The organism is Pyrobaculum neutrophilum V24Sta (assembly GCF_000019805.1).
Lineage (GTDB): Archaea > Thermoproteota > Thermoprotei > Thermoproteales > Thermoproteaceae > Pyrobaculum > Pyrobaculum neutrophilum.
On the sequence record NC_010525.1, the window covers coordinates 1,586,925 to 1,642,225 of the forward strand.

A 55,301-nucleotide genomic window follows, 5' to 3' on the forward strand; every position below is an offset into this window, starting at 1 on the left:
ATTTGAGACTCGCAGGCTACGGGCTGTCAAAGGACGAGTTCGAGGAGAGGCTTAGGGAGGTGGCCGAGGTGGTGCCCCTGAGGGACATCCTTGGGAGACGCGCCGGCGAGCTGAGCGGGGGCTGGAGGCAGTTGGTGGCGATCGCCATGGCGCTTATGAGACGGGCCAACATCTTCATGTTGGACGAGCCGACGGCCCAGCTGGCTCCGAAGATGGCAAACCAAGTGCTTGAGGTGGTGGCGAAGCTCAGGGAGGCGGGCCACACGGTGGTGTTGGTGGAGCAGAACGCCAGACTCGCCCTAGAGGTTGCGGACGACGCCTATCTCTTGGTGAGCGGGAGAGTACACTGGAGCGGGCCCGCCAGAAAACTGTTGGAGGAGCGGGAGCTCGGGCGGCTCTACCTAGGCCTCAGGTAGTTACGGCAATGGAGCGGACAACGGCGTAGGGGGCGTTGGCCGGCGTGGGCATGTCCCACCAGTAGATCTGCCTCGCGGTTTTCGACAGCTCCGCGACGCCCTTTACAACCCTCTCGAGGGTGTCCGCCAACCTGACGTATTTGACGGAGGCGGTGGGCCTTCCGCCCTTTATCAACAACGCGACGTCTCTCCCCACCGTCGAGAACTGGCCAAGCTTTACGTTTTGGAAGCGGGTGTACCAGTTGTTGTGTATGTACACGCCGTTGCCCAGATCTACAAAGAGGGCCTCTAGGTCGTCCGGCCCGTCCCCCGGCGCCACCCATATATGCCCCGGCGCCGGCCTAGCCCAGCCGTATAGGGCGTGGCCGGTCGGCTCCATGCCTAACGCGGCCGCGGTCCCCCTAGTGTGGATGAAGCCGCTCAGCGTCCCCCGTCTGTAGATCTCCACCGGCCTGGGGGCCAGCCCCTCGAAGTCGAAGGGCGTGTAGCCGTAGACCGACGGGTTGTGGCTCTCCTCGACAAGGGTGAGGACGGGGGCAGCCGCCTCCCTGCCCAGGTCCCCTCTGCCGTATCTGGAGCTTCCGGCCAAGACGTCGAGGCCGTTCGCCCACGTCTGCACCACCTCCCCCATGAGGTGGCCCAGCACCAGGGGCGAGAGCAGGAGGTCTGCAACGCTGGGCTCCAGGCGCGTTCTGGGGAGGCCCTTGGCTATGGAGAGGAGGCGCGAGTTCTCCGCGCCGACTGCGTCTGCGTCTATTTCCGAAAGCCTTCTGCCGGCCGCGGCGCTTGTGGCGGCTAGCTCCCCTAGGAAGGACCTAACCGTCATGTATACCCTGTTGACGGCGTAGTGACCCTCGCCTCCCGCCGTGTCCTCGTACCACTTCTGGACGTATGTCAAGTGGACAACCCCCGCGCTCCTCTCCGCCCCCTCGGCCGCGTCTATAGCCCTCTTCACCAGATCTGGAATCCTCTCGAAGTCCTCCGGCGGCTCGGCGCGGCTCGGGGGCTTGGCCCCCGCCGCCGGCACATACAGCGGGTCGTCGGGGAGAGAGGGCATCCGGGAGACGGCCCTATCTACCTCCCTTAGATCGACGGGGCCAGTGAAGCCTAGAAGGGCCGTCTTCCTCCCCTTGGCGAGGCGGAGGTAGAGGCTCTCCGTCCTCCAGCTCTTAAAGACGGTTATTTCGTCGTTGGCGAACCTCGCCATGTAGTTCTCCACCACGGTTCTAACGGCTATGGCCTCGTCGACTTTCCCCCTTACGAGCTTGAGCAACGTCATATCACCACCCTTATCCCTCGGCTTCTAAAGGTGGGGCCTCCCATGGACACGGGCACGGGCTGCGGCGGGTTCCCCTTGCCGCACGTCCCCACGTACAGCTTGAAGTCTCTGCCGACGGCATCTACGCCGCTCCATAGCTCCGGCGTGTCCACCTCGATGAAGCCCTTCACGGGGTCCTTCAGCTCGCCGTTTTCTATGACGTAGCCCTCGAATATGCCGTATCTCCCGGAGTACCTCGTATCGTCGATGTTCCACTCGGTGTAGGATACTACATATATGCCGCGGCGCGTGTCCCGTATTATCTCGTCGGGGCGCCAGTCCCCCGGCTCGAGGTAGGTGTTGGACATCCTGGGGATGGGCTCTCTGTCGAAGGCGGAGGCCCTTGCCCCTCCGTTGCTGTGCAGGCCCACCACGGCGGCGTACTGCCTATTGGCTATGAACTCCGTCGCAACTCCGCCGCTGACCAGCCTCTTGGGCCTAGCCACTACCCCCTCGTCGTCTACTAGGTAGAAGCCGTAGGCGCCTGGCACAGCTGGGTAGTCGGTTATGTTGACGAGGCCGCTCCCTATCTTCACCCCGGCGGCGCCGGGCTTTATATACGACTCGCCCGCCTCGGCGCCTTCGCGCCCATATATTCTATCCAGCTCGAAGGGGTGCCCCACGGACTCGTGCACAAATATGCCCGCCATCTCGGGACCGAAAACCACGTCGTATCTCCCCGGCGTCACCGCCTTGGCCTTCTCCAGGAGAGCCAACGCCTTCCTAGACTCCTCCTCCACGGCCCTCTCGGCGTCTTTCACGAAGTCTGGGGGTGGTCCCGCCGAGGAAGATATCCCTCTGGAGGCTACCCAGGGAGGGCTCGTGTGCTATAAACATGCCGAAGAGGTAAGCCCTCGGCACCCTGCTGTATACGTCAGCCCCATCGCTTGTTAAAATGCGCTTTTCCGTGGTCCAGACGGAGGCGTAGAGCCTCCTCACGGCTAGACCCCCGGCGGCGTATCCGTCGAGGGTTTTCACGAGCTCCAGCGGGTCGAGCTCCACCGCCGGCAGGCTGTAGCTCACCTTCGCCAACTTCTCCTCACTCAAAGCCACAGGGCCTTTCCTGGCCCTAGCGGCGGCCTTGGCGAGCTTTACGGCTCTCTCCACCGCGGCGAGCACCTCCTCCAGCTCGGCCTTCGGCACCGCGGCGAATCCCATGCCTCCTCCGGCCACAGCCCTGACCGCAACCCCCTCCGAGGAGAAGGAGGCCGATAGCTCGTACTGGCCGTTTCTCACGGCGGCCGCCACGCCGCCGTCTCTCTGCCACCTCACCTCGACGTAGGATGCGCCGAGGGACAGCCCGTAGTCCACCGCCCGCCTAAGGAGATCCTCCATGTGGAACCCGCCAGCTGTATATAAAAACAGTGACGCGGTTTAAGCCATGTGGCACGCGATCGGTAGATCGGACGACTCCGCCTTCTTCAACGCCATGATGGATCTCGTAACATCGGCGAGGGCGGCCCTCCTCCTCTCGGCGGCGTTTTTCCCGGCGGGCGTCGCGGCGGCTGGCCATGCCCCATGGCTCCACGGCTACCTCATGACGGCCGGCCTCATCGCGTTTTACCACGCCGTCATGTACGTCCAGCTACCCGGCTTCATAAACGCGGCTCCTCACAGAGCCGCCACGTGGCTCCTCACGGCCCTACTCCTGCTGGGCCTCCTGGCGCAGCCTCGCCTCGGCTACGCGGCCTACGCCCCCTACGCCCTCCTCCACGCCCTGCTCTACCTAAGGGGGCTCTGGGGCAAGCCTACATACTATCCAAACGTCATAACGGTGGCGGGCCTGCTCCTCCTCCCCCTATCTCGAAACCACCTAGAGGCCGCCATGTCCTTCCCCCTGGCCTCCGTCTACTCCCTCCTCTACAGGGTCGAGTTCTCCAGGGCGAGGAGGAGGTTCTCCGCCTCGACGGCCCTCTCGATCGCCGCCTTATATGTGGCCGCGTACCTCGCTGCGTGGGCGGGCCATGCGTGGGCCTTTGCCCTCCCCTCCCTCGCGCTGACGCTATATGCAAAACCCCGTGTGGAGGACCCCTACGGCGCAGGCGCCTTCTTCTTCCGATGGGCTGTGGCGCTTACGCCGGCGGGCGCCCACCTCCTCTACATGGCCTTCGCGGTGATCATGTCGGCTCTCTGCGTGCCCTACTTCGTCCCCTCTATACTCTACCGCCAAGCCCCCAGCTACGGCTGGGAGCTCGTGGCGGCGGCCTCCGCGGCCTACCTCCTGAGAAACGCCGGAGTTCTGGCCGCCTCCGCCGCGCTGGTCGCCGCGTTGGTGTTATACGCCGCGGTGCGTTCCCTGAGGGAGAGGTACTACCCCCCTACGAAAACACCAGAGCGAGCAGAAAGAGGGTAAGGATGGGGCTGGAGGCCTTGTACATCCTCCACATGGCTCTGTCGCTTTTTTCCCTGAGCGCTAGGGCGCTGGTTGCCACCGTGCCGGCCACCCCCGCGAGAACCAGGGCGAGGCCGGGGAGTCCGCGGCCGAAGACCAGATAGAGCCAGAGGATGTAGGCGGCGCTTGCTATATTCAGCGCCGAGATTATAGCCACGGCCTTCCCCTCGTCTATAATGGCGGGCAACATGGGGACGCCAGCCCTTCTGTAGTCCTCTCTGTATTTATACGCCAGCGCCCATATGTGGGAGGGTATCCAGAGGTATATGGCGAAGGAGATGAGGACGGCCGGAAGATCCACCGTCCCCTTCCCCAGGGCGTAGCCGCCGAGGAAGGTGGCGTTACCCGCAAAGCCCCCGCCCAGTATGTTCAGCCAAGTCCTCCTCTTTAGCCAGACGGTGTAGACGACGGCGTAGAAGAACCAGCCCAGAGCGACGAATACGCCGGGGAGAGGGCCCAGGAGGTAGAAGCCCAGCAGTATGCCGGTGGCGGAGAGGGCTAGGGAGTAGACAAGGGCGTTTGAAGGCGGTATCGCCCCCGCCGGCAGAGGTCTCCTCGCGGTTCGCGCCATAGCGGCGTCTATATCCCGCTCCCAGTAGTGGTTGAAGGCGGCGGAGCCCCCCACCGCGAGCGTGGCGGCGGCTGTCAGTGCCGCAAGCCGACCCCAGTCCACCGTCCCCGCGGCGTATACGTACCCCACGACGCTGGATAGGATCAAAAGCCAGATGACCCGGGGCTTCAGCAAAACGATATAGGGATTCATAGGAATGAATCCGCTATGGTATTAAAATCTTGATTGGACAACTTTTTAAAAGCGGTGTAGTAGAGGCTATGCGTATCGAGGGCGTGGTGGTGGCCACGGTAACGCCTTTTGCCAAAGACGGCGTAAACTACGAGGGGCTGAGGGCGCTCCTCTCCAAGATAGTGGAGGAGGGCTACCAGGGGGTCTTCCCAACCTCATCAACCGGCGAGGTGACGAAGCTGACCTTCGAGGAGAGGGTCAAGGCGATGGAGGTGGCCAAGGAGGTGGCGGGGGGGAGGGCTCTGGTGGTTGCAGGCACCGGCACGGGGGACCACCTCTCCACGATCGAAATAGCCAGGAGGTACAGAGACGTGGGCGTAGACGTCCTCCTCATCACGCCGCCGTACTACATACAGTACGACTGGGCCGCCGTCTACGCCTTCTACAAGAGGGTGTTGGACAAGGTGGACATGCCCGTCGTCCTCTACACCATACCCCTGGCCACGGGATACAACATACCCGTGGAGGTCTTCGAGCTGGTGGCCAACGAGTACAGCCAGGTGGTGGGGGTGAAAGACAGCTCGGGTGACTTCCGCTACCACCTAGACCTCATACACCTCCTCGGCAAGAGGCTTTCGGTGCTACAGGGCCTAGACCTCCTGTTTGTCCCCTCCCTCCTCATGGGGGCACACGGGGGCGTCCTGGCGGGGCCGAACTTCCTCGGCAGAATCACGCTTGAGCAGTACAGGCTGGTGAAGGAGGGCAAGACGGCAGAGGCGGTGGCGCTCCACAACAAGCTCATGCCCCTATGGAGGTTCATGGGCGGTTGCGGCCTCGTGGGGAAGCTCGGCGGTAAGTGGCCCACCCTCTACAAGGTGGCCACCCAGATGGTGCGGGGGATAGACATGGGCCCGCCTAGGGAACCGTTGCCGCCGATAGACGACAGAGACAGGAAAGAGCTTGAGAAGTTGCTCAAGGACCTAGGCCTTATCTAATGGGGGCCGTAGATAGGAGGGTTTTTGAGGCCCGAAAGCGCGTGTTCGTAGAGCGGCTCGAGAGAGAGGCCCTCCAGGAGAGGGTAGACGGCGATATCCTCCCCCTCCTCCGCCTCCTGAACCGGCACCCTGCCATATACACTACTTCCAGCTGTAGCGGGAGGATAATGGTGGCAGAGGCGGTGAGGCCGAGCTACAGCAAGGGCAGGGGGTTCAGGCCGGTGGCTAAGTGGCACCACCCGGCGCCGCCCGACCTGGTGAGGGCGGCCGCCGACCAGGTGGACAATGCGTGGCTAATGGTGAGGGGGGCGATTCTACATCTGGCGGCCGCAGACGCCAAGACGGCATACCGGCTGGTTGAGGTGGGTAGGGAGACGGGGCATAAACACAGCGGCATAATCGCGATAAACAGAGGCGGCATCTTCGTCGAGATACTGGGCGAGGAGCGGCTGGACATACCGCTGAAGAGAGGCGGCATCTACGTCTCAGATCTAGAGACGGCGGTGGACATGGCAAACAAAACCCTGGTGCTGGCGAAGCTGAGGCTGTACTGGCTGGCGGCCCGCCTAGAGGCGGAGCTCTTCGGCCTAGAGACGCCGGAGAGCGACGAGATCAGGAGAGCCATCCGCCGGGCGGCAAACTGCCTCGGATAACCGCGCTCCCCGCCCTGAAGGGCGGGGTTTCCCGGGGTCTCGGCCGTTGCCCGGGGTTGGTGAGCCGCGTCGGTGCGGGTATCGGGGGGTGTCCCCCCTCTCCGCCGGGGCTATCTGCCGTCGACCCGCCGTATGGAATGTACTGCTGAGCCCTTCTCAGCCCTCTTCACCGCTCCCATGGAAATAGCTTAAATCTATCCCCGCCCTAGAGGGCGGGGCTTTCGGTTGTAACGGCGCTACGCAAAATTTTTTAAAATGGATAAACGCCGTACACATGGCGAGGGCAAAGTCGGCAACTTCCCTTTCGGACCCGAGGAGGGCCGAACTACTGAAGTTAATCGAGGAAAACGGCCCTCTAACCCAGGGCCAGATCGCGAAGGCGATGGGCATGACGTGGGGGCAGGTTCAGTGGCACCTCTACGTCCTAGAGAGGGATAGGAAGGTTAGGAGGGTGGTAAAAGACGGCGTAACATACTACGTCTCGGCTAACGCTCCTGTCGAGCTCCTAGAATAAGCGTGTCGTAGACAAGAGGCTTGTTGACGAACTTTATCACGAGGGTGGCGTTGCCTCCCCCCTGTAGCGTCGCCGGCGTCACTTCAACGTCGGGAGGAGCCGCAATGCGGTAGAGGCCCGGCGGCACGGTTATGTTTACGACGTAGGGCACGTCGGTGGGGATGAGGTTCAAGAAGCCTCGGGTCAGCGCCGTCCTGTTAAATGCCCCCTTTATCTCTATCCTCTTTATGCATGCCACGTAGACTACCTTCTCTATCGGGTACCTCCGGCCCAGGTACTCCACGGCGTTTATCTGGAGGGGGACGCTACTCACAAGCTCTAGGTAGACGTTTACAACCCCCGTGCGGTTGAGTTCGGCTTGGTTATACGGCATGAAGTAGTATCTGTTGAGGGGGAGTAGCGCCGCGGTGGTTAGGTCGTAGGTGGCGTTGGCGGAGACCGCTTTGAAGACGTATACGCTGACGGGGTCCTCCAGCCTCTTCCTATCCACCGTGATGTTGAAGTAGTATATGTACTGGGGGCCTATGCCTGCGCAACGTGTGACATTTGGCGTCGATATGTAGAGGGCCACGTGGAGGATCCTGGTTGCTTCTGTGGTTGCGGCCGACGTGGTGGTTGGGGGCGGCGTGGTGGCCGTCGGCGTGGCGGCGGGGGTCGTGGGGGGGACTGTGGTTGGGGCGGGTTTGGGCGCCGTTGTGTGTATGTAGAGGACGTAGGCGAGGGAGGCCGCCGCGGCGGCTAGTAGGGCGGCGGCGATAGCTATGGCGTAGTTGGCTACCGACGTCATAGAGATCTGTTGACGTGGTCCAGGAGCCTTCTAAGCTCTTCTAGGTCTGCGGCTCCTCCCCCGTCTAAGGAGTTCATGTTTAACGTCAGGGGGGTGACGGCTATGTTGCCCTCCTTGAGAACCACGTAGACGTCTGTGTCAGGCTCTGGGTCGAGGTTTACGCCGTAGAGCCAGTAGTAGGCGGAGCCCCTTGGGTCCACCCTCCTCTCCACCTGCTGGGCGTATCTCAGCTTCGCCGCCTTTACAAGCTTGGCTTTGACCCCCTTCTTCAGCCTCCGCGGGAAGTTGACGCTTATTACGTCTACGCCCTTCGGCATCCCCCGCCTCGTCACGTACTCCGCCGTGGCGTACACCGCCGACTCCATCAGCGAGAGCGCCTCCCCGTCGTTGAGGACGTCGCCCCAGCTGTCGACGTATGCGGAATACGCCACGGCGGGTATGCCCAGGAGCGCCGCTTGGAAGGCCGCGCCCAGGGTGCCGGAGGAGAGTATCACCTGGAGGGAGGTGTTGTCGCCCAGGTTTATCCCCGAGAGCACCAGGTCGTAGCTTCTCCCCAGGCCGTAGGTGGCTAGGTATATCGTGTCGGAGGGCGTGCCCGAGGTGGCGTAGGCCTTAAAGCCGCAGAGGTCCACCTCGTACATCCGGAGGGGCTTGTGGAGAGTGATGCCTAGGCCCACCGCCGACTTGGGCGACTCAGGCGCCACCACGTCCACAGGCCCGAGCCTCGAGGCGAACCTGTGGAGGAGGCGGAGGCCTGGGCTGTGCACCCCGTCGTCGTTGGTGACCAGAATCACAGAGGATAGTTTTCAAACCTATATATTGGTTAAATAAGCTGTAGCTCGATCTTGACGGTGTCTGGCACCCTGATCGTCATGAGCCTCCTCAGAACCCTCTCGGAGGCCTCTATGTCGATTAGGCGTTTCGAGATCCTCATCTCCCAGTGGTCGAAGGTGTGGTAGCCCTGGCCAGAGGGGGCTCTTCTCACGGTCACCATAAGACGCCGGGTGGGGAGGGGTATCGGGCCCCTCACCTGGACGCCCATCTTCTTGGCGAGATCGACGATCTCCCTCGCCACCTGATCCACGTCGGTTGGGTTTGTGCCGTAGAGCCTTATCCTCACCTTTCTCCTAGAGGCAAGAGACATGTGGCACCACTGTAAAGGGGGTATTTAAACTTGACTAGGGAGAGCCGGGCAGGGCCCCGCGCTGGGGCGGGGCGCCGAGGTCATTAACTATTTAAAGGCATCGCGGGGGTTTAGGCCATGAGTTTCAACAGGCCGCCTAACGGCGTCTACTACATCAAGACGCCCGTGGAGATGAGGGCGTTTATCAACCTGCTGAAGAAGTTCAGGGGCTACGCAACTACCTTGATCACCCTCTACATAAACTCGGAGAGGCCTATCCCCGACGTGTTGAACCTGCTGAGGTCTGAGTGGTCCACCGCCTCCAACATCAAGGACAAGACCACCAGGACCCACGTCCAGGACACACTGGAGCGTATAATAAACAACCTTAAGGGCGAGGCGAAGGCTCCCGAGAACGGGATGGCCGTCTTCGCCGGGTTCCACATGATAAACCAGGGCAACTACGAGTGGGTTTACTACGTCGTTGTGCCTCCCCAGCCCATATACACCTTCAAGTACATATGCGACACCGCCTTCCACACCGAGATACTGGAGGATCAGATGCACGCCGGCGTTGTATACGGCATCGTCGTCGTCGAGAGGGGGGAGGCCGTCATCGCGCTACTGAAGGGGGGACAGTGGGAGGTGGTGAAGACCGTGGAGTTCTTCGTGCCGAGTAAACACCACGCCGGCGGCCAGTCGGCGAACCGCTTCAAGCGGCAGACTGAGCATCTGGCGGAGACCTTCTACAAGGTGCTGGCGGAGGAGGTAAACAAGATCTTCCTCCAGATACCGACGCTGAAGGGCATCATAGTGGGGGGTCCGGGCCCCACCAAGGAGGACTTCCTAGAGGAGGGGGGTCTCGACTACAGGCTTAAGGATAAGGTCTTGGCGGTGGTGCCGGCCTGTTGCGCCAACGAATACGGGGTTGTGGAGGCGATAAAAAACGCCCAGGAGCAGCTCAAGGAGAGCGAGTACGTCCACGCCAAGGAGGTCATGGAGAAGGTGATGTACTACGCGGTGAGGAAGAGCGACTACATGGTATACGGAAAGGAGAGGGCGCTCAAGGCCCTGGAGATGGGGATGGCCGAGACCATAGTCGTGGCCGAGGAGCTCGGCGAAGACGCCGTACTTGAGGTGGTGATGAAGGCCGAGGAGAAGGGGGTCAAGGTGGAGGTCGTCCCAAAGGGCGTCGAGGAGTCTAAAACGCTGATGCAGGCCTTCGGCGGATACGTCGCGCTCCTCTCCACCCCAGTGTGGGTGCTGGAGCAACAGATCCAGGCAGAGGCCGCTTAAGCGAGCTAGGCCGAACCCGCCCGGCCAGCCCCCTACAGCTGTATCACCACGTCGGCCACCTCCTCGAACTCTCCCAGGTGCGATGTGACGACTACAGTCGGCACGACGGAGGTGAGGTCTCTCACCAGCTCCACGATCTTCCTCCTGTGTTCCTCGTCGAGGTGCTCAGTCGGCTCGTCAAACATCATGAAGGGGGCACCGCCGAGGAGAGCTCTGGCGAGCGCCACGCGTAGGGAGAGGGCGAGGAGGTTCTGCTCACCCAGCGAGAGGAGCCTGTGGTCTATTGGGCCGGAGGGGGTGCTCACCTTGAGGACGTACCTCCCGTCTACCTCTGCCAGGTGGGCGGATTTAAAGGACTCCTTGTGCCTCAGCTTTAGAAACACGGCGTTGAGCTCCTCGTTTATGGCCTTCGTCAGTATCTGCCTGGCGAGGGGCTTCAGCTCCCCCAACACGGACCTGATGTTTCTAGCCGCGCCGAGCCCACGCTCCAGCTTCTCCGCCTCGGTGCGGGCCTTCGCCAGCTCCGCCTCCACAGCCGCCAGCTCCCCCCGGGCCTCCTCCAGCTGACGCCTGAGCTCCAACGCCAGCGACTTAGCCCTTAGGTACTCCTCGTGTCTAGCCCTAAGCACCGCGTACTCCTCCTCAGCCTTCTTGACCTCCGCCTCTAGTGTCTTAAGCTCCGCCTCCACAGCCGCCAGCCTCCCGTTGGCCTCCGCTATCTTCCTCTCGGCCTCGGCCTTCCTAGCCCTAAGCTCGGCCAGCCGCCTCTCCGCCTCCCCCCTCCTGGACACAAGCGCTGAGAGGTAGGCCCTCCTCCTCTCCACCTCCCTCTTCCTCTGGTAGAGCGCTTCCAGCTCCGCCAGCCTCCTCCTTGCCGCTTGGACATCCACGGAGAGGTACTGGGCGTATGTCCTGTATGTTCTGTCCAGCGCCTCCAGCCTCTTGATCTCGGCTTGAAGCTGCTCGATCTGCCTAGAGAGCCGCTCCTCCTCCTTCTCCAGCCCCAGCGCCTCCAGCTCGTGCCTCTGAACGGCCTCCCGCGTCAGAGGAGCCCCGCAGACGGGGCACCTCCCGCCCTCCGACATCTTGGCAACCCTCAACACGTCCCTCAGTAGCTCAAGCCTGGACCTCACCTCCGCGTGCTTCCTAGCCGCCTCCTCGTAGCGCCTCCTCGCCTCCTCCAGAGCCCTCGGGTCGTAGCTCCTCACCTCAGGCGGGACCCTCTCGGCGGTGGCCAGAAGCTGCCGAAGCTGGTGGTACTCCCCCTCCACATCGCCCACCTCGGGGAGTGACTTAAGCTCCTCCTCCGCCTTCCTCACCTCCTCCAGCTCCCGCTCCAGCTGCTCCAGATCCCTCTCCAGCTCAAGGGCGGCGCGCGCCCCGTCCTCCAGAGCCTTCTCAAGGGACTCCCTCTCCTTGCTAAGCGATATGTAGCGCTCCCTAAGGGCGAGGTACCTCCTCTCCGCCTCCACGAACCTCGCCTCGTCGGCCTCAAGCCTAGCCAACGCCTCCTCCGCCTCGGAAAGCCTCCTAGAGAGCGCCTCTATCCGCGACCTCAGCTGGGGGGCCCTTCTCTCGAGCTCCTCCGCCCTCCCCCCCACCCTCTCCCTCTTCGCCTTGAGTTCGTTGTAGGCCTCCCGCACCAGCTCGTCCACTTTGTCGAACTCATCTAGGCGGAGAACCCTATCTATATACTCGGGCTCCTCCAATATGAGCCTCAGCTCCCCCTGCCTAATGTATAGAAGGTGTCTAAACTCCTCAACGCCGATGCCCAGCTTAGTGGCCACAGCAGCCGTGACGTCCGCGTCCCCCCTGGCGACCGTCGACCCGTCGATGGAGAGATAGGTGCCCGAGTGGGAGCTCCCCCCCTCGCCGAACCGCCTAACGACCACCACCTCCCGCCCCATGTGGCTTAGGTGTAGCTTGACCTCCCCGGCGGCCGCCCCCCTCCTGAGGTAGTCGGCCCACCTGCCCCCCGTCCTCCTCACCCACTGGGAGCCGAACAAGGCCACGGCCACGGCCTCCATGAGGGAGGTTTTTCCAGACCCGTTGGGGCCGTATATGAAGTTCACCCCCTCCCCCAGCTTGAAGACGGCCTTCGCGTGGGCCTTGAAGTTGTACAGCTCTATCCTCCTAATCATAAAGCGCCTTGAGGATGAGCTTGTACGCCGCCTCCTTCTCCCCCTCTCTAAGGAGCTCCATAGCCCTGAGCACCACCTCGGCGTGTTGCCCAAGCTTCTCCCTCATCAGCCGCCACAGCTCCTCCATGGCGGACCCCCTTAGAGACACGGCCCTCTGCGGGGCGGCGGTTCTGTCAACAACGTCGACGTAGAGGGCTTTTGTAAACAAGGTAGCCATCTGCCTAGGCCTTAGAGCCTCCTCCAACGTACCCCACACCTCGACTCTAACCACCGCCCCCGGTTTGTCAAAAAGCTTCGCCGCCTCCTCCGCAGCCCCGTAGGCCTCCCTCCTCTCCCTGACATAGAGCCTGACCCTGTACAGAGGCCTCCCAGGGGGGATGGGGATAGCTCTGAGGGAGACCGCCCTACCGGCTACGTCTATTAAGACAGCGCCTTTCTCAGCTCTGTCCTGCGCCTTCTCAAAGCCCCCTCTGTAGTCCCAGGTCTCGAACTCCCCGACGTCCCAGACCTCAAGCGACCCCGCCCACACGGCGCCTACCGGATGCCTCGCCAGATGGTCGTGTATGTGGCCAGCGGCGATGTGTACATACGGCAGGCCTTGGAAAACCTCCTGGGGCATGGTGTATTCGTCGTCTTCGGCGGGGTACCTGGCCTTGACCCCCTCCACCGCCTGATGTATGGCGAGGACAGCCCCCGGCGGCATCCTCTGGAGAGCCCGGCGGTACTCCGCCGCGTAGTCCCTAGGCGTTGCGCATGCCCCAAATATGTGAACGCCCCCGGCGTCTACGGACTCCCAACAGAGGAGCTTCGCCAGCCTCAGCCTATCTAGAAGCCTCAGCGCCGTGTCGTAGAGGCACTCCGCCGGCCGCGGACACCTCTCCGCCTCAGCCCTATACCGGACGTAGCTGAAGTCGTGGTTTCCCCCGATTAGGTAGACAGGCGCGCCCGCCGCCTCCACGGCCTCCACAAACTTCACGAGCGCCCTCGTGGAGGGCCTCTTGAGGTCGAAGAGGTCGCCCGTTATCAAGACGGCGTCTGCCCCCCTCCCCCTCCTCAGCGCCTCCTCAAACGCTCTGAAGTAGTCCTCCTCCCTCTCCGGGAGGTGGTACTGGGCTCTGCCGAGGTGCGCATCCGAGATGTGTAGGAGCTTCATACCACCTCCAGCGCCTCCTCCAGCGCCTTGTAAACATGGTGGCACGGCTTGCCGACTCCGCAGACGGTGCAGGCGGGCCTCCCGTCTTCAATATAGACCGCCACCTCCCTGTCTCCATCCTGGAGGAGAACGCCGACGCGGCCGCCCTCCTTCCACTTGCGCAGTAGCTTAAGCCGCGAGGCGGCCATCATCACGCTGGGCGGCGGCGCCGCGTTGTATAACCTCCTCCAGTGTTGTACGACATCTGCCGTTTTGTCCCTCCTCCAAGCGCTCGCCAGATCTATGTCGGCGCCGCCGTAGTCGAGCACCCTGTCGCGTACCTTCACCACCACGGGCAACTTCGCCAGAGGCCCCAGCACCACGGCCTCCCCAACGTCTAGCCCCGGCAGGTTTTCGAGGAACTCCTGGGCTAGAAGCTCGCTGCTCTCACGGACAGCCTCCTGGTCCTTGGGGTTGACGATGCGCATTATCACCTGGCTCTGGCACTGGCTGATGACGTCTGGGTCGACCTTGCTGGGCCTCTGGCTGACGATGACTAGGTAGACGCCGAACTTCCTGCCCTCGGAGGCGACCCGGGAGAGCGCCTCGTAGGAGCGGGTCTTCCTAAGCGTTTTGGGGGGCGCGAACCGGTGGGCCTCCTCCACCAGAAGCACGACTGGCCAAGGTATCTTCAGCCCCTTCAGCGACCTCACGTGCCTCACCCTTGCCTGAAATATCCTGTTGACTATGTGGGATACGACGTAGTCCTGAACCTCCTCGTTTACCCCCGCCAGGTTTATGATGGTGATGTCGGCGAGCATCTTCGACAGGGGGGTGGACCTGGAGGAGAACACCCCCAGCCTCTGTAGCTTCTTGAGGTACGTCAAGGCGCTGAACACGGCGTGGCGATCCTTCTTCGCAATCTGCCGGAGGTCCTCCATGGGGAAATCGCCCTCTATCTTGTACTGCTGAAACAGCTTGTTGAGGGCGTTTTCCCCCCTCAGCGCTGTGTGCAACACCATGCGTAGGAAGGAGAGGCCGACGGGCTTCCCCGTGGCCTTCCTCACCTTCCTGGCGTAGGACCACGCGAGGTATATCGCGTAGCGGATCTTCTTGGCTCCGGGGGGCACCCCCGCGGCGTTGGCCAAAGCCTCAGGTTCGCCGTCTAACACGCCGATCTTGTACATAAGGTCGCCGGAGTGGTGCCTAGACACCTTCACGACGGTTGCGCTGTAGGGCCCCAGCTTGTATATCGAGTCCTTGATGGGCACGTACTCCCCGTGGGGGTCCACCACCACGATCTTGGCCCCCTTCTTCAGAAGCTCCTCGATTAAGACCACCGAGAACCACGTCTTCCCGCTGCCCGTGGCCGCGATGATGGCCACGTGCCGCTTGACGCCGTTTAGGTCGAGGCAGACCTCCAGATCCCGGCTCGCCAGCCTCCCAACGCAGAGCCCGTTCTCCACCTTGAACAGCTCCTCTATCTCGCCGTTTTCGGCCAGGTAGACCGGGGCGCCTATCCTCGGCGGGTGTTTAGGCTGCCTAAGCTCGCCCCCGTTGACGTAGCCCAGCACCTTCACCTTCGCGATCTGGACCTCCAGTATGTTGTCGGACACCTCCCTCATCACGCTGTAGAGGGGGAGGTCCCTCTTGGCGGAGTAGGGGTCTCTATACAGCTTCACGATCTGGCCAAGCAACCTCACGTTTGCGTAGTCTCCGCCCGCCGCGTCGTACTCCACGTGGTCAACGGCGACGTAGTCGTAGAGGCTGACCGGCCTCTCCGGGTCGAGGGTCGCGACGAACTCGAAGGGCGTGGCCGCGGCGACGACGTAGCCAACCCTCATAGGCCCCACGCCAGCTTCACCCTCCTGGCCACCCCCACCTCCTCGGCCATCTTCTTAAGATACACCGCGTATTCCGAAAGCTGGCTGGACTTGAAGGACGCCACCGTGTGGGCGTACCAGAGCCAGGTGTTGTAGTGCGCCGGGTCCCTGTACTGGGCCGCCAGCGTGGACGCCACATCCTCCACCTTGGCCGCGGGGTAGAAGGCCTTGACCGGGGAGCCGTCAAACATCTTGGTCCCCTCCGCCGGGAGCTCCACCAGGAGGGGGGTGTCGTCGCTCCTCAGCCGGAGGTAGAAGAGGTATATCTTGGGGAGAGCCTCCAGAGACTCCCTGATGAGGCCGGGTATATCGCTGTTGAAGCCCTCCTTCAGCCTCAGAATCATGGAGTCCTCAAGCCTATCCTCCGCCGCCTTAACCAGCTTATCCACCGTGGCCAGCCCCTTGTAGTTAATATACGCGTCGCAACTCCCCACCAGCATCGGCACCGTGTAGTGGCCGGGGGGGAGGAGGCTTGACAGAAGCTCGCCGTCTGTTACAGACTGGGCCACGAGGAGGGCCAACAGCCGCGCCCCCGCGTAGTCGTGCCCCCTAGCGGCTTTGTAGAGGTCGAGGAGCTCCCTGCGGAACCTCCTAATCCACAAGATGGAGTACCACTGCAACCCCCTCTGGAAGAGGTAGTCCCTGTAGCGCTCCCCCAGCTTCTCAAACACCACGTGCTCCTTGAGGATCTTGAAGCTGTGGTCCTTCGACACGAAGACCAGCCTTGTCCCCCGCTCCTCCGCCGTCTTTATAAGCCTAGACAGAGTGTAGAGGGCGGTCGCAAGCTCCGGCACGTAGTAGAGGTTCTGGAACTCCCTCGTCAAGATCAAGTTGTGGACTAGCCTAAGGGCTTTGGCGTATAGAGAGCCGTCCATCAGGAGGAGATCCACCCCGTGTTTCTCCACAGCCCTAATCCCCACCAGCGACTCGGCGATGACTAGGTAGGCCCACGGGAGACTTGCCGAGTCCACCGCCGCCACATCAGCTATGAACTCCCTCTCGAGGAAGTCCGGCCCCACCGCCGCCGCCCTCGCCAGCACCACCTGGTGGCCGTTGGCGAGCTTAACCACCCCGATGCCGCCGTCGACGCCGGCGGCCCTAAGCGCGGCCTCCTCCTGAGGAACCGGCCTCTTGAGTATGTAGCTGGAGAGCTCCTCCAGCGGGTAGTCCTGAAGAGATCTACTACCGAGGTACTCCCTCAGCTTCCGCCCCGCCGACGCCATAAACATGTCGAAAAAGTGGTCCACGCCTATTTTATCTACAGCACTTATATAGCTACGGTGGAAGCATACGGGGGGTGGGTAGGCCAAAACTTTCAGATGCGCCGTGTTGAAAAGATTTTAAGGGATAAACAAGTTGAAGCGTGGAGGAGCTTGTGAACAAGGTGGCGCAGGTGAGGAAAACTCTTGACTCCCTCTTCTACAAGTTCACAGACGAGATCACGGCGAGTCTCACCGCCGTGTTAACCAGGGAGAACTTCATACTAATCGGGCCTCCTGGCACCGCCAAGACGATGCTGGTTGCGTCTACCTCCAAGCTCCTCAAGGCCAGGTGGTTCTACCGCCTGTTGACCAAGTTCACGGAGGTGGAGGAGGTGATCGGCCCCATCGACGTGGTGGAGCTACTTAAGGGAAACGTCAAGAGGATATACACCAACTCGATAGTCGAGGCGGACTTCGCCCTCCTGGACGAGATCTTCAACGCCTCAAGCGCTATACTCAACACCATGCTCACAATACTAAACGAGAGGGTCATATACGACGGGGGGAGCATCATACCCGTCAAGACCTGGACCGTGTTTGGCGCAACCAACCGGATCCCAGACGAGGAGGAGCTTCAGGCGCTGTACGACAGATTCCCGCTGAGGGTTTTCACGAAATACGCCGAGCCGGACGAGACCGAGAACTTGATAAAGGCGGGGCTGAGGCTGAGGAGAGACCTAGAGAGGCTCACCCCCCTAATGACCATGGAGGAGGTGAAGAAGCTCAACGAATACGTCCAGAGCTACGTGTATGAGAACATGGACGCCATCGTGAGACACATATCGCCCATAGTCGCCTCCTACCTAGACCACGTGGTTATATCCAACAGGACCAGGGTTAAGGTCCCCCTCTACGTGGTATCCTACCTCTCAGTGTTGGGGATAAGCCCGTCTGATATCGACTCGGCGACCTTGAGGGCGGCCACGCTGAAGGTCCTCAAGTACCTGGTGAAGGACAGGGAGGATCTGTCAGAGTACGAGACCTTCCTCACCACCCACATGCCGGGGAACCTCTCCGCGCTGTACGATATGGTCAACGAAATAAAGGCGTTGGTGGCCAACAACGCGCTGTCGATCGCTAGGGAGAAGATCAAGGAGGCCTACGAGATACTGGACAAGTCGATAGCGGATCCGGTGGTCTACCGCTTCTTCCAGGTTGAGATCGAGGAGATAAAGTCCACCCTCGACATGTTGAGAAGCCAGCTGTGACCGGCGCACTTCTAAACGTGGACTACAACGACGAGCTCACCCGCCTGAGGGTACACGAGATAGTTAGATACCTCCAGCGTGTGGGTATCCCGATAAAGCTCGCCAAGATCCCCAACGAGGTAATCGCCGACTCCTTCTACGTACACTACAGGAAGCCGATACTCAGGGAGTCGCCGGGCCCCGGCGAGGCTCTGTGGTACCAGTTCCTGAGGACGTACCTATCCTCGGAGATATACCAGGAGGTCTTCCAGATCAGCCGATACAACTACCAAGTCTCAAGATCAGCCTCCGTGAAGCTACTCCGGGCCTACAACAGCTTGATGACGAGGATAGAGCGGGGCGCCGTCGGAGGCGTAGATCAGCAGGACCCCTCGGCCCAACAGCAGCTACGTCAGGAGATACAGAGCCTCCTCAGGTTCTACATGGGCAACATCAAAAACCTGGAGAAGCTCAGGAGGTCTATAACCAAGACCCTGGGCAACGAGGTTGGGAAGGAGGCGGCGGAGCTCCTCTTCGACATAGACATAGACCCCTACAGAGCCCGCCTTGCTAAAATCTTGGAGACCTTCGTGGAGACCCTCTCCGCCATCCAGGAGGAGCTGGAGGAGGGGGCGCAGGAGGAGAGAAAAGGCGTGATCTCCGGCATAGCCCGGCTCAGGGCTTTCGAAGATCTTCAGAGGGCTACGCCCCTGAGCAAGGCGATATACCTCCACTCAAGAGCGCTGTTTGGCTACAAGATCGCCACCAAGTCGCTCTCTATCTACGACACGTCGTTGGACACCCGCGAGAAGATATACCTCCTCATAGACAAATCGGGCTCCATGTTCTACACACTCTACGACGGCGTGGCGATGGACATGACCCAGAAGATCACCTGGGCAACGGCGCTGGCGGTAGCCCTCATGAAGAGGAGCAGGAGGACCGTGTTGAGGTTCTTCGACCAGATGGTCTACCCGCCCATATACAGCACCAAGGAGATAATAAAATCCCTCCTGCGGGTCCTCCCCCTGGGGGGAACCGACATAACGGCGGCGGTTCACACAGCCATAAGAGATGCAAAACAGCAGGGACTCCACAGCTACAAACTCGTCATAGTTACCGACGGCGAAGACGACATGGTACACCCGGAGGTGCTCAAGGCGGCGAAAGCCGCCTTTAGAGAGGTGAAGGCGGTGTTAATCGGCGGAAACAACGAGGTAATAGAGGAGAATCTGCCAACGATAAAGATAAGCACTATCAACATAGAATCTCTTAGGAAAACGCTAAAAAGTATTTAAGGACGCTCCCCGACATATACATGAACTGTGGAGACATCGCCGCAAAACCTCCTGTCGTCGTTACGCCAGACGCCACGGTGGAGGAGGCCGCGGAGAAGATGATCACGCACAGGGTGGGCCTCTTGGTGGTGGTAGACAAGGAAACCCGGAGGAAGCCCATCGGCGTAGTCTCCGAGAGGGATCTCCTAAAGGCCGTCGCGGGGAAGATGCCCCCCACCACAACGGTGGATAAGGTGGGCACCATGGGGAACTACGTATACGTCTACGCCGACGACCCCATAACCGTAGCCGCGCGCAAGATGAAACAAAACAACGTGAGACACGTAGTCGTCCTGGACAGAGGCGGAGAGCTATACGGCGTAATCTCCATACGGGACCTCATAGGCGAGAGGAAGGTGCTCGAAATACTGGCCAAGGAGTGGGCTCCCTCAATGGAATAGTTTTTAAACGCTTCCCCTCCGCGGCGCCTGCCCTCGCCCCGGGAGGGGGGCCTCTGGGACGTGCTCAACGGCTAGGGCTCTTTATGGAGCTGAGGAACGTACGCCTCAGCCGGCCGGCGAGCCCATGATCGAAGCGTCGAATCCGACGTGGACCGTCCGAAGAGTGCGAGGCGGTTGGGTGGCTTAGGGGGTAGCAAATGTTTTTAAACATCCCGCAAGGCCCCGCCATGAATAAAAACGTCATAGTTGGGATTGTGATAGCCGCGGTGGTTGTGGCCATAGCCGCCGTGGCTCTCTACAAGAATCCGCCTAAATCCGCCCCGGCTCCCCCCGGCGGCACCCCCCCTGCGGGGACTCTATACATCTACCGCGTCAGGGTGGAGAGCGGCCACGCCATTGAGATGACGGCGTACTACGCCCCCCTGGCGAACGGGCTGTTTTACGGCCAGGTGGCAAACCAGACACGTACCTACTTCCTGGTTAAAGACGGGATGATCAACGTCCTAGCCCAGTCGGGGGACAACAGCCAGAGGGCCACCTACTACAACAAGCTTCTAGAGATATGCGTCAACAGCACCACCGCCGCCACGGTGGCGGGCGAGAAGATAACTATAGGCAGTAGCAGATGCACGCCCTCTCCCAACCCCCTGCCCGCAGTGAAGACCTTCGACGACCTCCTCATGCTGATCCAGGGCTTGCCGGGCCCCGTCAACGGAACTGGCTGGGTTAAATCCGGCGTTGCCCAGACCCCCTTCGGCCAAGCGACTGTGTATACGAACAAGACCGAGGTGCCCATAGTGGTTGGCCTAACAGCGGTCTTGAGCTACGAGAAGCAGGTCCTGCCGGACGGCTCCCTATACTCCTTCAAGGTGCAACTCGCCTATGGGACACAGGTGGCCGCGACGCTGACGTACACCCTCGTCAACAAGAGCCAGATCACGCCGGAGGTGAGGACCATCATAGAAGATCTCTCGGTCCCAGTCGCCGCCGCTGGGGGAGGAGGCCTAGACATCTTGAAGGTAGCTGAGAAGATAGGCATGTCGTATAACGGGACGTGGCCCGCCGCCGTGGTCTTCTTCGACCTGGAGTGCCCCTACTGCGCCCGCCTCTTTGTACACAACTACACCCTGTTCCAGGGCCACAAGCTGGTCCTCGTCGACCTCGTGGTCCACCCCGAGGCCCTCCCGGCGCATGAAAGGCTGAGGTGCCTATACAAGAACTCGCCGGCGGAGGTTATCCCAACGCTGAGGCAGCTCTACGCCAGGTTCCTCGCAGGAGACAGCAACTACACCAGCGTTCTCCCACAGGATAGGTGCCCCATCGACGCAAACGCCGGCATGCAACTGGCGACACTCCTCGCTGGGCAAAACGTGGGGACCCCCATGGTCGTGGTGGTCTACCCAAACGGCACCTTCACAACAATTGTGGGCTACGACCCAAAGGCAATAGCGGCGGCGCTGAAGGGCTAAACCCCCAGGTGGGGCGGTTCACCTCTTTAAACGATGGAGAATCCACGTTTTGACGCAGGTGGGAGAATATACTGTCCGGCAGGTGGGAGAATATACTGTCCGGCAGGTGGGAGAATATACTGTCCGCAACGGTAGGGGGCGGCGTCTCAAGAGGTGCCCCGACCGCGCTTGGAGGAGGGCCGTCCGGCTCCATACATGGTGCGCCTGGGGCTGTTGGGCCGTCGAAGGCGCGGGCGAGGCGACTTGGTGAAAGAACGACGGGGCAAACGGACCGCCGGGTTTTTAGCTATATCTCTTTATTGAGCGGAAGTATATAGTGGCGGCTACTATGGAGGGGATCAGCATGAGGGTTGCCAGGGCGTACATCGTGGGGTCGCCTCTTCCTCGGGCGGCGTAGCTCCAGAGCAATATGGGGGCTGTCACAAATCCTGGGCTTGTGGTAAAGGCGGTTTTTATGTACGTATCGAAGGAGTTGGCGAAGACGATGAGGAAGGTGGCGACAAACGCCGGCATCATTATAGGCAACACCACGGCGGACACGGTTTTGGCCTCAGAGGCGCCGAGCACCCTCGCGGCCTCCACAACGTTCCTCCCCACGTATGACATGTAGGGCACCAGTAAGACGTGGGCCGTGGGGAGGGTGTAGGCCAGGTGGGCGAGGAATACCCCAATGGGGCCGAAGAGGTCGACGCCGGTGTAGCTTTTCGCCAGCGTGAGAGCGGCGGCGAAGGCGAGGGCTTCTGAGACCTCGGGCATCACCACCGCACCCTGTGACAGAACCACGTATCTGTCGCCCCTAAGGCTGTAGGCCATGAATAGCCCTAGTAATGTGGAGGCCGCGGAGACGGCGAGGGCGATCAGCAGGCTGTTCAGCAGCGCCTGCCACGCCTGCTCCCACTGGAGCAACGACAGGTACCACCGGACGGTGAAGCCGCCCCAGACGTAGGGGAGCTTGCTGTCGTTGAGCGACAGCGCCACTATTACCGCCACGGGCGTGTACAACGCGGCTATGAGTCCCCAGGTGTATAGCCTTAAAGCCCTCATATCGAGAGGGAACGTATCGTCCGCACCACTATGTAGGTCGCCAACAGCGACATGCCGGTCAACATAAGCGATAGCACGCTCCCGCTGAATATGTCCCTAGCCTTGAAGTAGAGGTCCCATATGTAGTTGCCGAATGTGTAGACCTTCCAAGCGCCGAGTACAGCCGGCATAATGACTTCCCCCGCGGCGAACAGGAAGACCAATATGAAGGCGGCCGCCACCCCCGGCAGAGTAAGCGGTAGCTCCACCCGGAGGAAGGCTTGGATCCTGGAGGCGCCCAGCGCCCTAGCTGCGTGGACGGGGGACTCGCTCAGCTTCTCCGCAGAGGCGTAGAGGGTAAGCAGGGAGTAGGGGAGGTACTCGTAGACCATACCCACCAAGACGCCTAGGGGTTGCCCCCAGAGGGCCACGCCAACCGTCTTCTCCAATACGGCGTATAAGACGAGGAGGGAGTACGCCTTGAGGAGCGTGCCCACCCAAAGCGGGGCCGTGAGAAGGGCAAACTCCAGCTCCGTCCCCCTCTTGGCTAGGTAGTAGGCGGCGGGGTAGGCGACGGCTATGGAGATCGCCGCGGCGGTTGCGGCTAGGAGGAGGGTGGACGCCACCATGGATAGGGAGGGTAGCCGTAGCTCTCCCCCCTCTGTGATGTAGTACCCCAGCGCGAGAAACGGAGCGTAGAAGAGCAACACCACAACGGCGAAGGAGACCGCCGCTATTTTCTTAATCATTCCTCCACCACGTAGACATCCCTTGCGTCGAACCCGAATTCAACCTCGTCGTTGAGCGCGACTGGGGTGTCTAGATCCACGTAGGCCTTGATGACGTGGCCGTCGCTCTGTATCTCCACCTTGAGGTAGTGCCACATGAAGGTGACGTCAACCACCCTGCCGCGGAACCTGTAGGTCGTGTTGCCGCCCAACACGACGTCCTCTGGGCGCACCACAGCGTAGCCCCCGCTTGAAATCCCGAGCGCTGCGGCGGGCAGTATGTTGGCCTCTCCGAAGAACTCCGCGACGAATCTGTTCCTAGGTCTCCTATAGAGCTCGATGGGTTTCCCCACCTGCACCACCACCCCGTCTCTGACGAGAGCGATTCTATCCCCCACCTCCACGGCCTCGTGTCTGTCATGTGTGACGTAGATCAGGGTGAAGCCGAGCTTGTTATGGAGCACCTTCAGCTCCTCCAAAAGCCTGCTTTTGATGTCTACATCGATGTGGCTGAAGGGCTCGTCGAGGAGGAGCACCTCCGGCTCCACCACCAACGCCCTCGCCAAGGCAACCCTCTGCTGTTGGCCCCCCGACAGCTGATGTATCCTCCTCCTCCCGTGTTGCGAGGGGTCGAGGCGGACAAGCTCCAGCGCCCACCTCACCCTCTTCCTCACCTCCTCCTCGGGCACCCTCCTCACCCTAAGCCCGAATGCCACGTTTTCAAACACGTCTAGATGCGGGAAGAGGGCGAGGTCTTGAAACAGCATGGAGACCCCCCTCCTCTCTGGCGGGAGGTCTGTCACGTCTTTCCCCCCTATATAGACCCTCCCCGCAGACGGTTTGACGAAGCCGGCAATCGTCCTTAGGATTGTGGATTTGCCGGAGCCGGATGGCCCTAGAAGCACCATCCCCTCCCCCGCCTCCACGTTTAGATTAACGTTCTTAAGGGCTAGAAAATCGCCGTATCTAACGGAGACGTCTTGGAGCTCCACCGCAAGCCCCACGCGTCGATAAAAGGGGTTGTTTATATACCATAGCCGGTAATACTTTAAAAAATCTAGCCGGGAGAGCCCGTGAGGATATGTAGAGCCTTTCTCGCAGTAGGCGTGCTTCAGTTCATGTCGGCTGTCCTAGTAGCCGAGCGTTTGTATCCCGGCTACAGCCCCTCTACTCACTACATCAGCGACTTAGGCGCTGCGGCGGCCCCCACCGCCGCTCTTTTTAACATAAGCGCCGCGGCGCTGGGCATAGCAGGCGTTGCCGCCGCGTTTTGCCTAAGGAGGGCTCATCCAAGGGGGTGGCCTCTGCTGGCCTCAGCCTCGGTGGGGGTCGTGGGGGTGGCCCTCTTCCCAGAGGACGCCGGGCTCCCCCATTTCATATCTGCCTTCACGGCGTTTATCTGCGGCGCAGCCTCAACGGCTGTGATCGGCGCCGAGGCAGGAGGCGTCTACAGAACGCTCGGCGTTAGTCTCGCCGCTTTGTCCACAGCCGCCTTGTCGTTGATGGCGGCAGGCCTGGAGACCCCGCTCGGCGCCGGGTGTCTAGAGAGGCTGGTGGCCTACCCAATACTTATATTCTACATGGCTTACGGCTTCGGTGGTGAAGAAACTGGTTAGAGTCGTGGCGGCGGTCCCAACGGGGCACCGCCACCTCAGGATGTTGCTCTACTTTGACGACGGAGATGTGGCACTCCTGACGGAGGCCCTCGCCGCCGGTTTAGCAAGGGCTTATCTAGACGTGGTGGGGCACCCCACCAGGCGCGGCGTTGTGATGTGCGTGAAAGATGTCGAGGGAAAGCCGGGATATGCGAAGACGCAACTGGTCGAGTGCGGCGGGGAGGAGGAGGCGGTGCAGGAGGTAGACGCCGCTCTAGAGAGGCTTCTCTCTGCAAAAGACCAGCCGCGCTGATGCCGCCCTCTTCACCTCCTCGGGGTTCGCGGAGCCGCGGGTGGGTCTCCTCAGCGCCTCGTCCACGGGCAGAAGCCTGGCGGCCCCCTCCCTTATCTCCCTAGCCAACTGGAAGTAGGCGCGGCGGAACGGCACGCCGCGGAGGGCCGCCTCCTCGGCGGTGTCGGATGAGGTGGAGTAGTACCTCTCCGCGTCCCGTCTAGCCCTCCCGCAGTCGAAAGACATCTTCTCGAGGAAGTCGGTGAACACCTCTACGCCCTCGGAGGCTATGTTCAACACGGCCCAGAGGTGCCTCGTGGCCTCCTGGAGGTCTAGGCTGTAGCCCATCCCGATCTTCATAACTACTGCGTGTAAGGCGGCGAGGTGGCCGAGGGCCTCGGCGGCTCTAGCCCTAAACACCTCCAGCGTTACCAAGTTCCTCTTGTGCGGCATTATGCTACTGGTCGAGACGTGGCTGTCGGGCGCCGCGACGTAGCCGACAAGAGGGCTGTTCCACCTGATGAAGTCGTCCACGGCGCGGGACAGCTCAACCAAGAAGGAGACCACGGCGGAGGCCAGCGCCAGCGCGAAGAAGCGGCTCCCCGAGGCGTATAGGGCGTTCTCCACCACCCCCTCGAAGCCCGCGAGCTTAGCCACCCTCTCGCGGTCTATGGGCGCCCTGGCCCCGCCGGCGGGCCCCGCGCCGAGGGGCGACCTCTTGAGCAACTCCTCCACCGGCTTCAAGACGTGGAGAAACTCCCCCGCCAGCTCGTCCACCGCGAGGAGGTAGTGGCCGAAGGTGATGGCTTGGGCCGGCTGGAAGTGGGTGAAGCTGGGCATGGCGCAGTCTGCATACTCCAGCGCCCTCTTCGCCAAGACGCACCTCATCCTCTCTACCGCTTTCTTCAGCACGCCGGTTTTCCTAAGGGCGGCGAGCCTAATCGCAGCCGCTACGTGGTCGTTGCGGGAGCGGCCTAGGCCGATCCAACCCGCCACCTCCTCCCCGAGCCTGTCCACCAACCACTTCTCCAAGGCCTCATGCACATCCTCGAACTCGCTTGTTAGAAGCCGCTCCGGCTCCACCTCGCGCAGGGCCTTCGCCACGGCTTCGGCTGCCTCCTTAGGCGCCGCACCAACCTCCGCCAGATGTCTAACGTGTGCCTCCATGATCTTTACCACCTCCTCCACAATCTCGGCGTCGTCTCTAATGCTTGATGTGTACCTCCTGACGAGTTCCCCCTCTCCTCCTATCCAGGAGCGGTAGAAGGACATGCTACGTGGTCACCTCCAGCCTCTCGGTGAGTAACTCGGTGCCGCACTTTGGGCAACAGTACGTCACAACGACGTATCTCTTCGTCTGGTTTCTACGTCCACATTCCACCGGCCTCACGGGTTTTTTGCAGTTTGGACACACCACGGTTCTTTGCCCCATCGCCCCCTAGAAAAATATACAATATAAAACCTTATCCCAACTATATAGACTATTTCTCCGGGCGTCTCCGCCTCAGCGCAGTAAGCGAGTGGAGACTCCACATCTCTATGAAGCCTCTTGCCTCCTCGTCGCTGGGGTACCACCCAGCGCTGTAGTCCGCCAGCTCCCTGCTGTAGCCGCCATACGGCGAATCGCGGCCCACAACCTGCACAGAGCCCTTGTAGAGCTTGACCCTCACCTCCCCGGTTACCCACCTCTCCATCTCCTCGGCGGCTTTCTCCAGCGCTGTGCGGAGCGGCTCCACCCAGAGCCCCTGGTATACCAAGTCGGCCCACTGGGGGTCGAGGACGTGGTGTTTAAACCTGAGCTCCCTCGGCGTTAAGACCAGCTTCTCGAGGTCTCTATGGGCGTGGAAGAGCACCACCGCGGCGGGCGCCTCGTACACCTCCCTGCTCTTGAAGCCCACGAGCCTGTTCTCCACGTGGTCTATGCGCCCAACGCCGTGGGAACCCGCGATTTGGTTAAGGGCGGCGACAAGCGAGACCATGTCCATCTTCTCCCCGTTTATCGAGGTGGGCACGCCGTCTTTGAAGCCGATCGTGATATAAGCCGGCTCGTGCGGCGCCTTCTCCGGCGAGACGGTCCACTTGAAGGCGTCTTCCCCCGGCTCGGCCATGGGGTCGTCGAGAGGCCCCCCCTCTATGGACCGGGTCCAGAGGTTGTCGTCAATGCTGTACTTCTTGTGCTCCTCGCCTATCGGTAGCCCGTGTCTTCTGGCGTACTCGATCTCCTCAGCCCGCGTCATCCCCCAGATCCTCGCAGGCGCTATGATCTTCAAATCCGGGGCGAGGGCCTTCACCGTCACGTCGAACCTCACCTGGTCGTTGCCCTTGCTGGTGGAGCCGTGCGCCACCGCGTCGGCGCCCACCCTCCTCGCCACCTCTATGGCCTTAGCCGCTATTAGGGGCCTCGCGAGGGCTGTGCCCAGGGGGTAGACCCCCTCGTACATGCCGTTCATTAACACGGCGCGGGCTATGTACTCATCGGCGAAGTCCCTCTTGGCGTCTATGTAGAAGTGCTGGACGGCGCCGGCCTTGTACGCCCTCTCCTCTATCTTAGAGAAGTCGTCCTCCTGCCCAACGTCTACCGTTACGGTGTAGACCTCCGCGTTGAATTTCTCCCTCAGCCACCTGATAGCTACGGTGGTGTCCAGACCCCCCGAGTAGGCGAGAACTACCTTGCTCGCCCCGACTTACTCGCCATAGTCCTCCACGTCGCCTTTGAACTCCTCCAACGTGACGGAGCCTCCCTTCACCCTCACGATGTATCTAGCGCCGCATGTGGGACAGCTGGCGATTTCGCCGTCCATCACGTCCTCCGGTAGCTCAAACTCCGTACCGCAGACCTTACATGTTACGACCAGTTTCTGCTTAGCCATGGTCAGCCAAACGGGACCCCTATATAAACCTTATCCCTTGACCACGTGGGTCCCGCGGCCGGAGAGGGCGGCGTCGATGGGCTTATCCACAAGGCCGTTTGAGATCACCACCTCAAGCCCCAGCTTAGCCGCCTCCGCCGCCATCAGCAACTTCCTCTTCATGCCGCCCCTCACCTCCTCGTTTTTGACCAACTCCTCCGCCTGAGCGGCCGTGAGCCGCGGCACCACGCTTCCGCCTATTATCAAGCCGTCTACGTCGCTGAGCAACACCAGCCGCTCTGCCCCAAGCCTCTTCGCCACGTCGAAGGCCAGCTGATCCCCGTCGATGTTGAGAAGCTCCCCTCTCTCCGACACCGCCACGGGCGATAGGACCTTGAGAGGCGGAGGCCTCAGCTTGTCCACGGCGATGTCGACCACGCGCCCCACGTATCCGCCGTCCACCACCCTCTGCCTACCTCGCTCGTCTACCACAAGAACCTTCTCCTTCCGCCTAGCTTTAACAACGCCGAGGTCGGCGCCTGTGAGGCCAAGCGCCTCCACCCCCAACGCGTGGAGAGACGCCACTATGGACTTGTTGATCCAGGACATAGCCATGACGAAGACCTTTAGAGTTTCCAGGTCAGTGTACCGGCTCACCAGGCCGCCCGGGTGGGTTAGGAACTTTGGCTCAACTCCCATCCTCTTCAGCAGGTCGTTGACGAGGCAACCCCCGCCGTGGACCACCACGGCCTTGTCTGCGTAGTTCGGCAGATTCTCCACCACCTTGGTGGGGTCCTTACACACCACAGACCCGCCTATCTTCACCACAATCATATGGGGGCCACCGGGATCTGCCGCAAGCCCTCGTCCTCGGGGAAGCCCATCGCGACGTTGAAGGCCTGCACCGCCTGGCCGGAGGCGCCCCGCACCAAGTTGTCTATCGCCGCGAAGGTCACCACCCTGTTGAGCCTCGGGTCCAGCTCAAATCCCACGTCCACCACGTTGGAGCCGAGGACGTACTTCACGTTGGGGTAGCGGGAGATGCCCAACCTATCTTTCACTATTCTAATGAACTTGGAGTCGCCGTACATGGACCTGTAGTACTTCCACATGTCCGCCTCTGCCGGGAGCTTGTCTAGATAGACGTGGCCTGTTGTGAAGATGCCTCTTACTATGTCCACGGCGTGCGGCGTAAAGGCCACCCTCACCCGCCTGCCAGCCAGGCGGCTCAGCTCCTGCTCTATCTCCGCGATGTGGCGGTGGTGTACAGGCTCGTAGGGTCTAACCACGTACGTCCTATAGCTGTGGAGGTCGACGATGGACCCCTCCGCCCCCGCCCCGCTGGAGCCGATCTTGGCGTCGACCACGGGGGGCACCTCCCCCAGCTGGCCGTACTTCGCCAGAGGCGCCAACATAAGGATCGAGGCGGTCGCCATACATCCGGGCACAGCCACAAGCTTAGCCCCGACGAGCTCGTCGCGGTGTAGCTCCGGCTGGCCGTAGACGGCCTTCTGGAGGAGGTCGGGGTAGGGGTGGGGCTGCGGCCACTTGTACCACTCCACGTAGGCGTTGGGGTCCTTGAGCCGGAAGTCGGCGCTTAGGTCGAAGACCGCCACCCCGGACTCGTAGAGCTTGGGGACCCACTTCACAGACTCGCCGTGGGGGAGGGCGAGGAAGACCACGTCGGCTTTCAACGCTGCGTCTATGGTGGGCTCCACGAACTTCAGCTGGGTGAAGCCTCTGAGGTTTGGGTGGACCCTATAGACGAACTCCCCCTTGAACTTCCTAGAGGTGGCGCATACCACCTCAACCCCGCTGTGGCTCAGCAACAGCCTCAGCAACTCGCCTCCCGTGAAGCCCGAGGCCCCGATTATGCAGACCTTCTTCATAGCAGCTCCGCCACCTGCCTAGCCTCCTCCCTATTCTCCAGCTCGGGCACGGGGTCTACGTCGATGACGTATTTCCTACCGCCGTATTCGCCGAAGGTTATCCTGGCATACATCAGCCCTAGATACTTCAGCACCTCGGCCGCCTCCCCCGTGGCGTTTTTAACAGTGGCAAACACCGACTCGGACCTGGCGGGCTTGGGGACAACTATCGTCACCTTTGCCAGCGGGTTCCTCATGTATATCCTGTGCTCCACCACGCTCTTGCCCCCCTCCACGCTTGTGACACCGCCGTCTAGCCCAAGCCGCCAGGCCGTCAGCAGAAGCCAGGGCTTCTCGATCTCCACCTTCTCCACGGCCACGTCCGAGGAGACCACAGCGTAGGGAGGGCCGAACTTGGGCATCCAGACGAGCCTGTTTAAGGCGGCGGAGATGGAGCCGACAGGGTTTACGCTACGGTCGGCCAGAGAGCCGTACACGACGGCGGCGTAGGGGTTTCTAATCCTCAGAAGAGCCAGGCCGGAGATCTTGTGGATAGGTACCTCGGACACGTTCACAACCACGGCTTTGGTGCCCCTTGCGGCCAGGGCGTCAGCTATAAGCTTTTCGGAGATTGTAGGGCTGTCTGTGAGGATGTATATCGCCCCATTTTCCCCTCTGGCCCCAGATCCATGCCACCCCACATAGGTCCTCTATTTAAATCTTTTCACATCCAAAAAGGTTATAAGGAGAGGTTTTTCTCCGGGCATGGCCGTTTCGGGGACAATCCCTACCTCAAGTGCATAAGTTGCGGGGCAACCTACGCCCAAGACTACCGGCTCTACCGGTGCCCAAAATGCGGCGGTCTCCTCGACGTGGTTGTGCCGGGGAAGTACTGGGCGCCAAAGGGCAGAGGCCTCTGGCGCTACGCCACCATGCTACCCCTTAGAGATGGGGTATCCCTCGGCGAGGGTCAGACCCCCCTCGTCAAATCCAACCTAGACGGCCACCTATACGTCAAGTTCGAGGGGGCCAACCCCACCGGTAGCTTCAAGGACCGGGGCATGGCGCTGGGCGTCACGGTGGCTAAAGAAAGCGGCGCGTCGAAGGTCGTAGTGGCCTCCACCGGAAACACCGCCGCCTCAGCGGCCGCCTACGCCGCCAGAGCCGGGCTGAAGTGCTACGTGGTTCTGCCGAGGGGCAACGTGGCTAGAGGCAAGCTCATGCAGGCGGCGCTACACGGAGCCGAGTTGCTCATGGTGAGCGGCCTCTTCGACAAAGCCCTTGAATACGTGGTAACCCACGGCACCAGGTACGCGTATCCGCTGAACAGCTTCAACCCCTGGAGGCTCGAGGGGCAGAAGACCCTGGCTTTCGAGGTGTACGAGGAGCTCGGTTGCCCAGACTACGTGGTGGTGCCCGTCGGAAACGCCGGCAACATTGCCGCGATATGGAAGGGCTTCAAGGAGTTGGGCGAGCTGGGCCTATGCAAGAAGTTGCCCAAGATGGTGGGGGTACAGGCGGAGGGGGCCGCCCCCCTTGCCAACGCGTGGCAGAGGGGGCTCAAGGAGCCTCTCTTCATCGACGAGCCGGAGACCGTCGCCACCGCCATAAAGATCGGAAAACCTATAAACTGGCCTAAGGCCATGGCGGCCGTGCGGGAGTCAGGCGGCTTCTTCATAGCTGTTTCAGACGGCGAGATACTCAAAGCGCAGAGGCTACTCGCGTCGAGAGACGGCATAGGGGCTGAGCCGGCCGGCGCCGCGTCGGTCGCGGCGGCGCTGAAGCTGAAGCTAAACGGCACCGTGGTGGCGGTTGTCACAGGACACGCCCTTAAGGACCCAGACGCCGTGGAGATAAACGCTCGGGAGGTGAGAAACGCCGAGGAGCTCGTCGAGCTGTTGGAGAAATGAGGCAGGTGGTCAAGATAGGCGGATCCCTGCTTAGGTCAGCCGGAGACTTCGCCAGGGCGGCCGACTACATAGCCAAGTTCCCCGAACCCCCCGTCGTAGTGGTCTCAGCCATGAAGGGCATCACCGACATGTTGCTGGAGCTTGAGAAGACGAGGAGCTACCTCCTCTACGAGGAGGTGCTCCACAGACACATTGCGGTGGCTAGGAGCCTGGGGGTTGAAGACAGGGTGTCCCCGCTCCTCAAGGAGCTGGAGCACGCGCTCACTCTGCCCAAGGCGGAGTGGTCGACGGACCACTTCGCCTCATTCGGCGAAAGGCTATCCGCCACCATCCTACACGCGGTTTTAGAAAAGAGGGGCATCCCGGCGAGGCTCTACATAGCCCCCATCGAGACAGACAGCAGATTCGGCAACGCGGAGCCTCTGAGGCTCCACCACCGAGACGAGCTGTCTAGGGGAGACGCCGTTGCGGTGGTGACGGGCTTCATCGGGAGAGACGGGGAGGGGAGGTACACCACGGTGGGCAGAGGCGGCAGCGACTACACCGCTACGTACATAGGCAAGGAGATCGGGGCGAGGAAGGTCTCGCTGGTCACCGACGCCCCGGGGGTAATGACGGCGGACCCCAAGGAGGTGGAAGACGCCGAGGTGCTACCGCTGATGTCCATACAGGAGGCCATAGAGGCGGCGCGGGCGGGCGCCAAGAACTTCCACCCCAGGACCTTCATCCCAGTGGTCGAGGCGGGCAACATGGCCGTGGAGGTGAGGAGCTACAGCAACCCCGGGACCCTCATCACCAACCTCTACTCCCCACCCCCCTACAAGGTGGTGACCCGATGCGGACAAGGCAGTTGCGTGGTGGGGCTGGCGGCCCGCGAGCTCGTAAAGCTGGGCGGGGTGGCGCTGGGGGACTACACCGTGAAGCTGGAGATCCCGCCGCGGCAGGTACACGAGTTCCTAGTAAAGCCGTACATCAAATATATAAAGTAGCAGGGACGCATATATATGGACCGCCTTAGGGTATATATCCTGGGCGCCACCGGCTTAGTGGGGCAGAGATACGTCCAGATGCTGGCTAAACACCCCTGGTTCGAAGTGGCGGGCCTGGCGGCCTCCGAGAAAAGCGCAGGCAAAACGCTACAGCAGGCGGGGTGGGTGCTGGACGAGCCGCCGCCTCCCCAGGTGGCCGAGATGAAGATAGAGAAGCTAGACGTGGAGAAGATCCCCCGGGTAGACTTCGTATTCTCGGCGCTACCCAGCGAGGTGGCCGCCAAGGTGGAGCCCCAGCTGGCCGCCAGGGGGCACGTGGTGCTGTCGAACTCCAGCAACATGCGCATGGACCCCGACATCCCCCTTGTGGTGCCCGAGATAAACCCCGACGACCTCTCCCTGCTGGAGAGGCAGAAGGCCGAGAGGGGCTGGAGCGGCGGCGTGGTGAAAAAACCCAACTGCACAACCACCATACTCAACCTCCCCCTGAAGCCCGTCTTAGACGAGTGGGGCATAGAGAAATTACACGTAGTAACTATGCAGGCCCTCAGCGGCGCGGGATACAGCGGGGTGCCCAGCGTGGCTATCACGGACAACCTCATACCCTACATAAGAGGCGAGGAGGAGAAGGTGGTCTCCGAGACCAAGAAGATACTTAAGACAGACTTCGAGATCTACGCCACTACGACGCGCGTCCCCGTCCTAGACGGGCACACGGAAGTCGTGTACGTAGACACCAAGAGGGATTTCGACCCAGCCGCCGTGGCCGACGCCTTCGCCAAATTCAGAGGCCTACCCCAGGAGCTCAAGCTCCCCACAGCCCCCGAGAGGCCCATAGAGGTGAGGCCCCAGATAGACCGGCCGCAGCCGCGGCTGGACAGATGGGCCGGCAACGGCATGGCAGTTGTGGTGGGGAGAATCAGGAGGCTGGCGCCGCGGAAGCTCGCCTTCGTCGTACTAGGCCACAACACGGTGAGAGGCGCCGCCGGCAACTCCATACTGACGGCTGAGCTCATGGTGAAGACCCGATAGAGGCCATGATCCTCCTGTTTGGATTCGGCGGAGTGGGTAGGACATACGCCGAGCTCCTCTACGAGAGAACCAACGTAAAGATAGCGGCGGTCTTCGACAGCGGAGGAGGCGCCATGAAAAAAGGCGGCTTCACCCCCGCCGAACTGAAGAAGCTCCTGGAGGCCCCCAGGGGGAAGGTCTCCCAAGCCGCTGGGCGGCCCGCGTCCATAGAGGAGGCGCTGGAGGAGGCCGAGGTGGTGGTGGACGTCTCGCCGCCCAACTACTCCGACGGGAGACCGGCCGTGGAAGTGTACCGGAGGGCCCTCGCGGCCGGCAGAGCCGTGGTGACGGCCAACAAGGCCCCTCTGGCGCTCTACTTCCAGGAGTTCAGAGGGAGGCCCATCTACTACAAGGCCACCGTCATGGCCGGCACGCCCCTCCTAGACCTAGCCAGAGGGCTACCGCCCCAGAGGGTGACCAAGATAAGGGCTATCCTAAACGGTAGCACCAACTACATACTCACCAGGGTGTACAAAGACGGGGTGCCAGAGGGGGACGCCGTCGAAGAGGCGAAGAGGCTCGGCATACTGGAGCCCGACCCCTCGCTGGACCTAGGCGGCGTAGACGCCGCGGCGAAGCTCACCATCCTCCTCAACACCCTGGGAGTCGCCATCCAGCTGAGCGCTGTGGAGAGGAAGCCCCTGGAGTTTCTAGGGCCAGTCACCAAGTACCTCGCCACGTGGGACGGGGCGAAGGCCGCCGTGCAGCCCGTCAGGCTACCCCCAGAGGACCCCCTGGCGAAGATAGACTACACCCTCAACGCCGCGGAGGTTGTGACAGAGGTAAACACCATATTTGTCTCAGGCAAGGGCGCAGGTAGAAAAGAGACAGCTCTCGTATTGATAAACGATACCTTGAAGGCGTTGAAAGTTCTGTAATTATAATTTTCGATTGGAATATATAATGTTCAGTTATATTTAAAAAGAGTGAACAAGCTGGCCACATGGCCCAGGATACACAGGAGCTACCATTTAACGAATATATAATGAACGAGAGGTGGAAAAGCAGACAGATCGACATAAACGCCTACAAGGCCTTCCACGCCAAATCCCTAGAGCAGCTTGAGGAGTTCTGGGCACACGTGGCCAAGGAGCTCGAGTGGTTTAGGCCCTGGGACAAGGTGCTGGACGCCTCCAACCCCCCCTTCTACAGATGGTTCGTAGGAGGTAGGCTAAACCTGTCCTACCTCGCGGTAGATAGGCACGTCAAGACGTGGCGTAAGAACAAGCTCGCCATAGAGTGGGAGGGCGAGCCGGTGGACGGCAACGGGGAGCCCACGGAGAGGCGCAAGCTGACCTACTTCGACCTATACAGGGAGGTAAACAGGGTGGCCTACATGCTGAAGCACAACTTCGGCATTAAGAAGGGCGACCGCATCACCCTCTACATGCCCATGATACCCGAGCTCCCCATCACGATGCTCGCCGCTTGGAGAATCGGCGCGATAACGAGCGTCGTGTTCTCCGGCTTCTCCGCCGAGGCCCTCGCCGAGAGGATCAACGATTCCCAGTCTAGGCTAGTGGTGACAACCGACGGCTTCTGGAGACGGGGCAAGGTGGTTAGGCTGAAGGACGTGGTAGACCAAGCCCTTGAGAAAACCAGGACGGTGGAAAACGTCATCGTATACAGCAGACTCGGGCTGAAGGACGTCCCCATGACGGAGGGCAGAGACTACTGGTGGCACAGGGTGATGGAGGGCATAAAGGTTAACGCCTACGTCGAGCCGGAGCCTCTGGAGAGCGAGCACCCCTCCTTCATCCTATACACCTCCGGCACAACCGGCAAGCCAAAGGGCATTGTCCACGACACCGGCGGCTGGGCCGTCCATGTGTACGCGACGATGAAGTGGGTGTTCGACCTCAGGGAGGAGGACGTCTACTGGTGTACAGCGGACGTGGGCTGGATCACTGGCCATTCCTACGTTGTGCTCGGCCCTCTACTGATGGGAGCCACGCAGATAATCTACGAGGGGGCCCCCGACTACCCCCAGCCGGACCGCTGGTGGGCCGTAGTGGAGAGATACGGCGTGACGATACTCTACACGTCGCCAACCGCCATACGTATGTTCATGCGCTACGGCGAGGAGTGGCCCAGGCGCCACGACCTATCGACCCTGAGGATCATAAACTCGGTGGGCGAGCCCATAAACCCCGAGGCCTGGCGGTGGGCCTACAAGGTGCTCGGCAACGAAAACGTGGCCATCGCCTCCACGTGGTGGATGACGGAGACAGGCGGCATCGTCGTGTCCCACGCCCCCGGCCTCTACCTAATACCCATGAAGCCCGGCACCAACGGCCTGCCGCTCCCCGGCTTCGACGTAGATGTGTTAGACGACAACGGCAAGCCGGCGCCCCCCGGCGTTAGGGGGTACCTCGTCATAAGGAGGCCGTGGCCCGGCATGCTCCACGGCATATGGGGCGACCCCGACCGCTACATAAAGACCTACTGGTCTAGGTTCCCCGGCGTCTTCTACGTAGGCGACTACGCCATAAAAGACCAAGACGGCTACATCTGGGTTCTCGGCAGAGCAGACGAGGTGATAAAAGTCGCCGGCCACCGCCTCGGCACATACGAGCTCGAGTCCGCCCTGGTGTCGCACCCCACAGTGGCTGAGGCGGCTGTGGTGGGCGTGCCCGACCCCATCAAGGGCGAGGTGCCCATAGCCTACGTGGTGCTGAAGCAGGGGGTGGTAGCCAGCGACGAGCTGAGGAAAGAGCTAAGAGACCACGTGAGGAAGACCATAGGCCCTGTGGCGGAGCCCGCCCACATATTCTTCGTGACGAAGCTCCCCAAGACGCGCTCGGGCAAGATAATGCGCCGCCTCCTAAAGGCCGTCGCCACGGGAGCGCCGCTGGGAGACACCACCACCTTGGAGGACGAGACATCTGTCGAGGAGGCGAAGAAGGCCTACGAAGAGCTGAGGAGGGAGATCGCTAGGGTATGACCACGGTATATACCTTCCGCCAACTGGTATCAGTCGCCGGCATATCGTGGCTCGGGGCCTTTTTGGAGTGGCTAGACTTCTACACCTTTGCAACACTGGCGCCTCTCATATCCGGAAAGTTTTTCCCATCTAAGGACCCAATTGCCGCTTTGCTCTCTACATTTGCAGCGCTCGCCATAGGCTTTCTGTTTAGGCCGCTGGGCGCCATCTTGTTTGGCAAAATAGGCGACCAATACGGCCGTAAAATAGCATTTACTCTAGCTATGACTCTGATGTTGGCGGGAACGCTGGGCATAGGCCTACTGCCCACCTACGACCAGATCGGTATACTGGCATCAATCGGCGTCTTCGTTCTTAGAATAATCCAGGGTCTTGCGTTGGGCGGAGGCTTCGGCGCTGCCCTGGTCTATCTAGGCGAGTTTGCCCCTGAGCACAGGAGGGGCTTCATAACAGGTTTCCTCTTCACAACAGCGCCGGCTGGCATGGGCACAGCTGCGTTGCTTCAAGTCATCATAGCCTCTATGGTGGGCAAAGAGACCTTTGGCCAGTGGGGCTGGCGTATAAACTTCATCGTGGCAGGCGTGATAGTGTTTGTGGTTGCCCTCGTGATTCACTTCTTCTACAAGGAAACCCCCATCTTCTCTATGCTCAAGGCTGTGAGAAGGGTGACTTCGGCGCCTGTGAGAGAGGTGTTCTCCGGTAAATACTTGCCGCTTGTGTTGCTCGCATGGATAGGCGTGGTAGGGGCACATGGCCCAGTTTGGTATACAAATCAGCTGTTCAATAGCTACTACGTATCGACCTTCCAAAAATACGTCGATGGCTCAACCGCGAACGCGTTACTATCGACAGCTACATACGCCGCCTTGTGGATGTACCCGCTCTTTGGCTACCTATCTGACAAGATTGGGAGAAAGCCCATACTGTTGCTAGGCATCTTCGGCAACGCCCTGTGGTTCCCCATCGCGTTTTGGCTAATAGACAAGGTGGGGCCGCAGAAGGATCTAACCGCAATGTGGCTCCTCTTCTGGAGCATGACCCTCTTCAACGGCATTGGATACAGCGGCGCCATGTCAGCATACCTCCTCGAGCTATTCCCCGCCAGAATTAGGCTCTCCGCTGTCTCGCTGTCCTATAACCTGGGCTACGGCGTAACCGGCGGGCTGACCCCAACGATAATAACCGCCCTATATCAAGCTACACACAACATATACCTGTCCACAATACTCTGGTCTACCTTGGTCCCCGTGCTCATGGGCCTTGTGTTTCTGTTCAAGGGCTGGGAGACATTAGGCACGCGCATTTGGGCTGAGCTTGCCGCTGGCAAATTCGCCAAGAAGGCCGTGGTGCTTCCGCCCACCGCGCCGATTAGAGCGGCTGCACAGAAGATGGCCGAAGGCGTGAGAGCCGTAGTAATAGCCGCCTCAAAGCCTGTGGGGGTCTTCGGCAGGAGACAGCTAATAAGAGCTCTGGCGTCTGGCGCAACGCCGGAGGCCGAAGTAGGCAGATTCGCAACCCGCGTAGACTGCGTCGGCGAGGACGCCCCGCTGACTGAGGTATTCGCCGCAATGGAGAAATACGGCGTTAGAGACGTCCCCATATGTAAAGGAGACGAGGTGGTGGGCATAATAGAGGCCCGCGAGCTACTCAACGAGGCTCTAGCCCTCAGGGGTATAGTCAACAAGAAGAAGGCCTTGAGCGTAAGCGCAGGCGATGCCGTGGCTAGAGACCCCATCACCGTCCCGCCGAGCGCGACGCTACGCGACGTATTGAAAATCATGGCCGAGAAAAACATTGGCTTCGTCCCCGTGGTTGAAGACGGGAGACTCGTAGGCGGTATCTCAGAGAGCGACTTTGTACAAATACTGCTGAACAACACCCCGCTGGACACGCCGGTGGAGAAGGTAATGAGGTGCCAGCTTATCACAATTGAAAGGACAAGGCCGGTGAAAGAGGCCGCGGAGCTCATGGTGAAACACAACATTAGACATCTGCCGGTGGTAGAAGACGGCAAAGTCGTCGGAGTCCTCTCGGTGCGCGACCTCCTAAAGGCGGTCGCCTAACCCCCAATTTTTTTGTAAAAGGCCCAGTCTTTATCGTTTGTCCGTCTGTCCCTAGGCGCCTTCTCCTCGCCCACGCCAACACGGGCATCCGTGGTACCTCGGAGCGCAGGGGTCACCGGGCATGGGGGACAACGGCGCAGCCCCCTCCCAGCGTAGGGCTTTGGGCAGAACTCCCCACGGCCGCCCTCTGGGCGGAGGCTTGTACAGACAGCTTCAGGTTAACAGTTTTGCGAGAGGCGCCATTTTTACCTCGGTCTCCTCCCACTCGGCGTGGGGCTTGGAGTCTGTTACAATGCCGGCCCCAGCCCAGAGGTAGAGGTCGCCGTCTATCCCGTATACGCTCCTAATAACCACGGCGAACTCCACCCCATCTCTGGCGATGACGCCTACGCTTCCGGCGAAGGGTCCCCGGGGCTCCTCCAGCTGGGAGAGCAACTCCAGCGCTCTTGGCTTTGGCACGCCTGATACTGTGGTGGTGGGGTTGAGGGCGCGTACCGCGTCTACCGGCCGGTAGAACTTGTCCAGCTGGCACTCGACGTAGGAGACGAGGTGTTGGTAGTGGCTGTACTTCTCCACCGCGAGCATGGACGAGACGGACACCGTCCCCCATCTGCAGACTCTGCCTAGGTCGTTTCTCACCGAGTCCACCAGCATTATGTGCTCCGCCTTGTCTTTCACGCTCTCCCGCAACTCCGCCTCCAGCGCCGCGTCCTCCTCCGGGGTCCTCCCCCGCGGCCTCGTGCCGCCTATCGGCCCAGACACAGCCCTCCCGCCCCAGCAGGAGACAAGAGTCTCGGGGGAGGCCCCCACGAGGAAGAGGCCGTCCACCTCGACGAAGTAGTAGTACTTGCCGCCGACTGTCTTCCTCACGGCGTTAAACAACGCCTCGGGGGAGCCGGCGAATCTGTACCGCCTAAACCTCGCCACGACTAGCTGGAAGACCTCCCCCGCCTCCAGCGCCCTCTTGGCCTCCGCGACCCTCCGCTCGAAGAGGTCCCTCGGCTCCTCGTAGACAAGCCTCGCGCCGTAGTCTCCGCCCCAAGCGGGCGGCTCCCCCTCCTCCCCAACCACGAATAGGTACGTCGGCCAGCCCGGCCTGGGGGGAGGCCTAAACCCGTCGTCCCAGGGGGAGACGGCGTCGAAGGCGAAGACCCCCACCACCGCCCTGCCGCGCCGGGCCTCCGCGGCGGCCTCCTCTAGGCTGTAGACGGCCCGCCCCTCCACGTATACGCGTCTGCCCCCGTATTCGAAGTAGGCCCGGGCACCCACACTAAATTATACCCCCTATAAGTGCTGTGTGTACTCTCTACGGGAGAGAGGGGTACCACGCCCTCTTCCTCAAGCCGATAGCCGCCGCCCTCGGCTGTAGATACGTCGCGTTGGACTACCTCACGCTATATAGGAGGTTCAAAGGCAGGGCTGAGGGCATATACTACATAGAGGAGCCGTGGGTCTACGCCAGGGATACATACGCCCCGGAGCCCGCCGGCCAGCTACCGCCACAGCTCGGCTACCTCCGCCGCCGTATGTACCCTCTGTTGGGGAACGTGCACGTGTTTTTCACAGACGGCATATACGGCTACGCCACCGAGGCGCCCTGCGGCAGAGTGGGGCTCCTGGCCAAGGAGGGGGAGCCAATGGTGACAGACCTACTCCTCCCCCTCTACCTCGAGACGGGAAGCGTCGAGAAGGCCCTCGCCGCGGCGAAGCGGCTCTACAGATGCGGCCTCCCCGGAAGCCGCGAGGAGCTTGTAGAAGGCGTGAAAGCCGGCAGATACGCCGCCGGCTACATCTGGCTCGCGTGGGCCGCCGGGTTGGACGTAGAGCTCAGGCCCTACCCCACGGCGGGGTGGACCCTCTCCGGCTTCTGGGGCTTGGCTTTCCTCGAAGCGCCGCTCTACGTCCACGGGCACCCCCCGCCCTACCTAGAACGCCTAAAGGGGAGGGCCAGGAGGCTGGTGGAGGCGGCTAAGCCGGCGAGGGGAAGAGGCTGGATGGAGTTTGTAGAAGCGGCGCACGTCGCCGTGGCTCAATACCTAAGGGGGGCACTCCCACTCGACGCAGCGGTAAAAGTGCTAAGGGAGATAGAGAACCGCCTCGAAACCTAGTGTATACAACTTGTACACCTCTGTACACAGTGTATTTATCTTGAACATCCTTGTACAAGATGTATAGCATAATTTATAGATGTCGAGCTTTCTTTTTTCCATGGAAGTCTCTAGAAGAGATGTTTTGAAAGCGGGAGCCACCATTGGCTTGATCGGCGGCGTATCCGGCGTTCTGCTGAAGGCTGTGGCTGAACAGACTAAGGCCGAGGCGGCCTCTGCGGTAACGTCGGTGCCCTCCATCTGCGGGATGTGTATGGCCCAGTGCGCGATCTATATCGACGTCGTAGACGGCAAGCCGGTGCGGATTAGGCCAAATACAAACGCGCCGACGAGCGCCAAGGGCATATGCGCCCGCGGCGTCTCCGGCACCTTCAACGCCTGGCTTAACCCAGACGCGGTGAAGAAGCCCATGGCCAGGAAGGCCCTCGTGGACTGGGCCCAGGGGAAGATAAGCTGGGAGGAGGCCAAGAGACAGCTTGTAACAAACCGCGGCAGATACGACGACATGGTCGAGGTGGATTGGAAAACCGCCATAGACATAATCGCCAAGAAGCTCAAGGAGCTGGCCGACAACAACGAGCGCCACGCCTTCACGTTCCTCTTCGGCGCCTGGGGGCCCGTCGCCAGCATGAGGGCGGGCGTGCCGCTCATGAGGTTCGCAGATACATACGGCGGGGGCATGATAACCTTCGACAACCCCTACTGCACCTACCCGAGATACCTAGGCCACTGGCTCACCTGGGGCCACGGGCACCAAGCCCACGTCGCTTGTATAGACTACGGCGAGGCCGAGGCTGTGCTTGTGGTGAGGAGAAACGTCATCGGCGCTGGGGTTGTCACTGAGACGTGGCGCTTTATGGAGGCCGTGAAACGCGGGGCGAGGCTGGTGGTCCTAAGCCCGGTGTTTGACGAAACCGCCTCCTACGCCGACGTGTGGCTCCCGGTGAAGCCGGGGACAGACCTCGCGGTGCTTCTGGCCTTCATAAAGTACGTGCTTGACAACGGCTACTACATGGCCGAGTATCTGAGGCGGTTTACCAACGCCCCCTTCCTCATAAAGCCGGACGGCCTCCCCCTGCTGGCCTCTGAGGTAGACTGGGGTAAATACGGCGTGAAAGAGCCGGCTTTCGCCTACGTCGTGTGGGACGAAGCCGCCGGCGGGCCGGCCCCCGACAACGCGGCGCAGAGGGCGGCTCTCTTCGGCGAGTACGAGGTGGCGCTTAAAGACGGGAGCCCGGTCAGGGCGAAGACCGCGTTGCAGATACTCAGGGAGTGGGTAAAGGCGAACCTCTCGGCGCTGGCGGAGAAACACGGCGTGAAGGACTACATGGAGGCCGCCGCCAGAGAGGCCGACGTCGACGTAAACGACCTCAGAAGGGCGGCGGAGATCGTGGCTAAATACAGGGCTGTGTCTCCCATCGGCTGGCACGACCCAAGATACAGCAATACTCCACAGACGTGGAGAGCAGTCGGAGTGTTGATGGCACTCCTCGGGAGAATACAGCAGCCGGGCGGCCTCTTCCTACTCACACACCTCATAATGCCCTACGCAGACGTGTATACGAAAGTAATGAAATATACAAAGAAGGACATCCCCTACAAGACCATCCGCGGCTTGACCTTCGGCGAGTACGTCCCCGCGAACCTCCGCGGCATATATGTCATCCCCATAGCGCCCCCCCTCCCCGGCCCCAGCGATAGAGGCGCGCCGCCGGTCAAGTCGTTAACTGAGGTCTGGGGCGAGGAGGCGGAGAAGAAGGGCTACCTCTACCCCTACGACACAGTGCAGGCGCTTTACGAGAGCGTGGTTCACGGCAAGCCGTTTAAGATCAAGGTGGTGTTCATCACCGGCTCCAACCCCATTCCGCGGATTGGAAACAGCAGACTTGTGGAGGAGATCTTTAGAAACTTGGAGCTCGTAATCGTCCACGACATCCAGTTCAACGACACAACGGCCTTCGCCGACGTAATACTGCCGGATCTGCCCTATCTCGAGCGGCTTGATCTGGCGCTTCCCGGGCCCTTCTCGCCGTTTCCAGCCATATCTGTCAGATTCCCCTGGTACTACGAGGAGTACAAGAAGAAGCTGGCGGCCGGCGGGAAGCCGGGCGAGTTAGACAAGGCGTTTAGGTCTAGAAATGGGCGGACGGCCTTAGAGGTGTTGGTCATGATCGCCCGGAGACTTTCGGAGCTGGGCATCAAACCCCGCGACAGAACTGAGTGGTCTCAGAACATGCCCGTGGGGATGATCACCGAAGAGGGCATACTCCCCATACCCAACCTGGAGAGGTTCATCAACGCGCAACTCCGTAGAGTTCGTATCGTGGACGAGGCGGGGAACGTGAGGGCGCCCACGGTGGAGGACATCTACAAGATGGGTGGCTACATGGTGTTGGTGCCCACGGGCCGCGTTGAAGCTGTGAAAGACGAGCTCTGGAGCAATGCGCTGGGGAGAGACGTGGTGGTGAGGGTACACGTCTACAGGCCTGTGAAATACAGCGTTGACCTCGAGGAGTGGCTCTGGAGGACTATCTACTACAACTCGCCGATGGCGAGGGGGGAGGTGCCGTTGCCGACGCCCAGCGGCAGGGTGGAGATATACAGCATAAACCTGGCCTACGACGTGAGGAGGGTCTTCGGCAAGCCCGCCACTTCGATCGACCCCTCCGACCTAGAGGGTAAGAAGAGCGGCGTGGATCCGCTGTTTTCGCCAGTGCCGCTCTACGCGGGTATGGCTAGGCCGGACTACATGTGGGCAACCGGCCCGGCGACGGAGGACGTGGAGATAAACGGGCTGGTCCCGCCGGAGCCGCCCAAGAGACTGCTGCTCGTATACCGCCACGGGCCCTACACCCACACCCACAGCAATACTCAGAACAACCTCCTGCTTGACACACTAACCTCCAGTGAGCTGTTGTCCGCCTGGATACATCCAGACACCGCGGCGGCCCTCGGCGTAAAAGACGGCGATTGGATAGAGGTGAAGCCCGCGGCGCCCAAAGTGGCAAAACAGCTGGAGTCGGTAGGCGTAAAGGAGGCGCCCACGGCCCGGTTTAGGGTGAGAGTTACGCCTATGGTGAGGCGGGACATCATCGCCATCTACCACTACTGGCTTGTGCCAAGGGGTAGGCTAAGGGTCAAGGCATGGAAGCTGGCCGACGTTAGGGCTGGCTACAGCGACGACAACTACCTAGGCCCGATGTTGGCCGGGAAGCTCGGCACGCCTGGCGCCATGGGTAACACCGTTGTGGAAGTGAGCAAGGTGGGCGGGCTATGAGGCCGGTATTTGTTATAGACATAAATAAATGCGTCGGCTGTATGGCATGTGTTGCCGCGTGTAGCGTTGAAAATGGTGTATTGTTTATAGCAGCTAAGGATCCGTCAAAATATCTGCCAATACACTCAAAGACTAGAACCGTGGTGGTTTGGAAAGAAGAGGAGAAGGAAAAACCGGCACGGCGGTTTGTGCCATATCTCTGTAATCACTGTGAAAAGACGCCATGTTTAGAGGTGTGCCCCACTCAAGCTACCTATAAGACTAAAGAGGGGATAGTGTTAATAGATAAAGATAAATGTATTGGATGTAGGTATTGTATAATGGCGTGTCCCTATGGCATGAGGTATACCCCACCTGCAATGGAGACTGAGGAGCTTATGCATCTAGACTTTATGAAAGATGCAGAAGCTGGAGTGAATTACGGCGGAGTTATGTTCCAACCACCTGTCTCTAACAAGTGGGCTGTAAAAATCCGCACTGTAGACAAATGTACTTTCTGTTACCACCGTAAGACATCTGACGACAAATTATGGACGCCTGCTTGTGTAGAAGTATGTCCCACCAAGGCTAGATCCTTTGGCGATTTAGACAACCCCAACGATCCAGTTGCAGATTTAGTTAGAAGAGGTATTGCAAAACCAATAGCGCCGAGCAAAGGTACAGGAGGACTAGTCTACTACGTGGGAGAGGTATGAAGCCGTCGGCACTTCTACTTGGGATGTTAGTTATTGGCGTTATTCTTACCGCCATTGGGATATGGGGGTGGTTCATGAGGTACAATAACATGTACGCTGGATATCTATGGTCATTTATGGTTATTACATACGCCTTTTTCGCAGCCTCTGCCACAGGCAGTAGCTTAGTAACCGCCATGCATACGGTGTTTGGCTACAATGGCGGATTTAAGAAAGTAGCGAGGTATCTCATAGCTATATCTCTTATCACAGCGTTACCCGCGTTCCCCACTATCATAGGCGATTTGTTAAATCCAAGCGCATTTATGTATATGTTCACCAGCGTCAACCCCGAGTCGCGTATGGCTTGGATGGGTATACTGTACGTAATCTACTCCCTAATTCTGCTTATCGAGTTGATACTTGAGATGAGACATAAAATGGGCGTTGGAATAGGCATATTTGCTCTGGCAGTGCAACTTCTCACGCTTATGAACCTAGGCGCTATATTTGGCTCGTCATATGGCGTCCCGGCGTGGTATGGCGTCTTTTCGCCTGTCTTATTTGTAGCGGCGGCGTTTTTGTTAGGGTTTGCATTTCAGATAGTCGGCGTGTCTATTGCCGAAAAGGTGTATTACGGAAACGTACGGGCTGATGTCAAAGACTTGCTATTTAGAGTGCATGCAAAGGGCATAGTCACCGTGTTGTTAGTATTTCTATTCCTGCTGTTTTGGTATTTTGCAGTAGGTTGGTTCTCACCGCCTGTATATGTAGCACAACAAGAGATGTTTAACTATTCTTTGTGGACGATCGTCTTGGGAGGTCTCGTCTCGCTGGCGTTAGCATCTGCGGCATTGGCCAAGAGAAGCTTAGGCACGTTAGTATTTACATCGTTAGTTCTTATAGTCGTGGTATTTACAAGCCTTATTTACTACGTGCTCTATGGCCAAATAGGCCAGGCCATATGGCTTTACGACTTTAAAGCACCTCCAGACGTTTTAAAAATGACTGTAGAGGAGTTCTTTAGTCAATATGACTGGATGCCTGCGTTAATGTCGCCTGGACTTTGGCTTCTGCTGTACCCACTTGCCGTAAAGCTTCTAGCATTAAAAGAAGACGAGAGACCCCGTCGGCTTTTCATACTTAGGTAACACCCGATTTTTCCCTAGTGTAAAATCTATCCAATATTTTCCTGAAAGCTTTTAGTTCTACAACCGACTTCATGTCGCTGTAGGTATCTCAACCGCTGTACCTCATTGAAGCAGACGTCGCAGTCCTAATTAGAAGAGGTATTGCTTTTATTTATGGAAACGAATCCCGGCCTGGGGCCCGGCGTAAAAGCGGGGGCGCCGCCAGCCCCCAATGACCCGGGCCCTCTTGCCTGTGGTCGCCGAAAGGCGGCTCTGGGCAGGCCCCGGACCCTCCCGGGGAGGCCGGGAGCCGCAAAGGGGGCTCCTTAAGTGACTCGCCCAACTTAAGTATGAAGCAGGAGGGCATCTACGGCTCTGTGCTTGCCATAGCACAAGCAACTAAGGCATATCCCGGGGGTCTTGTAATAGCCCAAGTGTTGAGAGTTGTAACTCTTGGCGCTGTTGAAGCCTCCCACGGCCGGCATGTTGGTGTTGCCGTTGCTGAACCCGCACGCCAACTTGTCCAGCTGGATGGCGTGGGGAGCCACCGGCATATCTATGCTACTGTTGCTCTCGCTGCTGTTCACGCTCCCGCTGATAAAGCCGCCGGATAGAATCGCCGTGTGGGGGAGGAGCCGCGTCGTCATGAACCTACTGGGGCTGTCGATGTCGCTGGCGGGGGCCTTCGTCGCCATATACACGGGGCTGGCGGTGGCATACGAGAGAGGCATACCGTTTTGGCACAGCGCCGCGGTGCCGTTGCTGGCGCTGTTCCTCGGGGTCGCCGCGGGAAGCGGAGTCTACGGGCTACTAGGCAAGAGGGAGGCCGCCCCGTGGATAGCCGCTGGGAGCGGGCTGGCGGCGTTGACGTATCTAGCGCACCTACACCTCTCATCCATAGGCCCCGAGGCCGCGGCATACAGCGCCCAGGGCGCCATGTCCGACCCCGCGGCGTTGGGTGGAATCGCGCTCGCTCTAGCGGCGGCGTTGGCGCTCGGCGGGAGAAAGCCGGGCGTGGTTGCGCCGGCGTGTTGGCGGTGGTTGCGGCCTTCCTCATCAGGGCGTCTCTACTGCTCTGGGGAGCTTGGGACTTCCCTTAAGTGTACAAGAATGTACATTTTTCATAGAGATATTTATAAAGAACAGTTATTTACCGAACATGCCAAAAAAGCTGTTGGTGTTGGGAGGAGGTAGCGCCGGTTTAATTATTGCGAGAGAAGTTAGAGAGCAACTGAGTCCCGAGGAGACCGGTTTGTGTCTATGACTGTGTTGAGCGAGCTTAGGCTACGCAGGGTGGTGGGGGCATGAGCGATAAGCCCTCTATCGTCATTGTCGAGGGGAGAGAGGATCTCTCTAGGCGTCTCTCCCGGGCGCCGCTGTATTTTGCGTACCGCGGGCCCCATGGGGAGTGGTTTAGAACCGTAGCCGAGAAACACCTAGACACAGACTGGTCCTCTCTACCGCCGGCCGAAGTTAAGGCGGCGGCCAGGAGGGAGTTGATCACGGGGGGCTTCATAAGGCTGAGGGACACGGTGGTGGTAGACCAAGCCAAGTGTATCTGGTGCGGCATGTGTGCCAAATCTTGCCCAGCTACTGCTTTTGAATATGTTGAGAGGAGATCTATTAGGGTGATGTACGACCGGTGTGTAGACTGCGGCCTATGCAACGCCCTGTGCCCAGTGGAGGCTGTGAAGATGCCGTCTCTACCTGACGGCTTTCTCGCCGAGCTTATAAAGACGGCTCCAGGGCCGTTGAAATTTATCTGTGACTATGCCTTCCAAGATGGCGACGAAGAGGGGGTGAGGGTCAAGTGTATCGCAGCCATACCTAAGCAATATCTCTATATTGCGGCGGCGAAATATGGCGAAGCCAGAGCCCACTGCTCCCGCGGCGAGAGGTGCCCCCTGTGGCCGGCCGTGGAGAGGTGGGGCGCGGGGCTCGCCCGCGAGGGCAGAGACTTCGTGGTAAGGGCCGAGAAGGCTCCTCTACAGCCCGGAGATAGGTGGCAGACGAGGATGCTCGCCGCGGCTCTGGGGATGCCCGTCGGCAGGGTGGAGGTGGCGGAGGGGTGCACCCTCTGCGGGGCCTGCGTCAACGTCTGTCCCACAGACGCCCTCTCCATAAAGGGCTTCGAGCTCCGCCTCACGCCGGCGTTGTGCATTGCATGCGGGGTTTGCGCAGAGAAGTGCCCAGAGAGGGTTGTGAGGGTGGCGGAGGCCCGGGAGGACAAGCCCTACGAGTCTAGGGCCATCTTCCGCGACAGCCCCGCTAAGTGCTCCTCATGTGGGAAACCTCTGCCGTACACGGAGACTATGGCGCGGAAGTTGGCCGAGAGGCTAAAAGAGAGGGGGCTCCCCCACGAGCATATATACCTCTGCGAGGAGTGCCGCCTCAGCTCTTCGCCCGTTTAGCCTTAACCACATGCAAGTCGCCCTCCCTGTATACATCTACGACTATGTAGCCGAAAAGGGGGAGGATCAGCCTTAGCACGTTTACGCAACCTTCGTCAGGCGTCTTTATCGCCACCTCGGCGGGTTGTTTTTCCTTTATGTAAGCCACGGCCTTGAGAGAGCCCTCTGGGCAACCGGGCACCTCCACGGTGTCCATGATTTGAAGAACATAGTTAAAAATTTAAATGTAATTTATAGCGTCTCTTTATGTCGCTCGCGAAAGAGGTGCTTGGGCTCGTGGTTGGGTGGCTGGTCTCCACCATCGCGGTGTGGCTTGCGCTTAAGGTTTTCCCCGGCAGGCAGAAGAGGGAGGATCTAGCTGGGGCCGCGCTTACCGCCCTAGTGGGCGCGGTGATCTACTGGGTTATTCACGCCGTGGTTAAAATACCCTTCGTAGGCGGCGTAGTGGCCTTCTTCGTGTGGCTATATGCCCTGCGGAAGCTACAGGGGGTTGGGTGGCTCGGCGCCCTCGGCCTAGCCATTTTGATATGGATCTTCAACGGGCTGTTCAGCCTGCTTCTCCCCACGCTTAAGCTTTGATGGAGGGCGGCGCCTGCGGCGTCTTGTGCAAAATCGCAAAGGCCCTCGCCGAGTTTTTCGTAAACGCCCAGGGAAGCGCCATAAGCCTCTACCCCAGCGAGGTCGCCGCCAAATCGGGCGTGCCGCAACAGATAGTTGGCGAGGTCTTTAGAGCTCTGGCGTCGCGGGGCTACATGGAGTGCGTGAGGTATTCATACAGGAAGGTGAGGTGCACCGTCTCCAGAAACTCCCCCCTCTGGACCGCCGACCCCCGCTCCATATACCAAATCCTGGAGGATCTGAAGCAAAATTTATAAAACGCCGAATATCTCTTTTTATGGACCCGAGAATTTTGGAGATAGACGGCGTAAGCCAGCTGAAGACGGGCTTTCTGTACCTCCTGATATCGGTCGTCGTGGCGCTGGTCGGCGTGGCGGCCGGCTTGCTGTCGTTTTTTGCCTCCCTGAGCTTTTACCCGGCGGCCGGCTTAGGCTCTCTTGTAGGCGCCGTCGCCGTTTTCGTAGCCGCGCTTGTGGCCGCGGTGGCTATCTCACTATATGCGCTGTTTTCGAAAATAAGGGGTGGGATGCGGATTCTCTCGCAGGTAGACGGCGGATTTAAGATCTGCTACACCGGCACCACCCTCATGATCGTCGGCCTTCTCGTCGTTGTGTTGGGCTTGGTCGTTGGACTGGCGGCGATAGCGGCTGGTTGGGCGTCGCTTCATATGGCGGGGCCGCCGTTTGGGATGCTCTCCGGCTTAATAACCATCTTCATAGTTGCCCTCATAGGCGGGGTGATATACTTCGTAGGCGAGATACTGACCTTCATAATAGGCGCCTTCAAGTTAAACGGCCGCTACAACAACTCGCTCTACATGGTCGCAGGTATCCTCTACATCATCGACATAGCGCTGATAATAGCCGGCATATCCGGCATACTTACGCTGGTGGGCCACATACTGATGTATATAGCCCTCAGAGACACCCTAGACAAGCTCAGGTCGCCGACCCCCAGCTAACCCCCTTTCTTGAGAAAAGCTTATAAAGCGGTGGTATTTTTAGTACCGGAGCGGGGTAGGCCAGCCTGGTAGGCCGCGGGGCTCATAACCCCGAGGTCCCCGGTTCAAATCCGGGCCCCGCTACCACGCCGGTTTCATTATACACAGGAGGTGCCTCCGGAATCCTAAAATACCTGCAAGTTAGTAGGTATGTGGAGCTCGCCACACTCCTGCGTGGCGTTTGTTCGCGTTGTGGAAGGCCTTTCCTCCTGGAGGCGTCGCCTGGCCTTTCGGTTTTCTGCCCCAGCTGTGGACACCCCATAGACGAGGCTAGATGCGAAAGGACGAGCGTTGTTAAGCTCGGCGACTGCGAGGTGCGGGATTGGGATAGGCTGGCGGCGCTGAGCCCAACCACCCAGCAGATGGTTCTCCAGGCGTTGGAGTCCGGGAGAGCTCCGAGGGAGCTCTACCCAGTCCTCCTGAAGCTTAGGGAGGTGGGCGCCTTGATATGTACGTAGACTTCTCCTCGGTCTGGAGACACTTTAAGGAGTACATACACGCGTCTGGCGGCATCTTTGAGCTCAAGAAAGCTCTTGACTGGAGCGTCTGGTATGCGGCTAAGTGGTGGCGGGAGGTGAAGGAGGGCGCAGATCTAAAAAAGCCCTTTGCCAAAGCCCTCTACATATCGCTTCTCAGGAGGGGGATAATAGACGAGAGAGGCGAATTCAGGAAGGAGGTTGGGGAGCCCGAGATGCCGAGGGGACTATACGCGAGGGAGTGGGTGGAGATGCACATGAGGTTCGACGAGCTGGGCGCCGCCAGGGTGGCGCGGGACGAGGTGGATAGAAACGCGCTGGAGCTCCTCTACAGCGATATACAAGTACAGGGCTGGCACAGGATAATGGTGAAGGCCTTCCTAAAGGCGGTGGGTGTCACCGACGGGCAAGCCGTGCTTGAGCCCTACTCTAGGGAGGGCCACCTCGCCGCCTTCTACCACGAGGACTACAGGCCCGCCTCCTACCTCGGCTACGACCCCAGCGCCGCCCTTCTCGAGATGGCCAAGGCGGTGGCCCCCTCCGCCGCCTTCGCCGCGGCGTCTAGCGCCTGCGAGCTCTCAGGCCGCTACAACGCCGTGTTGCTCATAGAGAAGCTCCAGTGGATGCCGGACCCACTCCGCGAGCTCGACTGCATCTCGCGGCTTCTGGAGCCGGGGGGTAGGCTCTACGTCGCCCAGCCTGTGGCCGAGTCTATGCCGGGCTACCTCGCCATCCTCACGGCGGTGGGAGCACACCACGTCTTCACGTGGAGGGAGACGGAGGCCATGCTGGCGTCTAGGTTCAAGCTGGAGAGGCGCCTCATCAGAGCTATGCCCTTCTACGGCGCCGTTTTCCAAAAGCGGTAGAGCTGGGCGTTGGCCGGCAGCCTGGGCACCAGCGCCATAGCCACAGCCACCACGTTGAGGTCGAGGCGGGTCACCCTCCCCCTGGTGAGCAAGCCTATTATCCCCTCCCTGTATCCGACGGCCGCCTTCCCGAAGTGCCTCTCCGCCAGAACCCCCAGCTCCACCCCCCTCAACACGTCGCCCAGAAAGACGTCCGGGATCTGGAAGGCCGGGCCGAAGCCCAACGTCACCAAGCCGCCTCTGTCCGCCACCGCCGCCACCGTCACGTCGAGGTGGCGCCCTCCGGCCTCCAACGCCCCCGCCTCTATCCCAACGCCGTGTTCCGCCTCCCCCGCCGCGGCGAGCGCCGCCTTAGCCCTCTCCACGGCCCCCGCCACCACAGCCTCAAGGCCGACCGGCTGCGGGGGGAGAGAGGGCGGCTTATCCACCGAGGAGACGCGCGCCGGGATGCCGAAGAGCCTATACGCCTCTTCCACGGCCCTCACCTTGTTGGGGTTCCTAGAGGCGACGGCCACCTTCACGGCCTAAACTCCACACAGGCGAACCCCGCCCGCTCCGCCTCCGCCAGGGAGACCTCCCGCGCCTCCTCCTCCGTCTCGGGCCCACCCGGGGGTCTCAGCAACGTGGCCACCACGCGCGCCGGCCTCAGCCCCCCGGCCATCTCCACCACCTCCCCAAGGGTGTAGAACCTCGCCCTGGAGTAGAAGGGGTGGCCCGCCGCGCCCATCTCCACATACAGCCTGCCCCAGGGCGACTCCCTCGGCACTATACACGCCACCACCCTCTCGGCCACCCTCGCGGCCTCGCGCAAAACCGCCCTCGGGTTGTCCACAAAACAGAGGGTAACCACCAGGAGGGCGCATGGGAGGGATTTATCCCTCAGCGGGAGGGCCTCCCCCACCGCCTCCACCAGCTCCAGCGCCCCGGGCGCCAGCTTGAGCATCTCCCTCACGGGGTCCACGCCCACTCTCACCCCAAGCGGCGCGGCGAACCTCCCCGTCCCGACGCCCACCTCCACGCCCCCGCGGCAGTCGAACCTAGACACGGCGTCTAGCTCCGACCTATACAGCGCAGGATGCGCCGCGTACCACCTATCGTAGTCCACCGCCCTAGACCTAAAAACCTCCACAGAGGGAAAAACACGGGATATATTTACCGTTTCGCCTATCCCAGACGTGGCGACCCCTCACCCAATTGTCAACTACAACGCCAGTTGGGGAGTTTGCTGTTGTTCAGCCGGCTGTGGAGGTCTGCTAGACGTCGGAGCTCGTCTCGAACTTGATAGATGGAGGGCCCTATTTTAGCTCGGCTATGGCGTTTTTCAGAACCACCGCCGCTAGCTCTACCTCTTTGATGTCTATGTGTTCGTCCTCCGTGTGGGCTAGCCGCGGGTCGCCGGGGCCGAAGGCGGCAATGTCTCTGGTGAGGTCGACGAGGAGGTTGAAGTCCGCCGTGCCCCACTTCCTGCTGAGCTTGGGCTCTAGGCCGAGTTTCAGCAGCCCTCTGACGAGCGCCCTGGCGGCTTGGTTTGTGGGCGAGACCTCTGCCGGCTCTACGCAGCTCTTCGCCCTCGCCTGCGGGGGGAGGGCCGCGAGGAGGTCGCGGCATGTCCTACCGGGGGGTATCCTCACGTCTAGGACCATGGTGCACCTCGTCGGTATCTTGTTGGGGGCGTCGCCGCAGTTGACCAGGGTGGGCGTGACGGTGAAGGCGTCGTACCTCTCGGCGTGTCCAAGAGCCCTCTTGACCTCTTGGTATACGGCGTAGAGCTCCTCCACGATGTTGCCGTATATGGGGGAGCTGGCGTGGCCTCCCCTAGACTCAAGCTCAATGTAGACCTTGGCGCCGCCTCTGTAGGCGTACGCCACGTGGAGGGAGGTGGGCTCCCCCACGTAGATGTAGCGGGGCCTGGGGGGACCTCCCCTCAGGAGGGCCTCCGTACCGGCGCTGTCGTCCTCCTCCGCCGTGACGAGGGCCAGCACCACCGTCCCCCGGGGCTCCGCCTCCAGGAAGGCCTTCGTGTAAGCCGCCAGGGGGCCCTTGTCGTCCACCGCCCCGCGGCCCCACAACACGTCTCCCTCCCTTCTCACGGGGAGGGGGCCAGGCACCGTGTCCATGTGGGCGTGTAGCCAGACGACGGGCTCGCCGCGGCCTCTAACCGCCACCACGTTGCCGGCTTCGTCTATCCACACGTCTGAGACGTGGTCTCTGAGGTACCGCAGTAGCCACTTGGCCAGCTCCCCCTCGCCGTGGGGAGGGCTGTATATCTTGAGAACCTCCTCTAGAAACGCGGCGGCGTCCATGGGCCCACCTCGGGTGGTATATAAATCATATAAACCACAAAATATATAACCGCGGCGGCACATAGATGTGTGTTCCTCCGCTCGGCTCTGAGGCTGGCTAGGTGGCTGGGGGCTTTCACGGCGTCTCAAGCCGCCGCGTACCTGGGCATGCCGCAGGAGGAGGCCGAAAGGCGGCTGGATAAGCTGGTGGAGGGCGGCGCGCTCCGGGCGGTGGTGATAGGCGGCGTCAAGTTCTACTACAGAGATCCCCAGGAGGCCGCCGAGGTGATACTAGAGTCGGTGGACATCTCCGCGCTCCCCCGGGAGGAGAGGGAGAAGCTGATGAGGCTATGACCTGGCGCTGGGAGAGGCTAAGCGACTGCGTGGAGAGGCGGTACATATCCGGCGAGGGGGCCACAGTGGCGCAGTTTAAGCTCAAGGCCGGCTGCGTGGTGCAGAGGCACAGCCACCCCAACGAGCAGATCACGGTGGTGCTGGAGGGGCTACTGGAGTTCGAGGTGGGCGGGCGTAGGTTCACGGCATCGCAGGGCGACGTCGTCCACATACCGCCTGGGGTTGAACACGAGGCTGTGGCCTTAACAGACGCTGTGGTTGTCGACGTCTTCGCTCCGCCCAGGAGGGACTGGCGGTAGGGCACCCGGCCAAGGGCATATACCCCCCTCCCGCCCCCGATACGTCCCTCCACGGCAGAAGCTCCGAACCCCCTCAGCGACCTCAAGATAGGCCCAGTATCCCGGCTGGCGTTGTCTCTGTCTCCACGCGGTGGGCGTCCCGGCGTAGGGCGAGGCGGGGGGCTGTGCGGCGGCCGCGCGCAGAAAGGTTATATATTCGCTCCACGGGGCCCCTATGGCGGAGCGGGCTCTGGCGGTGGGGATAGCGCTGGCCTTGGCGCTCGGCGTTGTGGCTCTGTTGGCCGTGTTTACGATATGTCAGCCTAAGGCGCCGGGGGAGGCTCCTCAGCCAACTAAGCCGAAGATCGTGCTTGTGCCTGTGGATTTCGTCATCGGCGGCCCCGAGACGGATAGGGTTGTGAAGGCCCTCGTGGAGCTCTCCCAGAGGAGAGACGTGGCGGGGGTCATCCTGATCATCAACTCGCCGGGGGGGACCGTCTCCGGGACCGAGGCCCTCTACACAGCCCTCAGGGGGTTGAACAAGACCAAATACGCCGTGGTTGTCGGCCTCGGAGCCTCCGGCGCCTACTACACGGCCGTGGCGGCGGAGAGGATCTACGCGGCGCCCTCCAGCTGGGTGGGCAGCATCGGCGTTGTGGCCGTCATCTGGCCCGACCTGTACCTCTACGACGCGGGCGATTACGTGTACACCACGGGGCCGCTGAAGTACTACGGCGAGGATCTCCTCAGCTACTACGACGACGTTGAGAAGATCAGGCAGAACTTCGTGAAGGCGGTGCTGGAGGGGAGGAGGGGGAGGATCAAGGCGAACCCGGCTGTTTTCGAAACCGCGGGTCTCTTCACGGCGGAGGAGGCGCTGAGGCTAGGCCTCGTGGACAAGGTAGGGGGGGTCCTCGACGCCGCGAGAGATATGGCGGAGGAGCTGGGCCTCAGGAACTACTCCCTGGTCTACCTAGGCGGTATCGCCAACACGACGGGGGCGGCCGCCTGGAGGGTGCCTCTGTCCCAGCTCCTCAACGCCTCTCCCGTCCCCGTGTTCTACATCTATCCGGGGGTGCTCCAGATCGACGTAAGACCCGGCGTCCCCAGGAACGCGACGCTCCCCACGTCTCCGCTGGGGAAGCCCTACGTGGTGTTGGACATGTCCCACGGCAACATGGTGCCGAGGGGATTCATCGAGGTGCTTAGGGCCGAGCTGGCCGTCCGGGGCTTCGCGCTGGTGGCGGCGGCGAGCGAGTACCAGCTGACCTCTCTCCTGGCCAACGCCACGGGGCTGGTCGTGGTTAACCCAACTGCGCCGTTTTCAAAGGACGCCCTGGCGGCTGTGTTAAACGCAACGGCCAGGGGGGTGAGGGCGGCCTACTTCTACGACATGAGGGCAAGCGCCGTCGTTGTTTCAGGCGGGGCGGCCTACGTGGCGCCCTAC

Annotated in this window: 57 protein-coding genes, 1 tRNA gene and 1 pseudogene (2 of these 59 cut by a window edge); 33 read left to right on the plus strand and 26 right to left on the minus strand. The window is 60.8% G+C overall.

What is annotated here, in order from left to right; translation table 11 throughout:
* Window positions 1-416: the 3' portion of a branched-chain amino acid ABC transporter ATP-binding protein gene (locus TNEU_RS09140; RefSeq protein WP_012351144.1), read on the plus strand. Its footprint begins 286 nt before the window's first position; only the last 416 of its 702 coding nucleotides appear in the window; its start codon lies beyond the left edge, outside the window; it ends in the stop codon at window positions 414-416.
* Here the strand turns inward: TNEU_RS09140 and TNEU_RS09145 are convergent.
* From TNEU_RS09145 to TNEU_RS10530, 3 genes are read right to left on the minus strand one after another with little or no spacing between them, the layout of a single operon-like run.
* Window positions 409-1,695 (minus strand): TldD/PmbA family protein, encoded by a 1,287-nt coding sequence (locus tag TNEU_RS09145; protein WP_012351145.1) that lies wholly within the window; start codon window positions 1,693-1,695, stop codon window positions 409-411. The genes TNEU_RS09140 and TNEU_RS09145 overlap by 8 nt on opposite strands.
* Window positions 1,692-2,495 carry a TldD/PmbA family protein gene (locus TNEU_RS10525; protein WP_342606867.1) on the minus strand — a complete coding sequence of 268 codons (804 nt, stop codon included), beginning with the start codon at window positions 2,493-2,495 and terminating at the stop codon, window positions 1,692-1,694. The genes TNEU_RS09145 and TNEU_RS10525 overlap by 4 nt, the downstream gene beginning before the upstream one ends.
* A complete protein-coding gene (locus TNEU_RS10530) occupies window positions 2,458-3,069 on the minus strand; it encodes a PmbA/TldA family metallopeptidase (RefSeq protein WP_342606868.1) in 612 nt (203 codons plus the stop codon). Before TNEU_RS10530 ends, TNEU_RS10525 begins: the two co-directional genes overlap by 38 nt.
* Window positions 3,070-3,115: 46 nt before the next feature.
* Between TNEU_RS10530 and TNEU_RS09155 the strand changes: the two genes are divergently transcribed.
* The gene (locus tag TNEU_RS09155) at window positions 3,116-4,087 is read left to right on the plus strand and encodes a hypothetical protein (RefSeq protein ID WP_012351146.1); all 972 of its coding nucleotides are present in this window, start codon (window positions 3,116-3,118) and stop codon (window positions 4,085-4,087) included.
* Here TNEU_RS09155 and cyoE read toward each other — a convergent pair.
* Window positions 4,053-4,889 (minus strand): heme o synthase, encoded by an 837-nt coding sequence (gene cyoE, locus TNEU_RS09160; RefSeq protein ID WP_012351147.1) that lies wholly within the window; start codon window positions 4,887-4,889, stop codon window positions 4,053-4,055. The genes TNEU_RS09155 and cyoE overlap by 35 nt on opposite strands.
* Window positions 4,890-4,957: 68 nt before the next feature.
* Between cyoE and TNEU_RS09165 the strand changes: the two genes are divergently transcribed.
* From TNEU_RS09165 to TNEU_RS09175, 3 genes are all read left to right on the plus strand, one after another.
* Window positions 4,958-5,863 carry a dihydrodipicolinate synthase family protein gene (locus tag TNEU_RS09165; protein WP_012351148.1) on the plus strand — a complete coding sequence of 302 codons (906 nt, stop codon included), beginning with the start codon at window positions 4,958-4,960 and terminating at the stop codon, window positions 5,861-5,863.
* Window positions 5,863-6,516: a tRNA(Phe) 7-((3-amino-3-carboxypropyl)-4-demethylwyosine(37)-N(4))-methyltransferase gene (locus TNEU_RS09170; protein WP_012351149.1), complete on the plus strand. Its 654-nt coding sequence runs from the start codon at window positions 5,863-5,865 to the stop codon at window positions 6,514-6,516. Before TNEU_RS09165 ends, TNEU_RS09170 begins: the two co-directional genes overlap by 1 nt.
* A gap of 274 nt (window positions 6,517-6,790) precedes the next feature.
* Window positions 6,791-7,030: an ArsR/SmtB family transcription factor gene (locus tag TNEU_RS09175; RefSeq protein ID WP_012351150.1), complete on the plus strand. Its 240-nt coding sequence runs from the start codon at window positions 6,791-6,793 to the stop codon at window positions 7,028-7,030.
* On the opposite strand, the gene TNEU_RS09180 is transcribed toward TNEU_RS09175, so the two are convergent.
* The 3 genes from TNEU_RS09180 to rpsJ are packed head-to-tail and all read right to left on the minus strand — an operon-like array spanning window position 7,002 to window position 8,961.
* Complete coding sequence (locus TNEU_RS09180) at window positions 7,002-7,817, minus strand: hypothetical protein (RefSeq protein ID WP_012351151.1); 816 nt, start codon at window positions 7,815-7,817, stop codon at window positions 7,002-7,004. The genes TNEU_RS09175 and TNEU_RS09180 overlap by 29 nt on opposite strands.
* A complete protein-coding gene (gene surE / locus TNEU_RS09190; RefSeq protein ID WP_012351152.1) occupies window positions 7,814-8,611 on the minus strand; it encodes a 5'/3'-nucleotidase SurE in 798 nt (265 codons plus the stop codon). Before surE ends, TNEU_RS09180 begins: the two co-directional genes overlap by 4 nt.
* Window positions 8,612-8,640: 29 nt before the next feature.
* Entirely contained in the window at window positions 8,641-8,961 is a 321-nt protein-coding gene (gene rpsJ / locus TNEU_RS09195) for a 30S ribosomal protein S10 (protein WP_012351153.1), read from the minus strand.
* 117 nt (window positions 8,962-9,078) lie between these two features.
* Here rpsJ and prf1 point away from each other — a divergent pair, with 117 nt between their 5' ends.
* Window positions 9,079-10,236: a peptide chain release factor aRF-1 gene (gene prf1 / locus TNEU_RS09200; protein WP_012351154.1), complete on the plus strand. Its 1,158-nt coding sequence runs from the start codon at window positions 9,079-9,081 to the stop codon at window positions 10,234-10,236.
* Between the two features lie 32 nt (window positions 10,237-10,268).
* Here the strand turns inward: prf1 and TNEU_RS09205 are convergent, their stop codons facing one another.
* Genes TNEU_RS09205 through TNEU_RS09220 form a run of 4 tightly spaced genes read right to left on the minus strand, consistent with a single transcriptional unit; the run spans window position 10,269 to window position 16,639 of the window.
* Window positions 10,269-12,377, minus strand: coding sequence for an AAA family ATPase (locus tag TNEU_RS09205; RefSeq protein WP_012351155.1), 2,109 nt, complete (start codon window positions 12,375-12,377; stop codon window positions 10,269-10,271).
* Window positions 12,370-13,530, minus strand: coding sequence for a DNA repair exonuclease (locus TNEU_RS09210; protein WP_012351156.1), 1,161 nt, complete (start codon window positions 13,528-13,530; stop codon window positions 12,370-12,372). Before TNEU_RS09210 ends, TNEU_RS09205 begins: the two co-directional genes overlap by 8 nt.
* Window positions 13,527-15,353: a helicase HerA domain-containing protein gene (locus TNEU_RS09215; RefSeq protein WP_012351157.1), complete on the minus strand. Its 1,827-nt coding sequence runs from the start codon at window positions 15,351-15,353 to the stop codon at window positions 13,527-13,529. The genes TNEU_RS09210 and TNEU_RS09215 overlap by 4 nt, the downstream gene beginning before the upstream one ends.
* Window positions 15,350-16,639, minus strand: a complete 1,290-nt coding sequence (locus TNEU_RS09220; protein ID WP_012351158.1) for a DNA double-strand break repair nuclease NurA — start codon at window positions 16,637-16,639, stop codon at window positions 15,350-15,352. The genes TNEU_RS09215 and TNEU_RS09220 overlap by 4 nt, the downstream gene beginning before the upstream one ends.
* 116 nt (window positions 16,640-16,755) lie before the next feature.
* On the opposite strand from TNEU_RS09220, the gene TNEU_RS09225 reads away from it, so the two are divergent.
* The 4 genes from TNEU_RS09225 (at window position 16,756) to TNEU_RS09240 (ending at window position 21,048) form a co-directional block, all read left to right on the plus strand.
* Window positions 16,756-17,862, plus strand: coding sequence for an AAA family ATPase (locus tag TNEU_RS09225; protein WP_012351159.1), 1,107 nt, complete (start codon window positions 16,756-16,758; stop codon window positions 17,860-17,862).
* Window positions 17,859-19,139: a vWA domain-containing protein gene (locus TNEU_RS09230; RefSeq protein WP_012351160.1), complete on the plus strand. Its 1,281-nt coding sequence runs from the start codon at window positions 17,859-17,861 to the stop codon at window positions 19,137-19,139. The genes TNEU_RS09225 and TNEU_RS09230 overlap by 4 nt, the downstream gene beginning before the upstream one ends.
* A gap of 20 nt (window positions 19,140-19,159) precedes the next feature.
* A complete protein-coding gene (locus TNEU_RS09235) occupies window positions 19,160-19,579 on the plus strand; it encodes a CBS domain-containing protein (protein WP_012351161.1) in 420 nt (139 codons plus the stop codon).
* Window positions 19,580-19,806: 227 nt separating this feature from the next.
* Window positions 19,807-21,048, plus strand: a complete 1,242-nt coding sequence (locus TNEU_RS09240; protein WP_148682440.1) for a DsbA family protein — start codon at window positions 19,807-19,809, stop codon at window positions 21,046-21,048.
* A 282-nt stretch (window positions 21,049-21,330) separates the two neighbouring features.
* Here the strand turns inward: TNEU_RS09240 and TNEU_RS09245 are convergent, their stop codons facing one another.
* Genes TNEU_RS09245 through TNEU_RS09255 form a run of 3 tightly spaced genes read right to left on the minus strand, consistent with a single transcriptional unit; the run spans window position 21,331 to window position 23,803 of the window.
* Entirely contained in the window at window positions 21,331-22,092 is a 762-nt protein-coding gene (locus TNEU_RS09245; RefSeq protein WP_012351163.1) for an ABC transporter permease, read from the minus strand.
* On the minus strand, window positions 22,089-22,820 hold the full coding sequence (locus tag TNEU_RS09250) for an ABC transporter permease (RefSeq protein ID WP_012351164.1): 732 nt from the start codon (window positions 22,818-22,820) through the stop codon (window positions 22,089-22,091). Before TNEU_RS09250 ends, TNEU_RS09245 begins: the two co-directional genes overlap by 4 nt.
* Window positions 22,817-23,803: an ABC transporter ATP-binding protein gene (locus TNEU_RS09255; RefSeq protein WP_012351165.1), complete on the minus strand. Its 987-nt coding sequence runs from the start codon at window positions 23,801-23,803 to the stop codon at window positions 22,817-22,819. The genes TNEU_RS09250 and TNEU_RS09255 overlap by 4 nt, the downstream gene beginning before the upstream one ends.
* Before the next feature lie 69 nt (window positions 23,804-23,872).
* Between TNEU_RS09255 and TNEU_RS09260 the strand changes: the two genes are divergently transcribed.
* Both TNEU_RS09260 and TNEU_RS09265 read left to right on the plus strand, forming a co-directional pair.
* Window positions 23,873-24,415 carry a DUF998 domain-containing protein gene (locus TNEU_RS09260; RefSeq protein WP_012351166.1) on the plus strand — a complete coding sequence of 181 codons (543 nt, stop codon included), beginning with the start codon at window positions 23,873-23,875 and terminating at the stop codon, window positions 24,413-24,415.
* Window positions 24,396-24,707 (plus strand): hypothetical protein, encoded by a 312-nt coding sequence (locus TNEU_RS09265; protein WP_012351167.1) that lies wholly within the window; start codon window positions 24,396-24,398, stop codon window positions 24,705-24,707. Before TNEU_RS09260 ends, TNEU_RS09265 begins: the two co-directional genes overlap by 20 nt.
* Here the strand turns inward: TNEU_RS09265 and TNEU_RS09270 are convergent.
* The 7 genes and pseudogenes from TNEU_RS09270 to TNEU_RS09295 all read right to left on the minus strand — a co-directional run bounded on the left by TNEU_RS09270 (window position 24,669) and on the right by TNEU_RS09295 (window position 30,104).
* Complete coding sequence (locus TNEU_RS09270; RefSeq protein WP_012351168.1) at window positions 24,669-25,958, minus strand: argininosuccinate lyase; 1,290 nt, start codon at window positions 25,956-25,958, stop codon at window positions 24,669-24,671. The two genes, TNEU_RS09265 and TNEU_RS09270, sit on opposite strands and share 39 nt — an antisense overlap.
* A gap of 1 nt (window position 25,959) precedes the next feature.
* Window positions 25,960-26,118, minus strand: coding sequence for a hypothetical protein (locus TNEU_RS10340; protein ID WP_012351169.1), 159 nt, complete (start codon window positions 26,116-26,118; stop codon window positions 25,960-25,962).
* A gap of 49 nt (window positions 26,119-26,167) precedes the next feature.
* Window positions 26,168-27,358, minus strand: a pseudogene (locus TNEU_RS09275) (argininosuccinate synthase); the annotation flags it as partial.
* 12 nt (window positions 27,359-27,370) lie between these two features.
* Entirely contained in the window at window positions 27,371-27,556 is a 186-nt protein-coding gene (locus tag TNEU_RS09280; protein WP_012351171.1) for an alpha-aminoadipate/glutamate carrier protein LysW, read from the minus strand.
* A 30-nt stretch (window positions 27,557-27,586) separates the two neighbouring features.
* Window positions 27,587-28,369, minus strand: a complete 783-nt coding sequence (locus TNEU_RS09285; protein WP_012351172.1) for a [LysW]-aminoadipate/[LysW]-glutamate kinase — start codon at window positions 28,367-28,369, stop codon at window positions 27,587-27,589.
* The gene (gene argC / locus TNEU_RS09290; protein ID WP_012351173.1) at window positions 28,366-29,424 is read right to left on the minus strand and encodes an N-acetyl-gamma-glutamyl-phosphate reductase; all 1,059 of its coding nucleotides are present in this window, start codon (window positions 29,422-29,424) and stop codon (window positions 28,366-28,368) included. Before argC ends, TNEU_RS09285 begins: the two co-directional genes overlap by 4 nt.
* A complete protein-coding gene (locus TNEU_RS09295) occupies window positions 29,421-30,104 on the minus strand; it encodes a hypothetical protein (RefSeq protein WP_245521957.1) in 684 nt (227 codons plus the stop codon). The genes argC and TNEU_RS09295 overlap by 4 nt, the downstream gene beginning before the upstream one ends.
* Here TNEU_RS09295 and thrC point away from each other — a divergent pair.
* The 6 genes from thrC to TNEU_RS09325 all read left to right on the plus strand — a co-directional run bounded on the left by thrC (window position 30,093) and on the right by TNEU_RS09325 (window position 38,380).
* Window positions 30,093-31,313 carry a threonine synthase gene (gene thrC, locus TNEU_RS09300; RefSeq protein WP_012351175.1) on the plus strand — a complete coding sequence of 407 codons (1,221 nt, stop codon included), beginning with the start codon at window positions 30,093-30,095 and terminating at the stop codon, window positions 31,311-31,313. The genes TNEU_RS09295 and thrC overlap by 12 nt on opposite strands.
* On the plus strand, window positions 31,310-32,302 hold the full coding sequence (locus TNEU_RS09305) for an amino acid kinase family protein (protein WP_148682441.1): 993 nt from the start codon (window positions 31,310-31,312) through the stop codon (window positions 32,300-32,302). Before thrC ends, TNEU_RS09305 begins: the two co-directional genes overlap by 4 nt.
* 15 nt (window positions 32,303-32,317) lie before the next feature.
* Window positions 32,318-33,334: an aspartate-semialdehyde dehydrogenase gene (asd, locus tag TNEU_RS09310; RefSeq protein ID WP_012351177.1), complete on the plus strand. Its 1,017-nt coding sequence runs from the start codon at window positions 32,318-32,320 to the stop codon at window positions 33,332-33,334.
* Window positions 33,335-33,339: 5 nt separating this feature from the next.
* Window positions 33,340-34,251: a homoserine dehydrogenase gene (locus tag TNEU_RS09315; protein ID WP_012351178.1), complete on the plus strand. Its 912-nt coding sequence runs from the start codon at window positions 33,340-33,342 to the stop codon at window positions 34,249-34,251.
* Window positions 34,252-34,316: 65 nt separating this feature from the next.
* Entirely contained in the window at window positions 34,317-36,317 is a 2,001-nt protein-coding gene (gene acs, locus TNEU_RS09320) for an acetate--CoA ligase (RefSeq protein WP_012351179.1), read from the plus strand.
* The gene (locus tag TNEU_RS09325) at window positions 36,314-38,380 is read left to right on the plus strand and encodes an MFS transporter (RefSeq protein WP_012351180.1); all 2,067 of its coding nucleotides are present in this window, start codon (window positions 36,314-36,316) and stop codon (window positions 38,378-38,380) included. The genes acs and TNEU_RS09325 overlap by 4 nt, the downstream gene beginning before the upstream one ends.
* Before the next feature lie 213 nt (window positions 38,381-38,593).
* Here the strand turns inward: TNEU_RS09325 and TNEU_RS09330 are convergent, their stop codons facing one another.
* Window positions 38,594-39,649, minus strand: a complete 1,056-nt coding sequence (locus tag TNEU_RS09330) for an anthranilate synthase component I family protein (RefSeq protein WP_012351181.1) — start codon at window positions 39,647-39,649, stop codon at window positions 38,594-38,596.
* 26 nt (window positions 39,650-39,675) lie between these two features.
* Between TNEU_RS09330 and TNEU_RS09335 the strand changes: the two genes are divergently transcribed.
* The 6 genes from TNEU_RS09335 to TNEU_RS09360 all read left to right on the plus strand — a co-directional run bounded on the left by TNEU_RS09335 (window position 39,676) and on the right by TNEU_RS09360 (window position 47,980).
* Complete coding sequence (locus TNEU_RS09335) at window positions 39,676-40,488, plus strand: hypothetical protein (RefSeq protein ID WP_012351182.1); 813 nt, start codon at window positions 39,676-39,678, stop codon at window positions 40,486-40,488.
* Between the two features lie 100 nt (window positions 40,489-40,588).
* The gene (locus TNEU_RS09340) at window positions 40,589-43,765 is read left to right on the plus strand and encodes a molybdopterin-dependent oxidoreductase (protein ID WP_012351183.1); all 3,177 of its coding nucleotides are present in this window, start codon (window positions 40,589-40,591) and stop codon (window positions 43,763-43,765) included.
* A complete protein-coding gene (locus TNEU_RS09345; RefSeq protein WP_012351184.1) occupies window positions 43,762-44,460 on the plus strand; it encodes a 4Fe-4S dicluster domain-containing protein in 699 nt (232 codons plus the stop codon). The genes TNEU_RS09340 and TNEU_RS09345 overlap by 4 nt, the downstream gene beginning before the upstream one ends.
* On the plus strand, window positions 44,457-45,590 hold the full coding sequence (nrfD, locus tag TNEU_RS09350) for an NrfD/PsrC family molybdoenzyme membrane anchor subunit (protein WP_012351185.1): 1,134 nt from the start codon (window positions 44,457-44,459) through the stop codon (window positions 45,588-45,590). Before TNEU_RS09345 ends, nrfD (TNEU_RS09350) begins: the two co-directional genes overlap by 4 nt.
* A gap of 432 nt (window positions 45,591-46,022) precedes the next feature.
* Window positions 46,023-46,763, plus strand: coding sequence for an NrfD/PsrC family molybdoenzyme membrane anchor subunit (gene nrfD, locus TNEU_RS09355; protein ID WP_342606869.1), 741 nt, complete (start codon window positions 46,023-46,025; stop codon window positions 46,761-46,763).
* 110 nt (window positions 46,764-46,873) lie between these two features.
* Window positions 46,874-47,980 (plus strand): 4Fe-4S binding protein, encoded by a 1,107-nt coding sequence (locus TNEU_RS09360; protein WP_012351186.1) that lies wholly within the window; start codon window positions 46,874-46,876, stop codon window positions 47,978-47,980.
* Here TNEU_RS09360 and TNEU_RS09365 read toward each other — a convergent pair.
* A complete protein-coding gene (locus TNEU_RS09365) occupies window positions 47,961-48,176 on the minus strand; it encodes a hypothetical protein (RefSeq protein WP_012351187.1) in 216 nt (71 codons plus the stop codon). The genes TNEU_RS09360 and TNEU_RS09365 overlap by 20 nt on opposite strands.
* A 50-nt stretch (window positions 48,177-48,226) precedes the next feature.
* On the opposite strand from TNEU_RS09365, the gene TNEU_RS09370 reads away from it, so the two are divergent.
* The 6 genes from TNEU_RS09370 (at window position 48,227) to TNEU_RS09395 (ending at window position 50,940) form a co-directional block, all read left to right on the plus strand.
* On the plus strand, window positions 48,227-48,559 hold the full coding sequence (locus TNEU_RS09370) for a hypothetical protein (protein ID WP_012351188.1): 333 nt from the start codon (window positions 48,227-48,229) through the stop codon (window positions 48,557-48,559).
* Entirely contained in the window at window positions 48,559-48,855 is a 297-nt protein-coding gene (locus TNEU_RS09375) for a hypothetical protein (RefSeq protein WP_012351189.1), read from the plus strand. Before TNEU_RS09370 ends, TNEU_RS09375 begins: the two co-directional genes overlap by 1 nt.
* A gap of 20 nt (window positions 48,856-48,875) precedes the next feature.
* Entirely contained in the window at window positions 48,876-49,559 is a 684-nt protein-coding gene (locus TNEU_RS09380) for a DUF973 family protein (protein ID WP_012351190.1), read from the plus strand.
* A gap of 49 nt (window positions 49,560-49,608) precedes the next feature.
* A tRNA-Met gene (locus tag TNEU_RS09385) sits at window positions 49,609-49,685 on the plus strand.
* 65 nt (window positions 49,686-49,750) lie between these two features.
* Window positions 49,751-50,056, plus strand: coding sequence for a hypothetical protein (locus TNEU_RS09390; RefSeq protein ID WP_012351191.1), 306 nt, complete (start codon window positions 49,751-49,753; stop codon window positions 50,054-50,056).
* A complete protein-coding gene (locus TNEU_RS09395; protein ID WP_012351192.1) occupies window positions 50,047-50,940 on the plus strand; it encodes a class I SAM-dependent methyltransferase in 894 nt (297 codons plus the stop codon). The genes TNEU_RS09390 and TNEU_RS09395 overlap by 10 nt, the downstream gene beginning before the upstream one ends.
* Here the strand turns inward: TNEU_RS09395 and yjjX are convergent.
* The 3 genes from yjjX to TNEU_RS09410 all read right to left on the minus strand — a co-directional run bounded on the left by yjjX (window position 50,913) and on the right by TNEU_RS09410 (window position 53,243).
* Complete coding sequence (gene yjjX / locus TNEU_RS09400) at window positions 50,913-51,461, minus strand: inosine/xanthosine triphosphatase (protein ID WP_012351193.1); 549 nt, start codon at window positions 51,459-51,461, stop codon at window positions 50,913-50,915. The genes TNEU_RS09395 and yjjX overlap by 28 nt on opposite strands.
* On the minus strand, window positions 51,458-52,069 hold the full coding sequence (locus tag TNEU_RS09405) for a methyltransferase domain-containing protein (RefSeq protein ID WP_012351194.1): 612 nt from the start codon (window positions 52,067-52,069) through the stop codon (window positions 51,458-51,460). The genes yjjX and TNEU_RS09405 overlap by 4 nt, the downstream gene beginning before the upstream one ends.
* 166 nt (window positions 52,070-52,235) lie before the next feature.
* Window positions 52,236-53,243, minus strand: coding sequence for a M20/M25/M40 family metallo-hydrolase (locus TNEU_RS09410; protein ID WP_012351195.1), 1,008 nt, complete (start codon window positions 53,241-53,243; stop codon window positions 52,236-52,238).
* Window positions 53,244-53,312: 69 nt separating this feature from the next.
* Here TNEU_RS09410 and TNEU_RS09415 point away from each other — a divergent pair, with 69 nt between their 5' ends.
* The 3 genes from TNEU_RS09415 to TNEU_RS09425 form a co-directional block, all read left to right on the plus strand.
* Window positions 53,313-53,576, plus strand: a complete 264-nt coding sequence (locus TNEU_RS09415; protein WP_012351196.1) for a Fis family transcriptional regulator — start codon at window positions 53,313-53,315, stop codon at window positions 53,574-53,576.
* Window positions 53,573-53,875 (plus strand): cupin domain-containing protein, encoded by a 303-nt coding sequence (locus TNEU_RS09420; RefSeq protein WP_012351197.1) that lies wholly within the window; start codon window positions 53,573-53,575, stop codon window positions 53,873-53,875. Before TNEU_RS09415 ends, TNEU_RS09420 begins: the two co-directional genes overlap by 4 nt.
* A 214-nt stretch (window positions 53,876-54,089) precedes the next feature.
* Window positions 54,090-55,301 carry the 5' portion of a S49 family peptidase gene (locus TNEU_RS09425; RefSeq protein ID WP_012351198.1) on the plus strand. 441 nt of this gene lie beyond the right edge of the window, so 1,212 of the gene's 1,653 nt are visible here — the first part of the coding sequence; it begins with the start codon at window positions 54,090-54,092; its stop codon lies off the right edge, out of view.

What these genes read in the sequence shown, in the direction of transcription:
- TNEU_RS09365 (WP_012351187.1), bottom strand. Translation starts at nt 48,176, where the DNA reads ATGGACACCGTGGAGGTGCCCGGTTGCCCAGAGGGCTCTCTCAAGGCC.
- TNEU_RS09280 (WP_012351171.1), bottom strand. Translation starts at nt 27,556, where the DNA reads ATGGCTAAGCAGAAACTGGTCGTAACATGTAAGGTCTGCGGTACGGAG.
- TNEU_RS09370 (WP_012351188.1), top strand. Translation starts at nt 48,227, where the DNA reads ATGTCGCTCGCGAAAGAGGTGCTTGGGCTCGTGGTTGGGTGGCTGGTC.
- acs (WP_012351179.1), top strand. Translation starts at nt 34,317, where the DNA reads ATGGCCCAGGATACACAGGAGCTACCATTTAACGAATATATAATGAAC.
- TNEU_RS09360 (WP_012351186.1), top strand. Translation starts at nt 46,874, where the DNA reads ATGAGCGATAAGCCCTCTATCGTCATTGTCGAGGGGAGAGAGGATCTC.
- TNEU_RS09240 (WP_148682440.1), top strand. Translation starts at nt 19,807, where the DNA reads ATGAATAAAAACGTCATAGTTGGGATTGTGATAGCCGCGGTGGTTGTG.
- thrC (WP_012351175.1), top strand. Translation starts at nt 30,093, where the DNA reads ATGCCACCCCACATAGGTCCTCTATTTAAATCTTTTCACATCCAAAAA.
- TNEU_RS09180 (WP_012351151.1), bottom strand. Translation starts at nt 7,817, where the DNA reads ATGACGTCGGTAGCCAACTACGCCATAGCTATCGCCGCCGCCCTACTA.
- TNEU_RS09215 (WP_012351157.1), bottom strand. Translation starts at nt 15,353, where the DNA reads ATGAGGGTTGGCTACGTCGTCGCCGCGGCCACGCCCTTCGAGTTCGTC.
- argC (WP_012351173.1), bottom strand. Translation starts at nt 29,424, where the DNA reads ATGAAGAAGGTCTGCATAATCGGGGCCTCGGGCTTCACGGGAGGCGAG.
- TNEU_RS09340 (WP_012351183.1), top strand. Translation starts at nt 40,589, where the DNA reads ATGGAAGTCTCTAGAAGAGATGTTTTGAAAGCGGGAGCCACCATTGGC.
- TNEU_RS09380 (WP_012351190.1), top strand. Translation starts at nt 48,876, where the DNA reads ATGGACCCGAGAATTTTGGAGATAGACGGCGTAAGCCAGCTGAAGACG.
- prf1 (WP_012351154.1), top strand. Translation starts at nt 9,079, where the DNA reads ATGAGTTTCAACAGGCCGCCTAACGGCGTCTACTACATCAAGACGCCC.
- rpsJ (WP_012351153.1), bottom strand. Translation starts at nt 8,961, where the DNA reads ATGTCTCTTGCCTCTAGGAGAAAGGTGAGGATAAGGCTCTACGGCACA.
- TNEU_RS09375 (WP_012351189.1), top strand. Translation starts at nt 48,559, where the DNA reads ATGGAGGGCGGCGCCTGCGGCGTCTTGTGCAAAATCGCAAAGGCCCTC.
- TNEU_RS09285 (WP_012351172.1), bottom strand. Translation starts at nt 28,369, where the DNA reads ATGATTGTGGTGAAGATAGGCGGGTCTGTGGTGTGTAAGGACCCCACC.
- TNEU_RS09305 (WP_148682441.1), top strand. Translation starts at nt 31,310, where the DNA reads ATGAGGCAGGTGGTCAAGATAGGCGGATCCCTGCTTAGGTCAGCCGGA.
- TNEU_RS09145 (WP_012351145.1), bottom strand. Translation starts at nt 1,695, where the DNA reads ATGACGTTGCTCAAGCTCGTAAGGGGGAAAGTCGACGAGGCCATAGCC.
- asd (WP_012351177.1), top strand. Translation starts at nt 32,318, where the DNA reads ATGGACCGCCTTAGGGTATATATCCTGGGCGCCACCGGCTTAGTGGGG.
- TNEU_RS09325 (WP_012351180.1), top strand. Translation starts at nt 36,314, where the DNA reads ATGACCACGGTATATACCTTCCGCCAACTGGTATCAGTCGCCGGCATA.
- TNEU_RS09420 (WP_012351197.1), top strand. Translation starts at nt 53,573, where the DNA reads ATGACCTGGCGCTGGGAGAGGCTAAGCGACTGCGTGGAGAGGCGGTAC.
- TNEU_RS09270 (WP_012351168.1), bottom strand. Translation starts at nt 25,958, where the DNA reads ATGTCCTTCTACCGCTCCTGGATAGGAGGAGAGGGGGAACTCGTCAGG.
- TNEU_RS09155 (WP_012351146.1), top strand. Translation starts at nt 3,116, where the DNA reads ATGTGGCACGCGATCGGTAGATCGGACGACTCCGCCTTCTTCAACGCC.
- TNEU_RS10530 (WP_342606868.1), bottom strand. Translation starts at nt 3,069, where the DNA reads ATGGAGGATCTCCTTAGGCGGGCGGTGGACTACGGGCTGTCCCTCGGC.
- TNEU_RS10340 (WP_012351169.1), bottom strand. Translation starts at nt 26,118, where the DNA reads ATGGGGCAAAGAACCGTGGTGTGTCCAAACTGCAAAAAACCCGTGAGG.
- TNEU_RS09165 (WP_012351148.1), top strand. Translation starts at nt 4,958, where the DNA reads ATGCGTATCGAGGGCGTGGTGGTGGCCACGGTAACGCCTTTTGCCAAA.
- TNEU_RS09395 (WP_012351192.1), top strand. Translation starts at nt 50,047, where the DNA reads ATGTACGTAGACTTCTCCTCGGTCTGGAGACACTTTAAGGAGTACATA.
- TNEU_RS09245 (WP_012351163.1), bottom strand. Translation starts at nt 22,092, where the DNA reads ATGAGGGCTTTAAGGCTATACACCTGGGGACTCATAGCCGCGTTGTAC.
- TNEU_RS09175 (WP_012351150.1), top strand. Translation starts at nt 6,791, where the DNA reads ATGGCGAGGGCAAAGTCGGCAACTTCCCTTTCGGACCCGAGGAGGGCC.
- cyoE (WP_012351147.1), bottom strand. Translation starts at nt 4,889, where the DNA reads ATGAATCCCTATATCGTTTTGCTGAAGCCCCGGGTCATCTGGCTTTTG.
- TNEU_RS09205 (WP_012351155.1), bottom strand. Translation starts at nt 12,377, where the DNA reads ATGATTAGGAGGATAGAGCTGTACAACTTCAAGGCCCACGCGAAGGCC.
- TNEU_RS09170 (WP_012351149.1), top strand. Translation starts at nt 5,863, where the DNA reads ATGGGGGCCGTAGATAGGAGGGTTTTTGAGGCCCGAAAGCGCGTGTTC.
- nrfD (WP_012351185.1), top strand. Translation starts at nt 44,457, where the DNA reads ATGAAGCCGTCGGCACTTCTACTTGGGATGTTAGTTATTGGCGTTATT.
- TNEU_RS09235 (WP_012351161.1), top strand. Translation starts at nt 19,160, where the DNA reads ATGAACTGTGGAGACATCGCCGCAAAACCTCCTGTCGTCGTTACGCCA.
- TNEU_RS09250 (WP_012351164.1), bottom strand. Translation starts at nt 22,820, where the DNA reads ATGATTAAGAAAATAGCGGCGGTCTCCTTCGCCGTTGTGGTGTTGCTC.
- TNEU_RS09345 (WP_012351184.1), top strand. Translation starts at nt 43,762, where the DNA reads ATGAGGCCGGTATTTGTTATAGACATAAATAAATGCGTCGGCTGTATG.
- TNEU_RS09410 (WP_012351195.1), bottom strand. Translation starts at nt 53,243, where the DNA reads ATGGACGCCGCCGCGTTTCTAGAGGAGGTTCTCAAGATATACAGCCCT.
- TNEU_RS09210 (WP_012351156.1), bottom strand. Translation starts at nt 13,530, where the DNA reads ATGAAGCTCCTACACATCTCGGATGCGCACCTCGGCAGAGCCCAGTAC.
- TNEU_RS09315 (WP_012351178.1), top strand. Translation starts at nt 33,340, where the DNA reads ATGATCCTCCTGTTTGGATTCGGCGGAGTGGGTAGGACATACGCCGAG.